The sequence below is a fragment of the Agrococcus sp. GCM10030265 genome (genome assembly GCF_042666675.1).
GTDB lineage: Bacteria > Actinomycetota > Actinomycetes > Actinomycetales > Microbacteriaceae > Agrococcus.
Window position 1 is genome coordinate 221651 of record NZ_JBHTCZ010000004.1, and the last position, 57671, is coordinate 279321.

Annotated in this window: 51 protein-coding genes and 1 tRNA gene (2 of these 52 running past the window's edge); 23 read left to right on the forward strand and 29 right to left on the reverse strand. The window is 74.4% G+C overall.

From position 1 onward, the window contains the following. The 5 genes from ACFQPP_RS12780 to ACFQPP_RS12800 all read left to right on the forward strand — a co-directional run. Nucleotides 1-723, forward strand: partial view of a hypothetical protein gene (locus ACFQPP_RS12780; protein ID WP_376917021.1) — the 3' portion only. The gene continues 234 nt to the left of window position 1, outside the view; the window shows 723 of its 957 coding nt (coding positions 235-957); the start codon falls outside the window, past its left edge; its stop codon occupies nt 721-723. Nucleotides 724-777: 54 nt separating this feature from the next. Then, a tRNA-Ala gene (locus ACFQPP_RS12785) sits at nt 778-853 on the forward strand. Nucleotides 854-947: 94 nt separating this feature from the next. Beyond that, nucleotides 948-1841 carry a UTP--glucose-1-phosphate uridylyltransferase GalU gene (gene galU / locus ACFQPP_RS12790; RefSeq protein ID WP_376917022.1) on the forward strand — a complete coding sequence of 298 codons (894 nt, stop codon included), beginning with the start codon at nt 948-950 and terminating at the stop codon, nt 1839-1841. 58 nt (nt 1842-1899) lie between these two features. After that, on the forward strand, nt 1900-2538 hold the full coding sequence (locus ACFQPP_RS12795) for a low molecular weight phosphatase family protein (RefSeq protein ID WP_376917023.1): 639 nt from the start codon (nt 1900-1902) through the stop codon (nt 2536-2538). A gap of 46 nt (nt 2539-2584) precedes the next feature. Continuing rightward, nucleotides 2585-4153, forward strand: coding sequence for a polysaccharide biosynthesis tyrosine autokinase (locus ACFQPP_RS12800; protein WP_376917024.1), 1569 nt, complete (start codon nt 2585-2587; stop codon nt 4151-4153). Between the two features lie 7 nt (nt 4154-4160). Here the strand turns inward: ACFQPP_RS12800 and ACFQPP_RS12805 are convergent, their stop codons facing one another. The 13 genes from ACFQPP_RS12805 to ACFQPP_RS12865 form a co-directional block, all read right to left on the reverse strand. Then, complete coding sequence (locus ACFQPP_RS12805; RefSeq protein WP_376917025.1) at nt 4161-5315, reverse strand: glycosyltransferase; 1155 nt, start codon at nt 5313-5315, stop codon at nt 4161-4163. Then, nucleotides 5312-6658 carry an O-antigen ligase family protein gene (locus ACFQPP_RS12810; RefSeq protein WP_376917026.1) on the reverse strand — a complete coding sequence of 449 codons (1347 nt, stop codon included), beginning with the start codon at nt 6656-6658 and terminating at the stop codon, nt 5312-5314. The genes ACFQPP_RS12805 and ACFQPP_RS12810 overlap by 4 nt, the downstream gene beginning before the upstream one ends. After that, complete coding sequence (locus ACFQPP_RS12815) at nt 6655-7920, reverse strand: hypothetical protein (protein WP_376917027.1); 1266 nt, start codon at nt 7918-7920, stop codon at nt 6655-6657. Before ACFQPP_RS12815 ends, ACFQPP_RS12810 begins: the two co-directional genes overlap by 4 nt. Nucleotides 7921-7922: 2 nt before the next feature. Continuing rightward, the gene (gene wecB / locus ACFQPP_RS12820; protein WP_376917028.1) at nt 7923-9053 is read right to left on the reverse strand and encodes a non-hydrolyzing UDP-N-acetylglucosamine 2-epimerase; all 1131 of its coding nucleotides are present in this window, start codon (nt 9051-9053) and stop codon (nt 7923-7925) included. Further along, a complete protein-coding gene (locus ACFQPP_RS12825; RefSeq protein ID WP_376917029.1) occupies nt 9050-10138 on the reverse strand; it encodes an NAD-dependent epimerase/dehydratase family protein in 1089 nt (362 codons plus the stop codon). Before ACFQPP_RS12825 ends, wecB begins: the two co-directional genes overlap by 4 nt. Then, nucleotides 10138-11181: a polysaccharide biosynthesis protein gene (locus ACFQPP_RS12830; RefSeq protein ID WP_376917030.1), complete on the reverse strand. Its 1044-nt coding sequence runs from the start codon at nt 11179-11181 to the stop codon at nt 10138-10140. Before ACFQPP_RS12830 ends, ACFQPP_RS12825 begins: the two co-directional genes overlap by 1 nt. Next, on the reverse strand, nt 11178-12539 hold the full coding sequence (locus ACFQPP_RS12835; protein ID WP_376917031.1) for a glycosyltransferase family 4 protein: 1362 nt from the start codon (nt 12537-12539) through the stop codon (nt 11178-11180). The genes ACFQPP_RS12830 and ACFQPP_RS12835 overlap by 4 nt, the downstream gene beginning before the upstream one ends. Before the next feature lie 4 nt (nt 12540-12543). Further along, complete coding sequence (locus ACFQPP_RS12840; protein WP_376917032.1) at nt 12544-13200, reverse strand: sugar transferase; 657 nt, start codon at nt 13198-13200, stop codon at nt 12544-12546. Next, nucleotides 13197-15383 (reverse strand): DegT/DnrJ/EryC1/StrS family aminotransferase, encoded by a 2187-nt coding sequence (locus tag ACFQPP_RS12845; RefSeq protein WP_376917033.1) that lies wholly within the window; start codon nt 15381-15383, stop codon nt 13197-13199. The genes ACFQPP_RS12840 and ACFQPP_RS12845 overlap by 4 nt, the downstream gene beginning before the upstream one ends. Continuing rightward, nucleotides 15380-17338: a polysaccharide biosynthesis protein gene (locus tag ACFQPP_RS12850; protein WP_376917034.1), complete on the reverse strand. Its 1959-nt coding sequence runs from the start codon at nt 17336-17338 to the stop codon at nt 15380-15382. The genes ACFQPP_RS12845 and ACFQPP_RS12850 overlap by 4 nt, the downstream gene beginning before the upstream one ends. Before the next feature lie 13 nt (nt 17339-17351). Next, the gene (locus ACFQPP_RS12855; RefSeq protein ID WP_376917035.1) at nt 17352-18344 is read right to left on the reverse strand and encodes an LCP family protein; all 993 of its coding nucleotides are present in this window, start codon (nt 18342-18344) and stop codon (nt 17352-17354) included. Continuing rightward, a complete protein-coding gene (locus tag ACFQPP_RS12860) occupies nt 18341-19474 on the reverse strand; it encodes a GNAT family N-acetyltransferase (RefSeq protein WP_376917036.1) in 1134 nt (377 codons plus the stop codon). The genes ACFQPP_RS12855 and ACFQPP_RS12860 overlap by 4 nt, the downstream gene beginning before the upstream one ends. Nucleotides 19475-19759: 285 nt before the next feature. Further along, nucleotides 19760-20800, reverse strand: a complete 1041-nt coding sequence (locus ACFQPP_RS12865) for an LCP family protein (RefSeq protein ID WP_376917037.1) — start codon at nt 20798-20800, stop codon at nt 19760-19762. Nucleotides 20801-20972: 172 nt separating this feature from the next. Here ACFQPP_RS12865 and ACFQPP_RS12870 point away from each other — a divergent pair, with 172 nt between their 5' ends. Further along, nucleotides 20973-21332, forward strand: a complete 360-nt coding sequence (locus ACFQPP_RS12870) for an Lsr2 family protein (protein ID WP_376917038.1) — start codon at nt 20973-20975, stop codon at nt 21330-21332. 22 nt (nt 21333-21354) lie between these two features. On the opposite strand, the gene ACFQPP_RS12875 is transcribed toward ACFQPP_RS12870, so the two are convergent. From ACFQPP_RS12875 to ACFQPP_RS12920, 10 genes are all read right to left on the reverse strand, one after another. After that, entirely contained in the window at nt 21355-22623 is a 1269-nt protein-coding gene (locus tag ACFQPP_RS12875) for an aminoglycoside phosphotransferase (RefSeq protein ID WP_376917039.1), read from the reverse strand. 53 nt (nt 22624-22676) lie between these two features. Further along, nucleotides 22677-23942 (reverse strand): trypsin-like serine protease, encoded by a 1266-nt coding sequence (locus ACFQPP_RS12880; protein ID WP_376917040.1) that lies wholly within the window; start codon nt 23940-23942, stop codon nt 22677-22679. A gap of 4 nt (nt 23943-23946) precedes the next feature. Continuing rightward, entirely contained in the window at nt 23947-24840 is an 894-nt protein-coding gene (locus ACFQPP_RS12885) for a DUF4349 domain-containing protein (RefSeq protein WP_376917041.1), read from the reverse strand. A gap of 169 nt (nt 24841-25009) precedes the next feature. After that, nucleotides 25010-25969: a TetR/AcrR family transcriptional regulator gene (locus ACFQPP_RS12890; protein WP_376917042.1), complete on the reverse strand. Its 960-nt coding sequence runs from the start codon at nt 25967-25969 to the stop codon at nt 25010-25012. Beyond that, nucleotides 25966-26781: an aldo/keto reductase gene (locus ACFQPP_RS12895; RefSeq protein ID WP_376917043.1), complete on the reverse strand. Its 816-nt coding sequence runs from the start codon at nt 26779-26781 to the stop codon at nt 25966-25968. The genes ACFQPP_RS12890 and ACFQPP_RS12895 overlap by 4 nt, the downstream gene beginning before the upstream one ends. Before the next feature lie 56 nt (nt 26782-26837). Beyond that, nucleotides 26838-28040, reverse strand: coding sequence for an MFS transporter (locus ACFQPP_RS12900; RefSeq protein ID WP_376917044.1), 1203 nt, complete (start codon nt 28038-28040; stop codon nt 26838-26840). 287 nt (nt 28041-28327) lie between these two features. Continuing rightward, a complete protein-coding gene (locus ACFQPP_RS12905) occupies nt 28328-29065 on the reverse strand; it encodes an SDR family NAD(P)-dependent oxidoreductase (protein ID WP_376917045.1) in 738 nt (245 codons plus the stop codon). Between the two features lie 58 nt (nt 29066-29123). Next, a complete protein-coding gene (locus ACFQPP_RS12910) occupies nt 29124-30284 on the reverse strand; it encodes a thiolase family protein (protein WP_376917046.1) in 1161 nt (386 codons plus the stop codon). A 124-nt stretch (nt 30285-30408) separates the two neighbouring features. Further along, nucleotides 30409-34152: an ATP-dependent RNA helicase HrpA gene (hrpA, locus tag ACFQPP_RS12915; RefSeq protein ID WP_376917047.1), complete on the reverse strand. Its 3744-nt coding sequence runs from the start codon at nt 34150-34152 to the stop codon at nt 30409-30411. Nucleotides 34153-34253: 101 nt separating this feature from the next. Further along, nucleotides 34254-34439, reverse strand: a complete 186-nt coding sequence (locus ACFQPP_RS12920; protein WP_376917048.1) for a hypothetical protein — start codon at nt 34437-34439, stop codon at nt 34254-34256. A 71-nt stretch (nt 34440-34510) separates the two neighbouring features. Between ACFQPP_RS12920 and ACFQPP_RS12925 the strand changes: the two genes are divergently transcribed. Further along, on the forward strand, nt 34511-34960 hold the full coding sequence (locus ACFQPP_RS12925) for a GNAT family N-acetyltransferase (protein ID WP_376917049.1): 450 nt from the start codon (nt 34511-34513) through the stop codon (nt 34958-34960). Nucleotides 34961-35281: 321 nt separating this feature from the next. Next, nucleotides 35282-36973: an ATP-binding cassette domain-containing protein gene (locus tag ACFQPP_RS12930; protein ID WP_376917050.1), complete on the forward strand. Its 1692-nt coding sequence runs from the start codon at nt 35282-35284 to the stop codon at nt 36971-36973. Between the two features lie 17 nt (nt 36974-36990). On the opposite strand, the gene ACFQPP_RS12935 is transcribed toward ACFQPP_RS12930, so the two are convergent. Then, nucleotides 36991-37338 carry a hypothetical protein gene (locus ACFQPP_RS12935; protein WP_376917051.1) on the reverse strand — a complete coding sequence of 116 codons (348 nt, stop codon included), beginning with the start codon at nt 37336-37338 and terminating at the stop codon, nt 36991-36993. A 91-nt stretch (nt 37339-37429) separates the two neighbouring features. Here ACFQPP_RS12935 and ACFQPP_RS12940 point away from each other — a divergent pair, with 91 nt between their 5' ends. Then, on the forward strand, nt 37430-39190 hold the full coding sequence (locus tag ACFQPP_RS12940; RefSeq protein WP_376917052.1) for a DEAD/DEAH box helicase: 1761 nt from the start codon (nt 37430-37432) through the stop codon (nt 39188-39190). A gap of 19 nt (nt 39191-39209) precedes the next feature. Here ACFQPP_RS12940 and ACFQPP_RS12945 read toward each other — a convergent pair whose 3' ends face one another. After that, on the reverse strand, nt 39210-40103 hold the full coding sequence (locus tag ACFQPP_RS12945) for a hypothetical protein (protein ID WP_376917053.1): 894 nt from the start codon (nt 40101-40103) through the stop codon (nt 39210-39212). Between ACFQPP_RS12945 and ACFQPP_RS12950 the strand changes: the two genes are divergently transcribed. The 4 genes from ACFQPP_RS12950 to ACFQPP_RS12965 all read left to right on the forward strand — a co-directional run bounded on the left by ACFQPP_RS12950 (nt 40102) and on the right by ACFQPP_RS12965 (nt 43005). Beyond that, nucleotides 40102-40389, forward strand: coding sequence for a DUF1540 domain-containing protein (locus ACFQPP_RS12950; RefSeq protein ID WP_376917054.1), 288 nt, complete (start codon nt 40102-40104; stop codon nt 40387-40389). The genes ACFQPP_RS12945 and ACFQPP_RS12950 overlap by 2 nt on opposite strands. 120 nt (nt 40390-40509) lie before the next feature. Then, complete coding sequence (locus ACFQPP_RS12955) at nt 40510-41196, forward strand: hypothetical protein (protein ID WP_376917055.1); 687 nt, start codon at nt 40510-40512, stop codon at nt 41194-41196. Between the two features lies 1 nt (nt 41197). Next, on the forward strand, nt 41198-42076 hold the full coding sequence (locus tag ACFQPP_RS12960) for an alpha/beta hydrolase family protein (RefSeq protein WP_376917056.1): 879 nt from the start codon (nt 41198-41200) through the stop codon (nt 42074-42076). A gap of 98 nt (nt 42077-42174) precedes the next feature. Continuing rightward, nucleotides 42175-43005, forward strand: a complete 831-nt coding sequence (locus tag ACFQPP_RS12965; protein ID WP_376917057.1) for an aldo/keto reductase — start codon at nt 42175-42177, stop codon at nt 43003-43005. Nucleotides 43006-43162: 157 nt separating this feature from the next. Here ACFQPP_RS12965 and ACFQPP_RS12970 read toward each other — a convergent pair whose 3' ends face one another. Next, nucleotides 43163-43828, reverse strand: a complete 666-nt coding sequence (locus ACFQPP_RS12970) for an alpha/beta family hydrolase (protein WP_376917058.1) — start codon at nt 43826-43828, stop codon at nt 43163-43165. A 91-nt stretch (nt 43829-43919) separates the two neighbouring features. Further along, nucleotides 43920-45473, reverse strand: coding sequence for a dolichyl-phosphate-mannose--protein mannosyltransferase (locus ACFQPP_RS12975; protein ID WP_376917059.1), 1554 nt, complete (start codon nt 45471-45473; stop codon nt 43920-43922). Nucleotides 45474-45535: 62 nt separating this feature from the next. On the opposite strand from ACFQPP_RS12975, the gene rsmI reads away from it, so the two are divergent. The 4 genes from rsmI (at nt 45536) to ACFQPP_RS12995 (ending at nt 48956) form a co-directional block, all read left to right on the forward strand. Further along, a complete protein-coding gene (rsmI, locus tag ACFQPP_RS12980; protein WP_376917060.1) occupies nt 45536-46360 on the forward strand; it encodes a 16S rRNA (cytidine(1402)-2'-O)-methyltransferase in 825 nt (274 codons plus the stop codon). A 74-nt stretch (nt 46361-46434) separates the two neighbouring features. Then, complete coding sequence (gene metG / locus ACFQPP_RS12985) at nt 46435-47973, forward strand: methionine--tRNA ligase (protein ID WP_376917061.1); 1539 nt, start codon at nt 46435-46437, stop codon at nt 47971-47973. Then, nucleotides 47970-48416, forward strand: coding sequence for a gamma-glutamylcyclotransferase family protein (locus ACFQPP_RS12990; protein ID WP_376917062.1), 447 nt, complete (start codon nt 47970-47972; stop codon nt 48414-48416). The genes metG and ACFQPP_RS12990 overlap by 4 nt, the downstream gene beginning before the upstream one ends. A 72-nt stretch (nt 48417-48488) precedes the next feature. After that, nucleotides 48489-48956 (forward strand): SRPBCC domain-containing protein, encoded by a 468-nt coding sequence (locus tag ACFQPP_RS12995; protein ID WP_376917063.1) that lies wholly within the window; start codon nt 48489-48491, stop codon nt 48954-48956. 19 nt (nt 48957-48975) lie between these two features. Here the strand turns inward: ACFQPP_RS12995 and ACFQPP_RS13000 are convergent, their stop codons facing one another. After that, nucleotides 48976-49356: a hypothetical protein gene (locus ACFQPP_RS13000; protein ID WP_376917064.1), complete on the reverse strand. Its 381-nt coding sequence runs from the start codon at nt 49354-49356 to the stop codon at nt 48976-48978. Next, complete coding sequence (locus ACFQPP_RS13005) at nt 49356-49883, reverse strand: hypothetical protein (protein WP_376917065.1); 528 nt, start codon at nt 49881-49883, stop codon at nt 49356-49358. The genes ACFQPP_RS13000 and ACFQPP_RS13005 overlap by 1 nt, the downstream gene beginning before the upstream one ends. Before the next feature lie 248 nt (nt 49884-50131). On the opposite strand from ACFQPP_RS13005, the gene ACFQPP_RS13010 reads away from it, so the two are divergent. The 6 genes from ACFQPP_RS13010 to ACFQPP_RS13035 all read left to right on the forward strand — a co-directional run. Continuing rightward, a complete protein-coding gene (locus ACFQPP_RS13010) occupies nt 50132-50956 on the forward strand; it encodes a TatD family hydrolase (protein ID WP_376917334.1) in 825 nt (274 codons plus the stop codon). Beyond that, nucleotides 50947-51786 (forward strand): 16S rRNA (adenine(1518)-N(6)/adenine(1519)-N(6))-dimethyltransferase RsmA, encoded by an 840-nt coding sequence (rsmA, locus tag ACFQPP_RS13015; protein WP_376917066.1) that lies wholly within the window; start codon nt 50947-50949, stop codon nt 51784-51786. Before ACFQPP_RS13010 ends, rsmA begins: the two co-directional genes overlap by 10 nt. Before the next feature lie 107 nt (nt 51787-51893). Then, nucleotides 51894-52814 (forward strand): 4-(cytidine 5'-diphospho)-2-C-methyl-D-erythritol kinase, encoded by a 921-nt coding sequence (locus ACFQPP_RS13020; protein ID WP_376917067.1) that lies wholly within the window; start codon nt 51894-51896, stop codon nt 52812-52814. A 27-nt stretch (nt 52815-52841) separates the two neighbouring features. Then, nucleotides 52842-53114, forward strand: a complete 273-nt coding sequence (locus ACFQPP_RS13025) for a DUF3467 domain-containing protein (RefSeq protein WP_376917068.1) — start codon at nt 52842-52844, stop codon at nt 53112-53114. Nucleotides 53115-53180: 66 nt separating this feature from the next. Continuing rightward, nucleotides 53181-54977 (forward strand): ABC-F family ATP-binding cassette domain-containing protein, encoded by a 1797-nt coding sequence (locus ACFQPP_RS13030; RefSeq protein WP_376917069.1) that lies wholly within the window; start codon nt 53181-53183, stop codon nt 54975-54977. A 112-nt stretch (nt 54978-55089) separates the two neighbouring features. Continuing rightward, nucleotides 55090-57671, forward strand: the 5' portion of a protein-coding gene (locus ACFQPP_RS13035) for an HtaA domain-containing protein (protein WP_376917070.1). It continues 58 nt past the right edge of the window; only the first 2582 of its 2640 coding nucleotides appear in the window; it begins with the start codon at nt 55090-55092; its stop codon lies off the right edge, out of view.

Here is a 57671-nt window from a genome sequence, read left to right on the forward strand (position 1 = left end):
GAGGCACGCTTGCAGCAGGCCATCGCACGAGCCGCAGCGGTCGCGAGGGCGCGCGAGCTCGACGAGCAGATCAAGCAGGTCGAGCGGCAGGTGCGCGTCGCCGTCGCGGGCAGCGTCTCCCGCAGGCAGCGGCTGCGCCGCACGCGCCTCGCATGCACGCTCATGCTGCTCGCATCCGTCGGCGTCGGCGTCGCCGGTGCGCTGCTGCCGCAGGCGACGCCGCTGCTCGTGCTGGCGGGCGTGGTGCTGACGCTGTCGGTCGTGGGGCTCGTCGCCGTCAACCGCACGAACGCCTCGATCCGCGACGTCGCGCAGACGATGGAGCACGAGCGGATCGAGGCCGCGCGTGTCGAGCACGCCTCGGCGGCGCTCGACGCCGAGCTCGCATCCCGCGCGTGGACGCCCGTGCCCGTGCCGTCGCAGCGCACGACCCGCGAGCCGATCGACGTGCTGCGCGACCACGCGCGGCGCATGGTCGCGACGGGGGAGGTCGTGGCCGAGGTCACGCCGCTCGCGCCGTCGTTCGAGCAGCTCGTCACCGGCGAGGTCGACACCGACGACGGCGTGCCCGCCGCGCGCGAGCGGGTGGCGCAGACGCCCGCGCACGTGCCCGTCGAGGTGCCGGTGCCCGCGCGGCCGTCGCGCTTCGCGATCATGGGGCACGTCGACCAGGAGGACGCATCCCTCGACGTCTCGGCGGCGTTCCGACGCCGCGTCGGCTGACCCCGCCGTCGATTTCGCACGCGGCTGCGAAGCGGCTATGCTGAACGTCGGTCCGGGCCCGTGGCGCAGTTGGTAGCGCGTCTCGTTCGCAATGAGAAGGTCGGGGGTTCGATTCCCCCCGGGTCCACCACCGGAAGGCCCCGCCAGCAGGCGGGGCCTTCGTCGTGTCCGGCGACCGCGGGCCGAGGCGGGCGCGCACGGGCGGGCCGTCCGCGCTCGATACGATGCGAGGCGTGAGCAGCGTGACCAAGGCCGTCGTCCCCGCCGCAGGCCTCGGCACCCGATTCCTGCCGGCGACGAAGGCGCTCCCGAAGGAGATGCTCCCCGTCGTCGACAGCCCCGCCATCCAGTACGTCGTCACCGAGGCCGTCGACGCGGGCCTGCACGACGTGCTCATGATCACGGGCCGCAACAAGAACGCGCTCGAGAACCACTTCGACCGTGCGACCGAGCTGGAGGCGACGCTCATCGCGAAGGGCGACGTCGAGCGCCTCGCGAAGGTGCGCCAGTCGACGGGCCTCGCGCAGATGCACTACGTGCGCCAGGGCGATCCGCTGGGGCTCGGCCATGCCGTGCTGCGCGCGCGCCCGCACGTCGGCGACCAGTCGTTCGCCGTGCTGCTCGGCGACGACATCATCGACGCGGCCACGCCGCTGCTGCAGCGCATGCTCGAGGTGCACGCCGCGACGGGCATGAGCGTCGTCGCCCTCATGGAGATCGACCCCGCCTTCGCGCACCGCTACGGCATCGCGACCGTCGAGACGACGCTCGAGGACGACGTGGTGCGCGTGCGCGACCTCGTCGAGAAGCCCGAGGCGGGCACGGCGCCGTCGAACCTCGCCGTCATCGGCCGCTACGTGCTGCGACCGGAGATCTTCGACATCCTCGAGGAGACGCAGCCGGGCGTCGGCGGCGAGATCCAGCTGACGGATGCGCTGCGCGTCGCCGCCGCCCACGACGCCCACGGCCTCGTCGGCGTCGTCTTCACGGGACGCCGCTTCGACACGGGCGACCGGCAGGGGCTGCTCGAGGCGACGGTGACGCTCGCGAGCGAGCGCGACGACCTCGGCCCCGACTTCCGCGCCTGGCTGAAGGCGTTCGTCGCGACGCTCGACTGAGCCGCGCTCACGCCCGCGGGGGACGCGTCGGCGAGCCTCGCGCGCCTAGCATCGGCGCATGCCGCTGCCGAGCAGCCAGGGCGAGCGCCGGCGTCCGTCCGGCCCCTTCCGCATGCTCGTCGTCTGCACGGGCAACGTCTGCAGGTCGCCGCTCGCGGCTGCGGCGCTGCGCCGCGGGCTCGCGACGGATGCCGTCGAGGTGGCGAGCGCGGGGCTCGGTGCGCAGGAGGGCGCTCCGGTCGACGCGGCCGTGCGGGCGGAGGCGCGCCGTCTCGGGCTCGACGTCGACGCGCACCGCGCGCACCTGCTGCGCGCGGAGGATGCGGCGGCGAGCGACCTCGTGATCGTGGCGACGCGGCGTCAGCGCTCGGTCGTGGTCGACCTCGTGCCCGCCGCCATCCAACGCACCTTCACGCTCCTCGAGCTCGATGCGGCGCTCGCGCGCGTCGACGCCGCGGAGCTGCCGGGGGATGGCGGGGCCGTCGCCCGCCTCGCCGCGACGGTGCGCGCGGCGGCGCGCGCCCGTGGGCCTGCGGTGCGCGGCGTCGACGTCGACGTGCCCGATCCGCACGGCGGCTCGGCGGCGCTGCACCGCGCCGTCGCCGACCTCGTCGAGGCGGCGGCGTCGCGCATCGCGGCGAGGGTGGGGACACTCGCGCGGATCCACCCGCCCGATGAAGGCGAGGATGTGTCATGATCAGCGCAGCGGACGCCGTCGCCCGCGACGGCCCACGGAGGTGCTCATGGAGCTCACCGACCTCGTCAGGATCCTTCGCCGACGCTGGCTGCCGATCGCCATCGCAGGCGTCGTCGGCATCGGCGCCGCGAGCGCGGTCTCCGCGCTGCAGACGCCGTCGTACGAGTCGTCGACGCAGGTCTTCGTCTCGACGCAGACCGGCGAGACGAGCGCCGAGCTCGCGCAGAGCAACGCGTACACGCTGTCTCGGGTGCTGACGTACGCCGAGCTCGCGAGCAGCGAGCGCGTGCTCGCCGCCGTCGTCGACGGCCTCGCGCTCGACGTCGACGCCCGCGACCTCGCGAGGCGCATCGCCGCCGCGCCCGTGCCCGACACCACGATCATCCAGATCACGGCGTCGAGCCGCGACCCGCAGGAGGCTGCCGAGATCGCGAACGCGACGGCGACGAGCCTCGCCGCCGTGGTCGACGAGATCGAGGGCACCCCGACGCAGGACAGCCCCGTACGCCTCACGACCGTCGAGGAGGCGCGACCCCCGGAGGCGGCGAGCAGCCCGCAGTGGCCGCTGAACCTCGCGCTCGGCGGGCTCGCGGCGCTCGCGATCGCCACGGCCGTCGTCGTGCTGCGCGACGTGCTCGACACCCGCATCCGCACGCCGCACGACATCGAGGTCGCGACCCGCCATCCCGTCATCGGCACGATCGCGCTCGACGAGCGCGCTGGCGAGCGTCCGCTCGTCGTGCACGAGGCCCCGCAGGACTTCCGCGCCGAGGCGTACCGCACGTTGCGCACGAACCTGCTCTTCGTCGAGGTCGAGGGCGGTCGCCGCACGTTCGTCGTCACCTCCTCCGTCGCCGCCGAGGGCAAGACGACGGCGACGGCGAACCTGGCGATCGCGCTCGCGCAGTCCGGGCAGACCGTGCTGCTCGTCGACGCCGACCTGCGCAAGCCGAAGGTCGCGGCGACGTTCGGCATCGAGGGGCAGGTGGGGCTCACGACGGTGCTCATCGGCGATGCGACCATCGAGGATGCCGTGCAGGACTGGGATGGCACGGGCCTCTTCGTGCTGCCGTCGGGACGCGTGCCCCCGAACCCCAGCGAGCTGCTGGGGTCGCGTGCCATGGAGGCGCTGCTGCGCGAGCTCGAGGCCGAGTTCGACTGGATCCTCGTCGACGCGCCGCCGCTGCTGCCCGTGACGGATGCGGCGGTGCTCGCGACGCGGACGGCGGGTGCGATCGTCGTCGCGGCGGCGGGGAGGACGACGCGCGGCCAGCTCGACGGCGCGCTCGCCCGGCTCGCGAGCGTCGACGTGCGGGTCGCGGGCGTCGTGCTGACGATGGTGCCCACCTCGGACGGCCACGCGTACCGGTACGGCTACGGCCACGGCTACGGGGAGCCCGCCCCGGCGGACGCCGCAGAGGCACCGGCCGCCCGCGACGCGGCGCCCGCGGCGCGCGCCGCCGCTCGGCCTGCGGGCGGTGCTCGGCCCGCGCGCGCCGCGCGGCCCGTCGCGCGCGAGCCCGACGGTGCCGCGTCGCAGGCGCAGGGTGCGCAGCCGCGACCCGAGGCCGCGGAGTCCGGCGCCCGCGCCGGCACGGCGCCGGACGCGGGCTGACGGCGGCTCAGCGGCTCGGCGCGCGCTGCGTGAGCGTGAGCGCGAGCGAGAGCACGTGCGGCGCCGCCTCGGCGCGCCAGCGATCGAAGGCGTCGGCGGCGCGCGTGCGCCGCAGGGTCCGCTCCCGCGGCCCCATCCGCGCCCACGCGCCGAGGCACCGCGCCCACGCGTCGACGTCGAGGGCGTCGACGACCTCGCCGGCGCCTGCGCGCAGCCGCGGCGTCCACGGCGTGGTGTCGGCGAGCAGCACGGGACAGCCGACCGACAGGGACTCGGCGACGACGTGGCCGAAGTTCTCGAACGCGGTCGGGAAGGCGAACAGGTCGTGGCCCGCGAACGCATCGCGCACCGCGTGCGGCTCGAGCGGGCCGTGCAGCGTCACGCGCCCGCGCATCCCCGGGCGTGCTGCCGCGGCCCGGCACCGACGCGCGTAGGCCGCGTCCTCCTCGATCCCATGGACGTCGAGCGTCCACGGCTCCTCGACCGACGCGAGGGCCTCGAGCAGCACGTGCAGGCCCTTGTTGGGCACGAGCCTGCTCACGAAGACGAGCCGCAGCGGACCGGATCCCGCCCGCGACCGCTGCGCCCGCGCGGGCAGCGCATGGTCGTCCTCCCGCACGACGATCGCCGCGTCGTCGCCCATCGCGCGGCGCACGTCGGCGGCCTCGCGCTCGGACGACGCGTGCCACAGCACGCCGCGGTCGAGACCCGAGGCGGCCGCGAGGCGCAGGAAGGCGCGCTTCCTGCCGGCGTGGATGACGAGGGCCCCCGGGCTCAGCTCGCCGCGCGGTGCGAGCAGCACCGGCAGCCCACGACGCCGCGCCCAGGCGCGAGCGAGGATCGAGAAGACGGGATCGAAGCAGCCGTTGACGTAGACGAGGTCGGGCGTCGGCGCGCTCGAGAGCGCGCGCAGCACGCGGTCCGGGCGCCGACGATCGACGTACCGCACGCGCGCTCGCCCCTCCGGCAGCCATGACTCGCCGGGCACCGGCAGCCGCTCGGACGCGCCGAGGTCGCGATCCGCGCAGACGACCGCGACCTCCACGTCGTCGGGCGCCGAGGCGACGAGGGATGCGAGGGTGCGGATCGGTCCGCCGCCGCGGAACGCGGGCGGGTACAGCGGCGCGACCACGAGCACCCCGCGCATCGGCGCGCCGCTCATCGAGCCACCAGCCGTCGCGCGTCGGGCACGGTCGCCCCTCGGCGGGCGGCGTCGTCGAGGCCGAGCAGCGCGGCGACGCCGAACCAGAACAGGTAGGGGAAGGGCTGCCCCGTGCCGAAGACCCCGGACTCCGACACCTGCGCGACGATGCCGGCGGCCACGAGCCCCGAGAGGGCGGCGGGCACCGCATGGGCACGCAGGCGGAGCATGGGCGCGACGGTCGCGGCGTAGGCGACGACGAGCAGCGCAGCGGCCAGCAGCCCGCCCTCGACGGCGACCTGCAGCACGCTGCCGTGGAACGATTGCGCCAGCTCGCGCGTCGCGCCCGCGCGGTGCGCGCCCGCGAGCACCGCCTCGGTCGTGCCCCATCCCCATCCGTGCGGCCGTGCCGCGATCGCGTCGACGGCCGCAGCCCAGATGCTGCTGCGTCCCGAGAGCCCGTCGCGGTCGGCCGCGTCGCCGAACCGATCGAGCGCGAGCCGCAGCGGGCTCGGGCCGAGCATCGTCGCCGCGCAGCCGGTCGCCACGACGAGGCCCACGACCGCGACGACGCCGCGCGCGCCCGCGAGCACCGCCATCCATGCGACGCCGACCGCGACGGCGAGCAGGGCCGTGCGCGACTCCGACAGGACGATGGTCGCGACCGAGGCCGCGAGGCACGCGACCGCCATCCAGGATCGCCGCCGCCGCAGCACGACGAGCGAGAGGAAGATCGCGAGCGTGGACACCTGCGCCGCCATGTTCGGGTTGGCGAGCAGCCCCTGGAAGCGCCCGCCGTACGGCAGTGGCACGAGGCCGAGCGCGTGCCCCGCGAGGCCCGCGGCGAGCACGGCTGCGACGACGGCGACGACGACGCGGACGTCGCCGACGACGACGTCGGCGTCGCGCCACCGGCGCCGCGACGCGAGCGCGACGACGGCGACGAGGATCCACAGCAGCAGCGCCTGCTCGAGCGTCGCGGCGACGTCGATCGACCACAGCGCCGTCGCGGTCGCGACGCCGGCGATCGCGAGCAGCGCGCCGAGCAGCCACCGCTGCGACCGCGACGGCTCGCCGGCCGGTGCCGGCTCGCGCAGCACGGCGACGACGAGCAGCGCGAGCGCCGCGAGCCGCCCGTACGTCGACGCGGCGGCCCACGCCTCCACCGTCGACGCCGCCCCGAGGGTCGTGAGCAGCACGAGCCCGAGCGCGAGCCGCAGGACGCCCTGCCGCGCGAGCCACAGGGCGCCACCCAGCGCCGCGACGGCGGCCACGGCGATCGGCCCGAGCCCCGCAGCGACGAGCGCCGCGCCACCCGCGCCCGCGACGACGACGACGAGCGTGCCGCGGGCGTCGCCCCTCACGGTCCGCTCCCGACGCCCACGCCCGCAGGCGCTCGACGCGAGGCCGCGGCGACGCCCACGAGCACGACCGCGAGGCCGACGACGCTGCCGGCCAGCATGACGACCGGCACGAGCGCGAACGACGCCGCGGCCGCCGCGAGGCCCGCCGTGCCGCCGAGCACCACGACGCATGCCGCGAGCCGCGCCGCGACCATCGCCACGCCGACGTCGCGCACCTTCAGCTCGAGCGAGACGACCGCGATCGCAGCGGCCACGGCGTACTCGGCGCTCACGATCGGGAGGATGGCGCGTGCGCCCGACCACGTCGAGCCGAGCACGGCCTCCCCGATGGAGGAGGGGATGCCGAGGAGCAGCACCGTCCACGCGAGCTGCGCGATCCAGACGGCGCCCAGCACGACGCCGAGGATCCTGCGGCGCCGATCCTCGGGCACCCCGACGAGACGGCCGAGCACGGCGAGGTCGAGCAGGGCGAGCAGCAGGTTGACCGGTCCGAGCAGCGTGCCCGCGCCGAGGAGGCTGCCGCTCGCCGCCGCCGAGAACCCCGCCGCGACGAGCGTCGACAGGGCGAGCGCCGTGCCGCTCGCCAGCAGCGCGACCACCGTGGCACCGCTGCGGGCTCGACCGCCGGTCGCCACAAGGCGCCGAGCGTGCCGGAGCGAGAGCGACGGAGGCACGAGGCACAGCCCGACCGCAGCGCTCGCCGCGACGATGGCGAGCCACGCGAGCAGCACGCCGCCCGGTGGGAGGGACGCGGGTGCGACGAGCAGGAGGCCGACGCCGATGAGGCGCGCGGCATCCGACGCGAGGGCGCGCACCGGTCGGCCGCTCGCGACCGCCGCGTAGCGCGTGAGGTCGTGCAGGCACGCCAGCACCGCGGCGACCGCGACGACGAGGAACGTGCCGCCGTCGGCTGGGGTGCCGAGCAGCGAGAGCGCGGCCGGCAGCGCGACGCCCACCCCCGCGACGACCACGGGCGCCGCCGCCACGACGAGCAGGCATGCGCCGCCCAGCAGGCGCCGGCGCTCGTCGGCGGCGAGCGGCGTCGACAGCGCCACCGGCATGCCGAGCCACGCACGGCAGCACGCGAGCGCCACGACGAGCGCGGCGTACGCGATCGCGAAGCCGCCGAACGCCTCCGGCGTCAGCCGCTGCGCGACGGCCACGACCATGAGCAGGCTCGCTGCGCTCGCGACGGCCTGGTCGGCGAGCGTCGCGCCGGCGGCACCCGCCGCGGCGCGCCACGAGCTCGACGAGGGCCGCACGGTCAGCGCCGCAGGCCGGCGCGCGCGCGATGCGTGCGCGCGCTCGAGAGGATGAACGACGCGACGCGCCTCGACACGTCGGTCGCGGCGTAGTCGGCGGGAGGCGCAGCCGCGCCCAGCCGCGCGTGCATCGCGAGGGTGGCCCGCACCGCATCGAGCACGGCATCCGGCTCGACGCCGCAGCATACGATCCCGCCGACGTCGAGCGCCTCCGGCCGCTCGATCGCGTCGCGGAGGGTGACGGCCGGGAAGCCGAGGATGCTCGACTCCTCGGCGATCGTGCCGCTGTCGGAGAGCACGATGCGCGCCGAGCGCTGCAGCCGCACGTAGTCGTGGAAGCCGAACGGCGGATGCAGGGTGAGGCGGCGTTGCAGCTCGGGCTCCTGCTCGGCGAGCCGCGCCCGCGTGCGCGGATGCGTCGACACGAGCACGGGCGCGTCGAGCTCGTCGGCGACGGCGTCGAGCGCGAGGAGGGCCCGGCGCAGGCGTGCGGGATCGTCGACCGTCTCCTCGCGGTGCATGCTCACGAGCACGTAGCCGCCCTCGGCGACGCCCTGTCGCTCGAGCACGTCGCTCGCGTCGACGCGCGAGCGGCTCGCCGCCAGCACCTCGCGCATGGGCGAGCCGGTGACGAGGATGCGCGACGGATGCAGGCCTTCCGCGAGCAGGTTGCGGCGCGCGTGCTCGGTGTAGGCCAGGTTGTAGTCGGCCACGTGGTCGACGAGCCTGCGGTTCGTCTCCTCCGGCACGTTCTCGTCGAACGCGCGGTTGCCCGCCTCCATGTGGAAGACGGGCACGCGCATGCGCCTGCCCATGACGGCGGCGATGCAGCTGTTCGTGTCGCCGAGCACGAGCAGCGCGTCGGGCCGCTCCTCGTCGAGCACGACCTCGATGCCCGCGAGGATCGTGCCGAGCGCCGAGCCGAGCGTCGACGTGTCGGCGTGCAGGAAGCGGTCGGGCGGGCGCAGCGCGAGGTCCTCGAAGAGCAGCTCGTTCAGCTCGTAGTCGTAGTTCTGGCCGGTGTGCACGACGACGTGGTCGACGAGGTCGTCGAGCAGCCGCATCGTCGGTGCGAGGCGGATGATCTCGGGGCGCGTGCCCACGACGGTGACGACCTTGAGGCGCGCGGTCACGGCAGCACCCGCTCCGGGATGGTGTCGGGCCGCTCGGGATCGAAGGGGTCGTCGGTCCAGAAGGTGGCGACGAGAGGTCCGTCGCCGGTGTTCTCGATGCTGTGGCTCCACAGCGTCGGCATGTCGACGGCGACCGGGTCGTCGCCGTCGACGGGGATCGCGACGACGTCGGCCGAGAGGATGCGGCGCAGGCGGATGGTCGCGCGGCCCGACACGACGACGAAGCGCTCGAACTTGCGGCGGTGGAAGTGGTCGCCGCGGGTCACGCCGGGCGCCGTCGTCGAGGCCGACGACTGCCCCGTGCCGCCACGCGCCCGCACGAGCTCGACGAAGGAGCCGCGCGCATCGGCGCGACGGCGCAGCGCGATCGCGGGCCTGCGCGCGACGACGTGCGAGCGGTAGGCGTTGAAGAGGTCGCGGTCGAGGCGCTCGGCGATGTCGGGCACGTCGCCCGCGTCGTAGGCGTCGGCGATCCGCTCGAGCCGGGCGAGGACGCCGGAGACGACCTCGCGATGCAGGCGCAGCGATGCGCGCTCGTCGCCGAGGAGGAGGTCGGCGGCGTCCTGCGCGTGCAGCAGGTCGAGCGCGCGATCCTCGTGGACCTCCGGCCGCCCGCCCGTGGCGAGCAGGTGGCAGAAGGTCGCGACGACCGAGTTCGTGAACGGGCGGCCGTGCTCGCCGAACAGGTTCGGCAGCCGATGCTCGACGAGGCGTGCGCCGACCGCGTCGGCGGCCTCGCGCAGCACGTCGCCCGCCCGCTCCTTCGCGACGCCGTACGCGGAGCCGTTGCCGACCTGCGTCGTGCTCGCGTAGGTCACGCTCCGCGGCGGCTGCGTCGTGCGGCGCAGCGCCGTGGCGAGCCGCTCGGCGAGCATGCGGTTGCCCTCGCGCACCGCGTCGTCGGATGCGCGGTGCACGCCTGCGAGATGCAGCACGGCGTCGGCACCGTCGAGCGCCGCAGCGACGCCCCGCTCGTCGACGTCGTCGCCGAGGGGCACGGGCGTCGCCTCGACGCCCGCCTCGAGCAGCGCGGCGCGCACGTGCAGCCCGAGGAATCCGCCGGCGCCCGTGATCGCGACCCGCATCAGGCCACGCTCCGCAGGACGCCGGCCGTCGCGAGCTCGGCACGGATCTCGGGGAGCGTCAGCAGCAGCGCTTCGACCTCCTCGACGCTCATGCGCGGCACCGTGTGGGAGTCGTAGTCGAGGAACTCCGCCTGCCGCGCGTCGCCCTCGTGCACGTAGAGGCTGTAGTTGAGGTCGCGCGCATCGGCGGGGATGCGGAAGTAGTCGCCCATGTCGACGGCCTTCGACAGCTCCTCCCTGCTCGCGAGGGCCTCCGACACCTTCTCGGCGTGCCGCGTGCCGATGATGTCGATCCTCGAGTCGGAGCGGAAGAGGTGCAGCATCGCCGTCGCGAGGTCGGCGATGGTGCACGCACGCGCCTTGCGGATGAAGAGGTCGCCCTGCAGCGCATGGTGGAAGGCGAACTCGACGAGGTCGACCGAGTCGGCGAGCGACATCATGAAGCGGGTCATGTGCGGGTTCGTGATGGTGAGGGGCCGCCCCTCGCGCATCTGCGCGAGGAAGAGCGGGATGACCGATCCGCGCGAGCACATGACGTTGCCGTAGCGCACGCACGCCATCGTCGTCGCCGTCGTCGGGTTGTTGAGGCCGTGCGAGCGGGCGACCTTCTCCATGAGCGCCTTGCTCATGCCCATGGCGTTCACCGGGTAGACGGCCTTGTCGGTGCTGAGGAACACCGCCGAGCGCACCCCGGCGCGATCGGCCGCGCGCACGACGTTCTCGCTGCCCTGCACGTTCGTGCGCACGGCCTCCATGGGGAAGAACTCGCACGAGGGCACCTGCTTGAGGGCGGCGGCGTGGAAGACGTGCTGCACGCCCCGCATCGCCTTCGCGACGCTGCTCGCGTCGCGCACGTCGCCGATGTAGAACCGCAGCCGCCCGTCGCCCATCGTGCGGCGCATGTCGTCCTGCTTCGCCTCGTCGCGGCTGAGGATGCGCACCTCGCCGACGCCGTCGCGCAGCAGTCGTGCGGCGACGGTGCGGCCGAACGAGCCGGTGCCGCCCGTGATGAGGACCGTGGCGTCCTCGAAGCCCGTCGTCATCGTCGGCCCGCCGTCTGCCGCGTGCGCGACGGCACGCGGAGGCGTCCGCCGACGACGGCCGGTCGCGCAGCGAGGACGGTGGGCAGCGGGGCGGTCGCCGCCCGCTCCCGCACGGCGGAGCGCAGGATGGCCTCGATGGCGTCGACGCCGGAGGCGAGGCACATCGACCGCTCGTAGGCGTCGCGAGCCCGATGCGACATCGCGCGTCGGTCGGCGTCCTCGAGGTCCATGGCCTCGCGGAACGCCGCCGCGATGCCCTCGGCGTCGGCGGTCGGGGCGACGACGCCTGCGCCGAGCTCACCGATGAGGTCGGATGCGGCGCCGGGCGCCGCCGCCACGACCGGCAGGCCGTGCATGAGGCTCGTCGGCAGCTTCGACGGCACCGTGGTGCGCAGCGCGGGCGACTCGGCGAGCGAGACGACCTGGAAGTCGTGGTCGCGGTAGACCTCGGCCATCCGCTCGCTCGAGACGCGGCCGCGGAAGCGCACCGAGCGGAGTCCGAGCAGCGTCGCGAGCGCGCGCAGCCGATGCTCGGCGGTGCCGGCGCCGTACACGTCGAGCGAGAAGCGCGGGTCGGCGTCGACGAGCGCCGCGGCGCGCAGCACCTCGTCGAGCCGCTGCGCGTCGCCGAGGTTGCCCGCGTACAGGAAGGTCGTCGTGCGGCGGCCGCGGCGCGGCCGTCGCGGCAGCGCGGGCGTCTCGCGCTCCCACGCCCAGTTCGACACGGCGTGCACGCGCGAGCGGGGCGCGCCGCGGTCGACGAGCGTCGCCGCCATCTCGGCCGAGATGCCGATCGTCGCCGCCGCCTCGCGGTAGGCGAGGCGCAGCAGCGGCTCGAGCGTGCGAGCGATGGCGGTGCCGGTGCCGGAGCCCACGAACGAGGCGCCGAGGATCGCGTCCGGCCACAGGTCCTGCACGTGCAGCACGAAGGGCGGGCCACCCCGGCGGCGCCACAGCACCGGGCCGAGCGCCGGCGTCATCTGGGTCGCGTACACGTAGACGACGTCGGCCGACATGCCCAGGCGGGCCTGCACGGCGCTCGAGACCGCGAAGCTCGCGTAGCTCGCGGCGCGGGCGAGCGTGCGCTCCGAGCGGTCGACGAGCATCGGCACGCGGTGCACGGTGACGCCGCGCACCTCCTCGACGACGTGCGGGCGCTGCCTGTGCCCGTCGGCGAGCGTGCCGCTCGGGTAGCTGGGGAAGGTCGTGAGCACCCGCACGCGGTGCCCGCGGCGCTGCAGCTCCTCGGCGAGCAGCGTGGGGATCGACGCGTGCTCGGGCCAGTAGTACTGGCTCACGATGAGCACGCGGAGGCGTCGACCGGTCGGTGCGTCGACGAGCTCGGTGGTGGCATCCATCTGTTCATCCCCTCGGTGGTGGTGCGGGAGCGTCGCTGCTGCGGCGATCGCCCAGGTCGTCGATGTCGGCGGGCGTCTGGTGCTGCACGATGCCGTCGCGTCGCACGACGGCTCGGACGGTGGCGAGCAGGAGTCGGGCGTCGACGAGCGGCGAGACGGTCGCGACGTACTCGAGGTCGGCCTCGATGCGCGTCGACCAGGGCGCCGCGTCGCGATGCCGCACCTGCGCGAGCCCCGTGATGCCCTGCGGCACGGCCACGCGGCCGCGCTGCCTCGCGGTGTACCGCTCGTACTGGTCGGGCAGCGCGGGCCGCGGACCGACGAAGGCCATGTCGCCCACGAGCACGTTCCACAGCTGTGGCAGCTCGTCGAGGCTCGTCGAGCGCAGCACGCGCCCGAGCGGCGGCACGAGGTCCATGCCCGGCAGCACGTAGCCGCCGCCGAGCCGCTCGGCGTCGCGCACCATCGTGCGGAGCTTCACGATCGAGAAGGGCCGGCCACCCTGCCCGATGCGCTGCTGACGGAACAGCACGGGCCTGCCCATCGTGACGACGATGGCTGCGGAGGCGACGAGCAGCACGGGCGCGGCGACGACGAGGGCGCAGGCGGCGACGACGCGGTCGGCGACCGATCGCGCGGCGAGGTACCGTGCGGCGCTCATCGGGTCACCGCCTCGAGCTGCATGGCGATGCGCTGCATGTCGCGATCGTCGTAGCGGTGGTCGACCGGCAGCGAGAGCAGGTCGTCGGGCCAGGGCTCGCGGGCCGCGAACCCCGTGGGCCTCGGCCAGTGGATGGGGCAGTAGACGGCCGCGGCCGCCATCGCGGCCTGCGTCGCCGAGGGATCGGCGACGCGCACGGGCAGGTGCGAGGGCACCGAGAGGGCGTCCGGGTCGACGGCCGGTGCGATCCCGGCGCTCACGAGGGCGTCGGCGAGGACGCGGGCGTTGCGCACGCGTCGTCGCGCGAGCGCGTCGAGGTCGAGGGCGTCGAGCAGGCCGCGGCCGCGTCTGCTCGCGCGTCGCGGCAGGCGGTCGCGCTCGAGCAGCGCCATGGATGCGTCGAGCAGCATCCGCGAGTGGGGCGAGATGTCGTGCTCGGCGTCGAACGTCGTCATGGCGGCGTACCTGCCCGTCTCGCGGGATCGGCGCAGCGCGGGCGGGTCGGCGTCGGCGGGCAGGTGCACGTACGCCCCGTCGCTCGTCGGCAGCACCTTGCGCAGGCTCGCGTACGCGTAGTCGGCGCCCCACTGGTTCAGCGAGAAGGGCAGGTGCGTCTCGTCGGCGACGACCGGCACGCCGAGCGTGCGGATGGCGGCGACGTCGGCGATGTCGGCGTAGGTCGGCGCCGAGCCGAAGTAGCGCATGACGAGCACGGCATCCACCGCCCCGGCCTCCGCGAGCCTGCGGGCGTGACCGAGGTCGGGGGAGAGGTCGTCGAGCACCGGGTAGCGGTGCAGCGTCCAGCCGAGGGCGCGGTAGGGAGCGATCATGCTGTCGCAGAGGAAGCCGGGCAGGGCGATGCGACGCACCCCCGAGCGCTCGAGCAGCGACGCGATGAGCGCGATCGCCTGCCTGCCCGTCTCGACGAGCGCCGTCGCCTCTTTCCAGGGGCGCGCCACCGCGGCGCTCGCCACCGGGGAGGCCGCCGCCGTGCCGGGAGACGCCGCGCCGACGAGCACGGGGAAGTCCGAGCCGATCGGCTTCCGCAGCGACCGCGGCGCGAGGGCGGCGGTGAGCCCGTCGAGCACGCGCTCGACGCTCGCCTCGTCGAGCGACGATCCGCTCGGCAGCACGACGCCCGTGCGGAAGAGCCGCTCGCCGACGCCCGTCACGAAGGCACGGGCGTCGGCGAACGCCGGCTGCAGGTGCATGGGCTTCCACAGCGGACGCGTCTCGATGCCGCGCTCGTCGAGCGCCGCCCGCACCGCTGCGGCGTCGACGTGCGCGTGCCGCGGGTCGACGACGATGGCCGTGAGCCAGGCGTTGTCGCCGTCGTCGTGCTCGGCGCCGAGCAGCTCGACGCCGTCGATGCCCTGCACGAGCTGCCGGTAGCGGTCACGGATGGCGCGCCGTCTCGCGATCATCTCGTCGAGCCTGCGCAGCTGCGCGCGACCGAGCGCAGCGAGCAGGTTCGACAGGCGGTAGTTGAAGCCGACCTCGTCGTGCTCGTAGTGCTCGAGCGGCAGCCTCGCCTGCGTGGAGAGGTGGCGCACGCGGTCGGCGATGCCGTCGTCGCTCGTCAGCAGCATCCCACCGCCCGACGTCGTCATGACCTTGTTGCCGTTGAACGACACGATCGACGCGTCGCCGAACGAGCCCGCGGGTCGACCGCCGCGCGTCGAGCCGAGCGACTCGGCGGCATCCGAGAGCACGCGCATGCCGTGCCGCGCCGCGATGCGCGCGATGGCGTCGACGTCGGCGACGCGCCCGAGCAGGTCGACGGGCACGACGGCGCGCGCGGGCGTGCCCTCCCGCTCGAGGGCGCCCGCCGCCTCGGCGAGCAGCCGCACGTCGACGTTGCCCGTCGCGGGCTCGGCGTCGACGAGCACGGGATGCGCGCCGACGTAGGCGATCGCGTTGATCGTCGCTGCGAAGGTCATGGACGACGCGAGCACGCGGTCGCCCGGCCGCACGCCGAGCGCGAGCAGGCCGAGGTGCAGCGCGGCCGTGCCGGAGGAGAGGGCGACGCCGCGGCGCACGCCGACGCGTGCAGCGAGCTCTCGCTCGAACGCGTCGACGTCAGGGCCGAGCGGAGCGACCCATCCCGACCGCATCGCGGCGACGACGGCGCGCTCCTCGGCGCGCCCGACGTCGGGGGCCGAGAGCAGGATGCGCGTGCTCATCGCAGGGGCTCCGTCCGGTCGAGGTCGCGTCGGCGCAGCGCGGCGCCGACGAGGTCGGGGCGCGGTGCGAGGGGCGCAGGCGCGGGCTCACGCGCGGGCTCGCGGGCGGGCTCCGGCGCTGCGTGCCAGCGCGCATCCCAGACCGCCTTGTCGAGCAGCGACGCGTCGAGCGGGGGCACGGGGGCCTGCGTGATGAGCGGATGCCCGAGGCGCTCCCCGTGCTCGTCGGGCCCGACGAGCTCCTCGTGCAGCTTCTCGTGCGGCCGCAGGCCCGTGAAGACGATGTCGACGGGCTTGCCCGACATCGCGATCATGCGCTGCGCCACGTCGAGGATGCGCACGGGCTCGCCCATGTCGAGGATGAGCACCTCGCCCGGACGTCCGATCGCGGCCGCCTGCGCGACGAGCTCGCACGCCTCGGGGATGGACATGAAGTAGCGGGTGACGTCGGGGTGCGTGACGGTGACGGGTCCGCCCGCCTCGATGAGCGCCGCGAACACCGGCAGCATCGAGCCGCGGCTGCCGAGCACGTTGCCGAAGCGCACCGAGAGGAACCGGCCGCGCGCGCGGGTCGCGCTCGACGCGGTCAGCCGCTCGGCGAGGCGCTTGGAGTGGCCGAGGACGCTCGTCGGGTTCGCCGCCTTGTCGGTCGAGATGTTGACGAACGTCTCGACGCCCACGGACTCCGCGGCCGCGAGCACGGCCTGCGTGCCGAGCACGTTCGTCTTCCATGCCTCGTCCGGGTACTGCTCGAGCATCGGCAGGTGCTTGAGCGCCGCCGCATGGAACACGACCTCGGGCCTGCGGTCGGCGAAGATCTCGGCGATCGCCTCCGCGTCGCGCACGTCGGCCAGCACGACGTCGCGGCTCGCGAGGAGCCCGTTGCCATGCACGTCGAGCTGCACGGCCTGCAGCGCCGTCTCGTCGCGGTCGAGCATGATGAGCTCGGCGGGCGACCATCTGGCGAGCTGCCTGCACAGCTCGGCGCCGATCGATCCGCCGGCGCCCGTCACGAGCACCCGCCTGCCCGCGACGCAGCCGGCGACCCGCTCGACGTCCGTCTCGATGGGATGCCTCCCCACGACGTCCTCGATGCGCAGCCTGCGCAGGTCGGTGACGCCGGCCGCGCCCCGGACCATCTCGGCGAACGGAGGCATGACGAGCACGTCGAGGCCGAGCGCACGCGCCTGGGACTCGATGGCGCGGAGGAGCTCGGCGTCGGCGCGCGCGATCGCGACGACGAGGCGCGTCGCACCCGTGGCTCGCACCGTGTCGGCGAGGTCGGCGCGCGAGCCGAGCACCCGGACCCCGCACCGGATGGCACCGCGGAGCCGGGGGTCGTCGTCGACGAGCCCGACGGCCCGCAGCGGCGAGTGCTCGTCGGTGCGCATCCTGCGCACGAGGTGCGTGCCGGCGTAGCCGGCGCCGAGCACGAGCGCGGGCTCGGCCTCATGCGCCGGGCGGTGGCCGCTCTCGAGCAGCACCCGCAGGGTGTAGCGGGCGCTGCCCATGAGCAGCAGCGCGATGGGGCCGGCGATCGCGAGGGTGCTGCGAGGCAGGTCGATGGCGGGCGCGAGCGCGAGCACGGGCGCGCCGACGACGCAGGTCGCGACGATCGTGACGGCGACGAGTCGCGTGATCTCGTCGGCGCTGCCGTAGCCCTGCCTGCCGCGGTAGAGGCCGCCGACGACGCCGACGGCCAGCTGCGCGGCCACGACGGCGGCGAGCACGACGAGGATGCCGACCGGTCGCACGAGGCCGAGCGCGAGGTCGTCGCGCAGCCAGACGGCCAGCGGCACGGCGATCGTCCATGCGAGCGCGTCGCCCGTCATGGCGGGGGCGGGCCGCGCGACGCCGTCGCGCATGACGAGGCGCTCGGCGAGCGACCGTAGGCGCGTCGCGGGATGCGGGGCGCTCGCTCGACGCGGCGCCGGGATCGCGTCCGTCCACCGCATGGCACCCATGGCGCTACCGCTCCGCCGGCGGGACGAAGCCCGTCATCGACGGCTGCTGCAGCGCGTCGCGCACCACCGCGATGCCCTCGCCGTCGGGCAGCACGACCGACTGCCCGGCGATCGTCGCGGTGCCGGCCGTCGGCAGCGTGAACGACGCGACGTCGGAGGTGCCCGCGGCGGCGAGCTGGGCGGCGAGCGTCACGGCGGCCCGGGTCGTGAGCCCGTCGGTGGCGGCGACGTGGGGTGCGACCGCCTCGACGACGCCTGCGACGACCCACGGGGCCAGGGCGACGCGCGGCTGCAGCATCGCCTCGAGCAGCCCTCGCAGGTAGGCCTGCTGGTTGCGCACCCGCTGGTAGTCGCCGTCCGGGAAGGCGTACCGCTCGCGGACGTAGGGGAGGGCGTCGGCCCCCGTGAGGGTGATGGGCCCCCGCTCGTAGCGGACGCCGGCCGCGGTGAACGCGACCTCGTTCTGCACCGTCACGCCACCGACCGCGTCGGTGAGGTCGGCGAACCCGGCGAAGTCGACGATCACGACGTCGTCGATGCGCTGGCCGAGCAGCGACTCGACGACCTGCACGAGCAGCGGCACCCCGCCGTACGCGAGGGCGGCGTTCACCCTGCCCTCGCCGTGCCCGGCGATCGGCACCCACAGGTCGCGCATGATCGAGATGACCTGCACGCTCGCCCGGTCGGCGGGCACGTGCACGAGCAGCAGCGCGTCGGCGCGGTCGCCGAGGCTCGTGAGCAGCGACGCACCCTCGTCGCGGGTGTCGCTGCCGACGAGCAGGTAGGTGCGCGGCGCGGGCTCCTCCGGCGGATGCGGCGCCGGTCGCGTCGACTCGCTGGGGAACGCGTCGGGCACGCGCTCGATGCCGTCGACCGCCGTGTCGACCCGCGTCACGAGCGTGCCGACGACGGCGACGAGCGCCGTGGCCGCGAGTATCAGGAGGGCGGCGGCGATGCGGCGGGGCGAGCGCAGCGGGCGCGGGCGGGCGGGCGTCACGCGCGCACCTCCTCGGCGGTCGCGCCTGCACCCGTGGTGCCGCGGTAGGCGGGGAACGACGACGACGCGAGGCCTGCGCTCAGCCTCGCCTCCTCGGCGGGGTCGAGCACGAGCCGCAGCGTGCGGAACGCGCGGACGGCCGTGGGGGCGAAGGCGCGCTTGTAGCGCTCGATGCCGTCGCCCGGCGAGGCGCCGCCCCCGAGCACGAGGTCACGCAGGCCCCGCTCTCGGCACCAGCGCACGATGGCGAGCTTCAGCAGCTCGTTCGGTCGGCTCGCGAACGCCCGCTCGTCGGTGCCGCCGAGGAACGAGTAGGCGTGCACGTCGGAGTGCAGCACGAGCTCGCTCGACACGACGACGCCGTCGAGCGTCGCGTGGGCGTAGGCGAAGCCTCCGGCGAGCTCGCGATGGATGCGCTCGAAGAAGGCGTCGTCGAAGCGGTACGAGGCGCTCGCCTGCCGCCGATCCATGGTGCGGGCGTAGATGCGCGCGAACTCGTCGTGGGCGTCGGCGCCGTCCGTCACGTGGACGCGGACGCCGGCGGCGATGGCGCGCCGCACGTTCTTGCGCACCTTCCTGTCCGCGTCGGCGAGCACGGCGGCGTCGTCGGCGAGCACCGATCGCACGACGGTGACGCCGTGCGCGACCGTCGCCGCCTCGGGCGGTGCGACGACCTCGTCGTCGAACGGATGCACGCGGCCGAACGCCGTCACCACGCGGTGCCGCAACCCCCACGCCGTGAACGATCCCCAGAAGGCGGGCTGCCGACCCGGGGAGGTCGGCGTGCGGTATGGGCCGCCGTAGCCGTACGGTCCCGTCGCGTCGAGCAGGCCGTCGGTGCCGGGGATGCGCCGCAGCCGCAGCGGCAGCAGCACCCCCGTGTCGGAGACGAGGGCGCAGACGCGGTCGCCGGGCTCGGCGAGCAGCTCGCCGAAGCCGGGGTGCGCGAACGGCTCGCGGCCGAGCGCCCGCCACCGCCGCAGCCAGACGGCGCGATCGAGGGGAGCCGCGGCGTCGAGCGCGCGGATGCCGGCGCTCGTCGCGATCGGCTCGCGCCACGGCCACATCGGCGTCGTCCGCGGCGCGACCGTCGTCGTCGCGGCGGGGGAGTCCATTGGATCGAGCACCACGATGTCCCCTTCGTGATCGTCCCGACCGTCGATCCCTCAGGTCTCTGAGTGATGCTCAGGTCGAGTGCGAGTGGGGTCACGATGGCACTCGTAGGGCGCTACGTCAGCAGCAGGGTACAAAGCGGGGCATCTGCCCCGTCGAGGGCCCCCGAAAGCATGCGATGGAAAGGGGACGCCGTCCCCCGGGTCGTGCACGTCGGGCGTCCAGCGCCCTCGCCGACGCCGTCGAGCGGCAGCGCATCCTCATCGACGGTGCGGATGGGCGCCGGGCGCGCCGGGGTGTCGCTACGGCGCGGTGGTGACGGGTGCCGGGGGCGTGAAGTCGGTCATCGAGGCCTCGTCGAAGGCGTCGCGCACGAGCTGCAGCGCCGCGTCGTCGACGAGCACGACCGACTCGGTGCCCATGGTGCCCACGCCCGTCGTGGGCATCGTGAAGGTGCGCACGTCCGGGATGCCGGCGCCGACGAACCCCGTCGCGATGCCGAGCACGCCCGTCGTCGACAGCCCATCCGTCGTCGCCATGTACGGCGCCATCACCTCGACGAGGTCGGCGACGGCGAGCGGGTTGGCGACGACCGACGGCTCGAGCAGCGCGGCCAGCAGCCCGCGCATGTAGGCCTGCTGGTTGCGCACGCGCTGATAGTCGCCGTCGGTGAACGCATGGCGCTCGCGCACGAAGTCGAGCGCCTCGGCGCCCGTGAGCGTGATCTCGCCGGCCTCGAACGAATGCACGGGGCCCGAGTGCCCGGCCGAGAATGCGATCTCGTTCTGCACGGTCACGCCGCCGAGCGCATCCGTGAGGCCCTCGAATCCCGCGAAGTCGATGATGGCGACGTCGTCGATGCGCTGGTCGATGAGCTGCTCGATCGTGGCGACCATGAGCGGCACGCCGCCGTACGAGAGCGCCGCGTTGACCTTCGACATGCCGTAGCCGGGGATGTCGACCCACGAGTCGCGCATGATCGACATGACCTGCACGGTCTCGCGGTCGCTCGGCACGTGCACGAGCAGGATGGTGTCGGCGCGATCGCCGATGGCGTCGAGCAGCGAGTCGGTCGAGCCGCGGGCGTCGCTGCCGAGCAGCAGGTAGTTGAGCGGCGCCGCCTCCTCGCCGTCGTGCGCCTCCGGGCGCAGCGAGTCGTCGGGGAACGCATCCTCGACGACCTCGACGTCGGACGACGACGACTGCAGGCGCAGCGCGAGCACGCCGGCGGCGGCGACGAGCGCGAGGACGAGCGTCGCGGCGATGCCGACGACGACCTTGCGCCGTCGCGACCACGGCCTCCGCGCTCGTCTGCCGGTGGTCCGCTCGTCGCTCGATGCCATCCCGCGAGCCTAGGTGGGCATCCTGTGCCCGAGCCCGCCTGCGCATGGGAGGCCCATTCCGCGGGCTGGGATGCGGAATGCCGAGATCGGTGCGAATCGGAAATGCGCAGGCATTTCGACGACATGCCAATTCCGTGCGCATTTCCACCCGCATGGGGAATAGCATTCGACCATGGCTAGGAAGACCATCGTCGAGATCGTCGACGACATCAGCGGAGAGCCGCTCGCAGACGGCGCCGGACGCACCGTCTCGTTCTCGTTCGACGGCGCGCAGTACGAGATCGACCTCACCCACGGGCACGCGGAGGAGCTGCGCGACGCCCTCGAGCCGTGGATCGCGGCGGCGCGCCGCGTGAGCGGCACGACACGCGCGAGCTCGGGCTCGGGCGCCTCCCGATCGGGTCGCTCGGGATCGTCGCGCGCCTCGAAGGACGTGCAGGCCATCCGCGAGTGGGCGGCCGAGCACGGCTTCCAGGTCGCGACGCGCGGCCGCATCCCCGCGAACGTCGTCGAGGCGTACGAGGCGCGCTGAGCCGCGACCGGCTGCGGGCGCCTCAGCCCAGCAGTCGCTCGAGGGCGCCGCGCGGGATCGGCAGCCACTCGGGGCGGCTGCGCACCTCGTAGACCACCTCGTAGAGCGCCTTGTCGACGAGCAGCGCACGGATGAGCGCCGCATCGCCCTCGCCGCGCACCGTGCGGTAGCCGGCGAGGAACGCGTCCTCGGTCTCGCCCGCCCACGCCGCGGCGCGGGCGACGTCGACGCCCGTCTCGATGGCGGCCGAGCCCGCTGCGTAGTCGAACGACCGCAGCATGCCGGCGACGTCGCGCTCGGTCGGCTCCGGCAGCAGCCGCTCGGCGAGCGGCCGCAGCGGCTCGCCCTCGAAGTCGAGCAGCAGGTACCCGCGCCCCGGCTGCCGCAGCATCTGGCCGAGGTGCAGGTCGCCGTGGATGCGCTGCACGAGCCCCACCCGCACGTCGTCGAGCGTCGCGACGTGCGCGTCGATCGCGGCGTCGAGGTGCGCGAGCGCGCCACGCGACTCGCGGCGCGCCCATGCGACGCGCTCGCGCAGCGTCGCGACGAACGCATCCGACGTCGCCCGGTCGGCGCCGCGGGCGCCCAGGGTCTCGGCGAGCGCGACGTGCACCTCGGCGACGGCGCGACCGAGGTCGGCGACGTCGAGGTCGTCGCGCGCCTCGCCCCGCAGGGCGCGCACGGCGTCGTCGCGCACGAGCGTCCACGCGTCGTCGGCACCCGCGACGAACTCCGACACCGCCGCGAGGCCGCCGGAGCGCGCGACGCCGTCGTGCGTCCACGTCGCATGCGTCGCGGCCACGAGCGCCGGGACGCGCGTGCTGCGCGCTCGCGTCAACGCACCCGTCACCGCGACGTCGGGATGCTCGCCGTCGTCGACGACGCGGAAGACCTTCGCGATCCACGCGGGCTCCGCGTCGCCGATCACGGACGTGTTCGACTGCTCGCCCGTGATGACGCGGACGCCGGATGCGTGCGGCACGACGCCCTCGACCTCCACGCCGGGCGACGGGCGCAGCAGCGCCTGCAGCGCCTCCGCGTCGTGCGTCGCATCCACGAGCCATCGCTCGCCGACGCGCCCGATCGGCGCGTCGCCGGGCTCGTCGCGCACGGCGACGGGCACCTGCAGCGTCGCGTCGCCCGCGCGCACGAGCGCGATGGCGACGTCCTCGCCGACGGGGAGCAGCGCCTCCATCGTCATCGTGACGTCGGCACCCTTCAGCGGGTACCAGCGCCGCTCGGGCGCCCAGGCGGCGATGGCGGCGAGCGTCGTCTCGGGGTCGATCGGCATGCATCCACCCTTGCGAGCCGCGGGCGCCTCGGCAAGGGGGCGACGCGGGCGCGTCAGAGCGTGACGGCGCGCAGCTGCACGCCGGGCAGGACGCGCATGAGGTCGGCGATCGGCGCGACGTAGCCGAGCGGCGAGCATCGCGCACCCGCCGTCTGCAGGCGCACGCCGCTGACGACGCCCGCGGCCTGCACGGTGCCCGACGAGCCCCAGGCGTAGACGGGGCCGCCCGAGTCGCCGAGGCAGAAGGCGTCGCCCGACGTCGCCGAGACGCGCACGATGTCGACGCACTGCGCGCCACCCGTCGCGAGCGAGTAGCACGCGACGCCCGGGCCCGTCACCTGCAGGTTGCACGCGTTGCCCGACGTCGTGCCCGACCGGCACAGGCCCATGCCCGTCGGCAGCGTGCGCAGCCAGCCGCTCACCGTGAGCGCCGAGCTGTCGCTCGTGTAGATGTCGGCACGGTTGCGCACGTCGAGGTCGAGCCGCGCGAGCTGCAGGTCGTACGACTGGGCGCCGCGCACGAGGATGTCGGCGCCCGTCGTGATGCCGAGGCGCGTGCCCCCGGAGGAGAGCACCTGCAGGCCGTCCTGCCAGTTGCTGCAGTGCGCGGCGGTCACGAAGTGCTGCAGGTGGCCGGAGACGGCCTGGAACCCGCTCGTGCACCACTGGTTGGCGCCGGAGGGGAGGCGCGTCGCGTACGTGGAGCCGCCCAGCAGATCCTGCACGTCGCCGCGGCGCGCCGTGGTGTCCGGCACCTCGTCGACGGGCTCGACGGCGACGTCGATCGCGTCGCCCGTCGCATCCGCCACGGCCTGCTCGATCGCCGCGACGCCCGCCGCGTCGAGCGGCAGCGCCTCGACGCCCGCTGCGGCTGCGGCCTCGGGCGTCGGCACGGCGACGGTGACCGACTCGCCGTCGACCTCGAACGTCACGGGTGCCTCGGCCGGCAGCGACGCCGCGGCGTCGAGCAGCCCGGCCGTGATCGCCTCCGCGCTCTGCTGCTGCGCCACCACGTCGACCGCGATGCCCTCGCCCGCGTCGCTCACGAGGGCGTCGACCTCGGCGGGCACGTCGCCGACCCAGCCGATGGTCACGGCACCCGTCGCCGGGTCGATCGCCGTCGAGCCCAGTCGGGACTCGGGCTGCAGCGCATCCCAGCGCGCGACCTCGTCGAGCAGCGCGAGCTGCTGCAGCTGCGTCGCCTGGGGATCCTGCATCGGAAGCGGCGTCGTCGGCGTCGCGGCTGCCGCGACGGGCGCCACGAGGGGCGCGACGAGCACGACGGCAGCCAGGGCCACCCACTGGGATCCACGTCTCACGCGGTCATGCTAGATGCGACGCGCCATCCCCCGCGGGAGGCGCGCTGGGGGACGCGGCGCGGCGGCGCGCCCGACGCGCCACGAGCACGATCGCGGCGACGAGGAGCGCGACCACCGCGAGCCACGGGATGGCGGCGCCGACGCCGACGAGCAGCGCGGCGCCGGCGGCGGCGAGCGACGACCACCCGGCCAGCAGCCCGTCGACGAAGGTCGCGGGCGGCGCGGGCTCGACGGCGTCGGATGCGATGGCGACCGTGATGGTCGACAGGGCCACCTGGCCCGCGAGCGCGGCCTGCTGCGCGAGCAGCGACTCGAGCTCGCTCGTGCGTGCCGTGAGCTGCGCCTCGATCTCGAGCAGCGTGCCCGTGTCGGCTGCCGTCGACAGCAGCGTCGTGAGGCGCTCGACCGATGCGCGCGTCGACGCGACGCGCACGTCGAGGTCGCGCACCTGCTGCGAGACGTCGACGCTCGACACGTCGACGTCGCGGACGTCGCCGAGGTCGCGCAGATCGTCGAGCAGCGCCTCGACGGCGTCGGCGGGCACGCGCAGCGCGAGCTCGGCGCGCTCGGGCACGTCGCCCGCTCCCGCCGACTCCGTGCGCGACGACACCTCGCCGCCCGCGTCGGTCGCGAGCGCGGCGGCGGCGTCGGCGGCCTCCACGGGCGCGTCGGCGACGAGCGACACCCGGCCGGTGACGACGACCGCCTGGTCGACCGCGTCCGCTGCGGGCTGCCCCGCGACCTCGAGGCCGTCGGAGGCCTGCACGTCGGGGGCTGCGCCCTGCGCGGGCACGGGCTGGGGAGCGGACTCGGCGCCGGCGAGCCCGACGGTCGTCGGCGCGCAGCCGGCGAGCAGCAGGGTCGCGGCGATCGCGGCGACGGGGACGATGGTGCGCATGCTCGCACGGTAGGCCGCGGCGTGCGCGCGGCGCAGCCCAACCGCGTCGACCACTCGCACGTCCACGCCGGACTCGCGCCGGCCGCGTCGCACCGTCGCGCGCCCGCGAGGCCCTCGTGCGCGCCGGTCGGCCGCAGCGAGCGCGGGCTCCCGCGCCCGTCGGCCACGCTCAGGCGCGCTTGCGCGCCTTCGCCTCGGCCTTCTCCTGCGCCCTCGCCTCGCGCTCGCGTGCCCGCTCCTCGGCGGCCGCCTCGCGCTCGATCGCCCGCTCGGCGACCTTCTGCGCCTCGCGCCGCGCCTCCGCGAGCCGCGCCTCCGCCTCGCGGACGGCCTTCATCGCATCCTTGACCTTCCGGTCGCGCACGACGGCTGGCGGGATGCGGTCGATGGCCGCGTCGTCGCGCCCGCCGCTCTCGAGCCACGCCTGCACGCCGTCGAGCAGTCGGTTGAGGCCGAAGAAGAAGGCCCGATCCCTGCCTGTGAGCGGCTCGTCGAAGATGCCGGCGTGCACCGCGTCCGCGAGGTTCGGGAAGCGGTCGGTCGTGACGAGCTCGCGCAGCGCCGCGCGCACGTCGGCGTCGACCTCGGTCTCGTGCCCCGCCTCGCCGAACAGGCCGATGTAGCCCATGAGCAGCAGCGCGATCGACACCTTCGCGTCGTCGGGCAGGCGCAGGTCGCTCATCGCGCCGACCGCGCCGTCCAGGATCGCGAGGCGGTTGGGCGTCGTCGGCGTCGCCGACGGCGGCATGCTCGACAGCCACGGATGCGCCTGGTAGCCGGCGCGCACGTACGTCGCCCACGTGCGCACGCGCGTGCGCCAGTCGCCGTCGGAGGGCGGCGTCTGGATCTCGGAGGCCGCGTCGACCATGAGCAGCAGCAGGTCGTCCTTGCCGGTGACGTAGCGGTAGAGCGACATGGGGGTGAAGCCGAGGGCCGTCGCGACACGGCCCATGCTCACGGCATCGAGGCCGTCGGCGTCGGCGATGACGATCGCGGCGTCGACGATGCGCTCCGTCGACAGCTCGCGCTTGGGCCCGCGCTGCGGCAGCTCGGCGACGCCCCACGCGATCGCGACGGCGTGGGGGAGCAGCGGCGCGCCCGCCACGGGCGTCGTCGCCGGCTGGCTCACGGTCGATCCTCGGGTGCCGTGCCCGTGCGCACGCCCGACTCCAGCGCGGCGATGCGCGCCATGGCGTCGTCGGACAGCGGCGCGATCTCGACGAGGTTCTCGGCGAGACGGCGCGCGTGCGTCGACTTCGGCACCGCGGCGCCGCCGAGCTGCAGATGCCACCGCAGCACGACCTGCGCGGGCGTCGCATCCACCTCGTCGGCGATCGCGACGAGCGTCGGCTCGTCGAGCAGGCGGCCGCGGCCGAGCGGGCTCCACGCCTGCGTGACGATGCCGTGCCGCGCGTGGAAGGCGCGCAGCGCGTGCTGCGGCAGCCACGGATGCGACTCGACCTGGTTGACGACCGGCCATTCGCCCGTCTCGTCGAACAGCCGCTGCAGCTCGGCCTCGCCGAAGCTCGCCACCGCGATCCAGCGCACGCGGCCCTCGTCGCGCAGCGTCTGGAACGCGCGCCACGTCTCGACGTAGGTGCCGCGCGGGGCGCGCGGCCAGTGCATCATGTAGCCGTCGACGACGTCGAGCCCGATGCGCTCCTCGCTCGCGGCGAAGTCGGCGAGCGCCGCATCGTACGACTGCTCGGGATCGCCCCAGAACTTCGTGACCACCTGCACGGCGTCGCGCATGCCGTGCTCGCGCACCGCGGCGCCCATCTCGGCCTCGTTGCCGTACATGGCGGCGCCGTCGACGAGCCGGTATCCGGCGCCCAGGCCGTCGGCGACGACGCGGCCGGTCTCGGCGGGCGGCACCTTGTAGAGACCCAGCCCGATCGCGGGGATGCTCGAGCCGTCGAGCAGGGGCAGCTGGGCGACCATGCACCCCATCCTGGCAGCGATGCCCTCCACGGCGGCTGCGCCGTGGCCGCCGGGGGTCAGCGGGGCAGCTCGACCGGTGCGGTCTCGGGCGGCTCGCCGATGCCCTCCGAGAGATCCGGCTGCCGGTGGCGCAGCACCCACGCGACGAGCGCGGCGGCCGACGCGAGCACGAACGCCACGGCGAAGCCGCCGAGCGGCCCCTGCCAGTCGATGAGGATGCCGGCGGCCGCCGAGCCGACGGCCGCGCCGATCAGCTGGCCGGAGCCGATCCATCCGTACGCCTCGGGGGTGTCCGAGAAGCGCACCGTCGCCGCGACGATCGACGACATGGCGGACAGCGCCGGCGCGATGCCGATGCCCGCGACGAAGAACATGAGCGCGAGCCACCAGAAGTCGAGCATGACGCACGCGAGGCCGAAGCCCGCGGCGCACACCGCGATGCGGATCGCGAGCGAGCGGCGGCGGATGGTGACGCCGCCGAGCGCGAGGCCGCCGACGAGCGAGCCGAACGCGTTGGCCGCGATGACGAGCCCCGCCTCGAAGCCGTCGTGCCCGAAGACCGACACGACCGCGGCCTCCGACGCCGCGAAGCCGCCGATGAGCAGCATGCCCGTGACGACCACGAGCACGACGGGCACCTTGCGCAGCACGCCGCCGATGCGCCGCGCCGACGGCGGGATGCGCATGCGCCCCACCTCGGGGGAGGCGACGAACCACAGCCCTCCGAGCAGCTGCACGCCCGCCGCCACGACGAGGCCCTCCACCGTGCCGACCTGCGTCGACACGAACGTGATCGCGACGGGGCCGACGACCCAGATGATCTCCTGCAGCGTCGCGTCGAGGCTGAACAGGCGCGACAGCATGCGCTGCGTCACCATCGTCGGGTAGAGCGTGCGCACCGCGGGCGTGATGGGCGGCATCGCGAGCCCGGCGAGGGCGCCGACGGCCGTCATGGCGGCGAGCGACAGCGGCACGAGCGCGATGACGAGCACGCTCGACGCGGCGACGGCGAGGGTGAGCAGCAGCACGGGGCGCGTGCCCCAGCGCCCCATCCACCGCGTCGTGAGCGGGCCTGCGACGCCCTGGCCGATCGAGAGCGCTGCGAGCACGAGGCCGGCGGCTGCGTACGAGTCGAACGTGCGCTCGACGTGCAGCAGCAGCCCGAGCGAGTACATGCCCTGCGGGAAGCGGGCGACGAGCTGCGCCGCCATGATGCGTGCGACGCCGGGTGTCGTCAGTACCTCCCCGTACGCACGCATGTCGAGAGCCTACTCGTCTCCTGTCCGCCTCCTGTGCGCCGGCTCCGCCCCGCTGGCGCCGCCCCGCCCGCGCGCTCCACCCCGCGCCGCCCCGCCCGCGCCGCCCGTGCCGCCTACCCCACCCCATGCCTCGACTGGTCGCTCGTTGGGGGTGACTGGTCGCTCGTGGGGGGTGACTGGTCGCTCGTGGGGGGTGACTGGTCGCTCGTGGGGGGTGACTGGTCGCTCGTGGGGCCGACGAGCGACCGGTCGCCCCCGACGAGCGACCAGTCGATGACCCGTGCGGGTCAGCGCGGCGCCATGCGGATCGCCCCGTCGAGGCGGATCGTCTCGCCGTTGAGCATCGGATTCTCGACGACGTGCCGCACGAGCGCCGCGTACTCGGCGGGGTCGCCGAGGCGCGACGGATGCGGGATCTGCTCGGCGAGCGACGCCTGCGCCGCCTCGGGCAGCCCGGACATCATGGGGGTCGCGAAGATGCCCGGCGCGATCGTCATCACACGGATGCGGCTGCGTGCGAGCTCGCGCGCGAGCGGCAGCGTCATGGCCGCGACGCCGCCCTTCGACGCCGAGTAGGCCGCCTGCCCGACCTGGCCGTCGAACGCCGCCACCGACGCCGTGTGCACGAGCACGCCGCGCTCCTCGCCCACGGGCTCGGTCTCCTGCATGCGCGCCGCCGCGAGCCGGGCGACGTTGAACGTGCCGACGAGGTTCACGGCGATGACGCGAGAGAAGCGCTCGAGCGGCAACGGCCCATCCTTGCCCACGGTGCGCTCGGCGGTCGCGACGCCCGCGCACTGCACGACGATGCGCAGCGGCGCAGCGTCGCTCGCCGCATCCACCGCCCGCTGCACCTGGTCGCCGTCCGTCACGTCGGTCTCGACGTAGCGGACGCCCTCGTCGTCGCCCGCGCGCATGTCGGCGACGACGACGTGGGCGCCCGCATCCCGCAGCAAGCGCGCCGTGGCGGCGCCGAGTCCGCTCGCGCCGCCCGTGACGAGCGCGCTGGTGCCTGCGATGTCCATGGATCCTCCTCGTGGGTGGGTGGGTCGATCGACGCGGCGCCGGTGGGCGGCGAGCCGGTCAGAGCCGTTCGACGAGGGTCGCGTTGGCCATGCCGCCGCCCTCGCACATCGTCTGCAGGCCCAGGCGCGAGCCCGAGCGCTCGAGGCCGTGCACGAGCGTCGCCATGATGCGCGTGCCGCTCGACCCGAGCGCATGGCCCAGCGCGATCGCGCCGCCGCGGGCGTTGAGGCGATCGCCGTCGCCGCCGATCGCGGCGAGCCATGCGAGCGGGATGGAGGCGAAGGCCTCGTTGACCTCGACGAGGTCGACGTCCTCGATGCGCAGGCGGGCACGGGCGAGGATGCGCTCGGTGGCGGGGATGACGCCCGAGAGCATCTCGACGGGGTCGGAGCCGACGACGACGGAGTCGACGATGCGCACGCGCGGCGCGAGGCCGTGGCGTGCCGCGAACGCCTCGCTCGTCACGAGCACGGCGGAGGCGCCGTCGGTGAGCGGCGACGCGTTGCCCGCCGTCACCGACCACGCGAGGCCCGGGTGCCGGGCGGCGAGCGCGTCGGAGCGGAACGCGGGCTGCAGGCCGGCGAGGCCCTCGATGCTCGTCGCGGGGCGGATCGTCTCGTCGATCGCATGCTCGCCCGCGATGCCGGCGACGGGCAGGATCTCGTCGCCCCAGTCGATCGCGGCGGCTCGGGCGTGGCTGCGGGCGGCGTACTCGTCCTGCGCGTCGCGTCCGATGCGGTATCGCGCGGCGACCAGCTCGGCGGCGACACCCTGATGCGTGAGGCCGGGGAGGCGGGCGTGCACCTGCGCGGGGATCGGGTCGGCTCCGGCGGCCGCGGAGCCGATGGGATGGGTCGACATGAGCTCGACGCCGCACGCGACGACGCACTCGGCGAGCCCGGACGCGATGGCAGCGTGGGCGAAGTGGATGGCCTGCTGGCTCGAGCCGCACTGCCGGTCGATCGTCGTGCCCGGCACCGTGACGGGGAGGCCTGCGGCGAGCGCTGCCGAGCGTGCGACGTTCTGGCTCTGCCTGCCGACCTGGGTGACGCATCCCGCGTACACGTCGTCGACGAGCACCGGGTCGATGCCGGCGCGGGCGACGAGCTCGGCGATGACCGTGCCGAGGAGGGCTGCGGGATGCCACGCGGACAGCGCACCGCCGGGCTTGCCCCGGCCCGATGCGGTGCGCAGGACGTCGACGATGACGGCGCTCACGCATCCAACCTATCCGCGTCAGCCCCGCCGCCCACGCCTCTGCCCTCCGAGTTCCTCGGAGGCTCTCGGCCGCTTGCGAGGTCGAAGGCGGCCGAAGACCACTCGAGGATCCAGCGGAGGCGCGTCAGGGCTGCGCGAGCGCCCTGCGGATGCGCTGCACCGAGATGGGGCCGCGGGCACCGAGCGTCTGCGCGAAGAGGCTGACGCGCAGCTCCTCGACCATCCACCTCGCCTCCACGAGCCGCTGGGGCGCCGAGGAGGGGAGGGGGATGCTGCCGCCTGCGGCCCGCAGGGCGTCGATCGCCTGCTGCACCTCGGCCATCCACTGCACGTCGCGATGCGCCGTCTCGGGCAGCCGCCGCACCCGGTGCTCGACGGCCTTCACGTGCACGGGCAGCCGTGCGAGGCGCGTCGCGCCCGTCGCCACGACGAAGCCGTCGTGCACGAGCCCGTCGAGCGTCGCGCGCGCGTCGGCGAGCTGCGCCATGTACGCGAGCGACGACACGTCGCGGATCGCGGCATCCGCTGCGCGCGCGGCCGTCAGCACGGCGGCGACGCGCGCCGTGACGTCGAACATGCGCTCGACGAGCCCGAGCGACACGGCCGTGCGGATGCGCGCGAAGTCCTGCGCCGAGCGCACGGGGCCGCCGAGCGCGAGCTCCTCGTCGACGATGGCGAGCAGCACGTCGTCGAAGAGCCGCGCCGTCGACGGGTAGGGGGATGCGCCGAGCGCGAGCCGCTCGGCGTTCGACAGGTTCGCCTGCACGTACGACTGCGGCGACTGCACGGCGTCGGCGAGCATGCGGCGCGTGGCGGCATGCTCGGCGGCGTCGCGCTCGGCCTCGGTCGAGAAGAGCGCGACGTCGACGCGGCCCCCCTTCGCGAGCCGATGCCCCGGGTAGGCGCGCACGGTGCCCTGCCCCTGGCGCACGTCGACGTGGCGGGGCACGTCGCCGACGAATCCGTCGACGCCCGTGCGCTCGATGTCGTGCGACACGGCCGCGGCGACCTCGACGGTCGCTCGCTGCGCGAGCCGCGCCTGCAGCGCCGCCAGGTCGCGGCCCGCCCCGAGCACCGTGCCCTTCGCGCCCTCGACGACGAATCGCGGCAGCAGGTGCCCGGGCACGCGCGCCCAGTCGACGTCCGACGCATCCGCGGGCGTGTGCGCCACCGATCGGATGCGGTCGGCGAGCACCTGGGCGATCGACGCATCCGTCGGCTCGGCGGGCAGGTCGGCGAGCATCGTGCGCGCCCAGTCGCCCGCCGGGACGACGTGGCGGCGCACGTGCTTCGGCAGCGCCTTGATCATCGCGGTGAGCAGCTCCTCGCGCATGCCGGGCACGAGCCAGTCGAAGCCGGCCGGGGTGAGGCGCGGCAGCAGCGCGATGGGCACGTGCACCGTGAGGCCGTCGTCGTCCGCACCGGGCTCGAAGCGGTACGACAGGCGCAGCGTCTGATCGCCCTGCCGCCAGGTCGTGGGGTACTCGTCCTCGGCCGGGCCGTCCTCGCGCCCGAGGAGGTCGTCGCGCGTGAACGTCAGCAGGTCGGGCGTCGCGGTGCGCGCATCGCGCCACCACCGCTGGAAGGCGCGCGCGTCGGTGACGTGCATGGGGATGCGGGCGTCGTAGAGCTCGACGATGCGCTCGTCGTCGAGCAGCAGGTCGCGGCGGCGCTGCCGCTCCTCGAGCCGCTCGATCTCGGCGATGAGGGCGCGGTTGGCGTCGAGGAACCGCTCGCGCACCTGCCACTCGCCGGCGACGAGGCCGTGGCGGATGAGGAGGTCGCGCGCGAGCACGGGGTCGACGCGTGCGAGCTGGATGCGCCGCTGCGGCACGATCGGCACGCCGTAGAGCGTGACGCGCTCGGTCGCGATCGCCGAGCCGCCACGCTTCGACCAGCGCGGCTCGAACCACTGCCGCTTCACGAGGTCGCCGGCGAGCGGCTCGGCCCACGCGGGGTCGATGCCCGCGACGACGCGCGCGAAGAGCCGCGACGTCTCGACGAGCTCGGCCGCCATGACCGCCTGCGGCTGCTTCTTCGACAGCGTCGAGGAGGGGTGCACGTGGAAGCGGGTGCCGCGCCCGCCGACGAAGTCGCGTCGCTCGGCGTCGCGCACGCCGATCTGGCTGAGGAGGCCTGCGAGGAGCGCCTTGTGGATCTCGGTCGCGCTCGTCGAGAACGGCTCGGCGCTCGTCTCGTGATCGCGACCGCCCCGCGCGGGCTGCGCATCCCTCGGCAGCGAGCGCTCGAGCTGCCGCACGACGTCCTGCCATTCGCGCACGCGGAGGAAGTTGAGGTGCTCGTCGCGGCACATGCGCCGGAACTGGTTGCCCGAGCGCTGCCGCTGCTGCTCGCGCAGGTAGCGCCACAGGTTCAGCAACGACACGAAGTCGCTCGTCGGGTCGGCGAAGCGCGCGTGCAGCTGGTCGGCGCGCGCACGATGCTCGAGCGGTCGCTCGCGCGGATCCTGGATCGACAGCGCCGCGACGATGGGGATGACGGCGTCGGCGACGCCCGCATCCACCCCCGCGAGCACCATGCGCGCGAACCGCGGATCGACGGGGAGGCGCGAGATGCCGCGACCGATGCGGGTGACGGCGCCCGAGCGCTCGATGGCCTGCAGCTCGCGCAGCAGGTCGGTGCCGTCGGCGATCGCGCGCCGCTCGGGCGGCTGCAGGAACGGGAAGTCCTCGAGCGGGCCGAGCCCGAGCGTCGCGGCCTGCAGGATGACGGAGGCGAGGTTCGTGCGCAGGATCTCGGGATCGGTGAACGCGGGCCGCCTCGCGAGGTCGTCCTCGGCGTAGAGGCGGATGGCGATGCCGGGCGCGACGCGGCCCGCGCGACCGGAGCGCTGGTTCGCCGACGCCTGGCTGATGGCCTCGATCGGGAGGCGCTGCACCTTCGCCCGCGTGGAGTAGCGCGAGATGCGGGCCGTGCCGGTGTCGACGACGTTGCGGATGCCCGGCACCGTGAGGCTCGTCTCGGCGACGTTCGTCGCGAGCACGACGCGCCGCCGCACGCCCGCGGGGCGCCGCTCGAACACGCGATGCTGCTCGGCGGCCGAGAGCCGCCCGTAGAGCGGCAGGATCTCGACGCCGGCGCCGAGCCTGCCGGCGAGGGCGTCCTGCGCATCCCGGATCTCGGCCTCGCCCGAGAGGAACACGAGCACGTCGCCCTCGTCGTCGCGCCAGATCTCCTGGATCGCGTCGTGGATGCCGTCGATCGGGTCGACGTCGTCGTGCGCGTCGTCGTCGTCGCCGTCGTCTGCCATCGCCTCGCGCGTGAGCGGCCGGTAGCGCACGTCGACGCCGTACGTGCGGCCCGAGACCTCGATGATCGGCGCGCCGCCGAAGTGCCGCGAGAACGACTCCGGGTCGATCGTCGCGCTCGTGATGACGACGCGCAGGTCGGGCCTGCGGGGGAGGAGGCGCTGCAGGTAGCCGATGAGGAAGTCGATCGTGAGCGAGCGCTCGTGCGCCTCGTCGATGATGATCGTGTCGTACTGGCGCAGGTCGGGGTCGCGGTGGATGCGGTTCAGCAGCACGCCGTCGGTCATGACGGCGACCTTCGTGGCCGAGCTGACCTTGTCGGTGAAGCGCACCTGGTAGCCGACCTCGGCGCCGAGCTCGACCTGCAGCTCGTCGGCGACGCGCTCGGCGATCGTGCGCGCGGCGATGCGGCGCGGCTGCGTGTGGGCGATGGCGGCGCGGCCGAGGTCGAGGCAGATCTTCGGCAGCTGGGTCGACTTGCCGGAGCCCGTCTCGCCCGCGACGATGACGACCTGGTGCGCCGCGATGGCGGCCGCGATCTCGTCGCGGCGCGCGGAGACCGGCAGCTCGGCCGGGTAGGCGATGTGCATCCCCACCATCCTCTCGCGTCGCGCGCGCGGTGCGTGCGCGCGTTCGCCGAGGACGTGGTCCGCGAGGGGCCGGCGTGCGGCTCGGCGCCGGCACGCGCGACGGGCGTGCGCTACTCGGGCAGCTCGCCCGGCTCGAGGCGCTGCTGCCTGCGCCACATGTCGCCGTAGCCGAGGCGGTCCATGTAGCGCTCGACGAGCTCCTCCTCGTCGAGCTGGCCCTTCGTGTACGCGTCGAGGTCGGCCTGGAACGCCGGCGTCACCGGTGGCATCTCGGCGGGGATCTCGGGGTCGGACATCGTGCCACCTTCCGTCGCGTGGATGCTAGCGAAGCCGCCCGCCCGCAGCCTGTGGATGACAGCATCGGGGCATGCCCGTGACGATCAGGCCCCTCCGCACCGACGACCGCGAGCAGTGGGCGACGCTGTTCCGCGCGTACCGCGACTTCTACCGGCTCGAGCCCGACGAGGCGGTGGTCGAGCGCGTGTGGTCGTGGCTGACGGATGCGGACCACGAGGTGCGCGGTCTCGTCGCCGATGCCGACGGCGAGCTCGTCGGCATCGCGCACCACCGACGCTTCGCGCGGCCCTCGACCGGCACCGTCGGCGTCTGGCTCGACGACCTGTACGCGGCTGAGTCGGCGCGCGGCACGGGCGTCGGTCGCGCGCTCGTCGCCCATCTCGGCGGCATCGCGGCCCTCGAGGGCGCATCCGTCGTGCGCTGGATCACCGCCGACGACAACGCGACGGCGCAGCGCCTCTACGACCGCGTCGCCACCCGCACGCGCTGGGTGACGTACGACGCGACGCCCGGGGCGTAGCCCCCTCCGGCGCCCTTCGGCGCCCGAGCCCTCGGCGGCGGTGCTCCGTCGTGCAGGCGATCCCTCGGCGGCGGGTGTGCGTCTCGCAGGCGATCCCGGCATGGAGTGGCATGTTCCCTCGGCTGCCGGAATCGCCGGCGAGACGCAGACGCGAACGAGGACGCCGACGCCCCGCGAACGCGCACCCAGGAGCAGATGCGCCGGCGCGGGGGCGCCCGAGCGGCACGCCCACGATGCGCGCAGCACGCATGCCCTAGCCTGGTCGGCTGCCCACCGCGGGTGGCCGGGCCCCGCCCGCCGCACGGACCGCAGGACGCAACCATGGGCTTCATCGACGTCGGCGGCGTCTCGTACGCGCTGCCGGATGGCCGACCGCTGCTGACGGACGTCGGCTTCCGCGTGCCAGAGGGCCGCACGACCGCGCTCGTCGGCGCCAACGGCGCCGGCAAGTCGACGCTGCTGCGCATCGTGCGCGGCGCGCTGCGACCGCACGAGGGCAGCGTGCAGGTGCAGGGCGGCCTCGGCGTCATGGACCAGACCATCGGCGTCGCCGATCGCGCCGACGCGACGGTCGAGGACCTCCTGGTCGCGGTCGCGCCCGAGCGCATCCGGCTCGCGGCGCTCGCGCTGCAGGCGGCGGAGGCGGCGATGCTCGAGCGCGACGACACGAGCACGCAGCTCGCGTACGCCGCGGCGATCGCCGACTACGCGGAGGCCGGCGGCTACGAGCACGAGGTCGTGTGGGACCGCTGCACCATGGCCGCCCTCGGCCTGCCGTTCGAGCGAGCGCGATGGCGCGCGCTCGCGACCTGCTCGGGTGGCGAGCAGAAGCGGCTCGCGCTCGAGGCGCTGCTGCGCGGGCCCGAGGAGGTGCTGCTGCTCGACGAGCCCGACAACGCGCTCGACGTGCCCGGCAAGCGCTGGCTCGAGGAGCGGCTGCGCGAGACGTCGAAGACCGTGCTGCTCGTGTCGCACGATCGGCAGCTGCTCGCGAACGCCGCCGATCGCGTCGTCACGCTCGAGGCGAGCCCCGCGGGCTCGTCGGCGTGGGTGCACGGCGGCGGGTTCGCGACCTATCAGGAGGCGCGCGAGGCGCGCTTCGCCCGTCTCGACGAGCTGCGCAGGCGCTGGGACGAGCAGCACCAGCAGCTCCGCACGCTCGTGCACACCCTGCGCGTGCAGGCGACGATGAGCGACGTCATGGCGGCCCGCTACAAGGCTGCGCAGACGCGGCTCGCGCGCTTCGAGTCGGCGGGGCCGCCCGAGGCGAGGCCGCCTGCCCAGGATCTCGCGATGCGGCTGCGCGGCGCACGCACCGGCAAGCGCGCCGTCGTCTGCACGGGGCTCGAGCTCACGGGGCTCATGCGCCCCTTCGACCTCGAGGTGTGGTTCGGCGACCGCGTGGCCGTGCTCGGTGCGAACGGCTCGGGCAAGAGCCACTTCCTGCGCCTGCTCGCGCACGGCGGCAGCGATCCGGATGCGACGCTCGGCCACGTCACGAGCGTGGGCGCGACGATCGGGCGCGTCGAGCACGAGGGCCGAGCGGTGCTCGGCGCGCGCGTCGTGCCCGGATGGTTCGCGCAGAGCCATGCCGCCGCGGGGCTCGAGGGGCGCACGCTGCTCGACATCCTGCATCGCGGCGACGACGAGCGGCAGGGGATGCCTCGCGAGCCCGCGAGCGCCGCGCTCGACCGCTACGGGCTCGCCCATGCATCCGAGCGTCGCTACGAGCAGCTGTCCGGCGGGCAGCGCGCACGGTTCCGCATCCTGCTGCTCGAGCTCGCGGGCGTCACGCTCCTGCTGCTCGACGAGCCGACCGACAACCTCGACCTCGTCTCGGCGGAGGCGCTCGAGGAGGCGCTCGGACGCTTCGAGGGCACGGTGCTCGCCGTCACGCACGACCGCTGGTTCGCGCGCACCTTCGACCGCTTCCTCGTGTTCCAGGCCGATGGCGAGGTCGTGGAGGCGGATGCCCCCGTGTGGGACGAGGGCCGGGTGGCGCGGACGCGCTGAGGCGCCGCGCGAGCGCGCTACGGCAGGTGCGGCGACGGCGCCGGATCGTCGCGGTCGTCCGTGTCGCCGTCGAGGGGGTTGTCGCCGATGAGGGGCGGCGCCTCCTCGCCGTTCGGGCCGCGGCGCTCGAGCACGAAGACCGCCGCGAGCATGACGGTGAGGCACAGCCCGAGGTAGACCCAACCGATCGTCGCTGCGACGATGCCGCCGAGCGTCACCGTCACGCCGACGATCGACAGCACGCTCCACACGAGCCCGATCGCGACGAGGGCGCCGACCGCCCACATCCACCAGCGCGGACGCGTGCGCCACGCGGCGATCGAGATGGCCACGGCGATGGCGAGCAGTCCGATGGGGAAGTGCATGCTGCGGATGCTACGCCGCGACCGTGCGCGGCGGCTGACCGTGGGTGCGCGCTTCGTGTCGCGTCGGCGGTCAGGGCTACCGTTGGTGCTCATGTCCAGCGAGCCCCAGCACTACGGTTCCTGGGCCGCAGACCACCTCAGCCCCGCGTATCCCGAGCGTGCGGCCTGGGGCACGACGCAGACGCTGCGGGCCTGGCAGCAGGAGGCGCTCGAGCGCTACTTCGAGAGGGAGCCGCGCGACTTCCTCGCGGCGGCGACGCCCGGCGCAGGCAAGACGACGTTCGCGCTGCGCCTCGCCTCCGAGCTGCTGCGACGAGGCGCCGTGCGTCGCGTCACGGTGGTCGCGCCCACCGAGCACCTGAAGACGCAGTGGGCCGATGCGGCGGCGCGCGCGGGCATCCGCCTCGACCCCGGCTTCCGCAATGCGCACGGCGAGGCCGCGCGGCACTACCACGGCGTCGCCGTCACCTATGCGCAGGTCGCCGCGCGGCCGGCGCTGCACGAGCGCATGACGCGCTCGGCCGACTCGCTCGTCATCCTCGACGAGGTGCACCACGCGGGCGACGCGCTCTCGTGGGGCGACGCGGTGCGCGAGGCGTTCGCGCCGGCGACGCGGCGCCTGTCGCTCACGGGCACCCCGTTCCGCAGCGACGACGCACCCATCCCGTTCGTCGAGTACGCGCCCGCCGAGGACGGCGTGCGCTACTCGGCCACCGACTACGACTACGGCTACGCCCGCGCGCTCGCCGACCACGTCGTGCGCCCCGTGCTGTTCATGGCGTACGCGGGCACGATGGAGTGGCGCACGTCGATGGGCGACGAGATGCGCGCGACGCTCGGCCACGAGGACGCGAAGGACATCACGTCGGCCGCGTGGCGCACGGCGCTCGACCCCGGCGGCACGTGGATCCAGCAGGTGCTGCAGAGCGCGGATGCCCGGCTCAGCCAGGTGCGCGAGCAGGTGCCCGACGCCGGCGGGCTCGTCATCGCGACCGATCAGGCGCAGGCGCGCCAGTACGCCGCGATCCTCGAGGGCATCTGCCGCGAGCACGTCACCGTGGTGCTCAGCGACGACGCGGGCGCGAGCGCGCGCATCGAGGAGTTCTCAGCCTCCGAGTCGCGCTGGATGGTCGCGGTGCGCATGGTCTCCGAGGGCGTCGACGTGCCGCGCCTGTCGGTGGGCGTCTACGCCACGTCGTCGGCGACACCCCTGTTCTTCGCGCAGGCGATCGGTCGCTTCGTGCGATCGCGGCGCCGCGGCGAGACCGCGACCGTGTTCCTGCCGTCGGTGCCCGTGCTGCTGCAGCTCGCGGCCGAGCTCGAGCGGCAGCGCGACCACGCGCTCGGCAAGCCCACCGACGACGACGAGCTGCTCGACGACGCCCTCATGGAGGCGGCGGCGAAGCCCGACAAGGAGGAGCGCGAGGAGTCGCCGTTCACGTGGCAGCCGCTGTCGTCGGCCGCGACGTTCGACAAGGTGCTCTTCGGCGACCAGGAGTTCGGGCAGCTCGTCGAGCCCGGCACCGACGAGGAGCACGACTTCATCGGCATCCCCGGCATCCTCGAGCCCGAGGAGGTGTCCGAGATGCTGCAGCGCCGCCAGCGCAGGCAGGCGTCGCGCATCGCCGAGAAGCCCGTGCAGCCGCAGCCCGACGCGCTCTTCCGGTCGCTGCGCGAGGATCGTCAGCTGCTCAACGCGCTCGTGTCGATCGTGGCGAAGAAGCGCGGGCAGACGCACGGCATGGTGCACGCAGAGGCGCGGCGCGTGTGCGGCGGGCCCGAGGTGGCGAAGGCGTCGATGCAGCAGCTGCGCGACCGCATCCACTACCTCCGCCGCGCGATCGACGCCTGACGCGGGGTGCGCGGTTCCGCTAGCCCTGCGGGATCGTGAAGTCGTAGAAGACGACGACGCGGTCGTCGATCGCCACGTCGACCCCGAGCAGCGTGGACTGTGCCAAGGCCTCGGCCTCGTCCCACCCGAGGTACGACGCCGGCATCCAGACGATCTTCCTCGTGGTCGTGCCGTCCGCGGCGGCCGGAGCGACGTGCTCCGGGTAGTCGCCGCCGCCGTCCGCGGCGTAACCGTTGGCCGCGGCCCAGGCTGCGAGCGACTCGTCGGTCGCGGCGCCACCCCCCACGAACGCGATCGACACGTCGAGGATGCGCGGTGTGCCATCCGGGTTCGGCGGTCCGTCAACCAGCGTGGTCGTCGTCACGGTGCAGAAGGTGTCGAGCCCGTCGAGCGCATCGGCGGCGAGGAACGCAGGGCGCGGCATGAGCGCGGCGAGCACCTCCGCGTCTGTGCCGGACATCCCATGGGCGCCGCCCCGGCTCGACTCGACGACGTAGGCGTCTCCGCATTGCGGTGGCTCGGCAACCGGCTCCGCGAACGGCGTCGGTATCGGGGTCGGGGTCGGGGTCGGTGTCGGTGTCGCAGAGGACGTCGGCGCCACCGACGGGGTCGGCGAGGTCACCGCCGACGGCGATGGCGACGCGCCCTGTTCGACGGCGCAGCCGGCGAGCACGACCGCCAGGGCGATGGGGGCGGCGAGTATTCGACGACGCATGGCGGCTCCGTGGTGTCGCGGGCTGTGAAGCCCAGCGTGACCCACCCCGCTGCACGGCGCCTGCACGTCCGCCGCGCGATCGACGCCTGACGCGGGGTGCGCGCGCCGGAGGAAGCGCCGGTCAGGGCAGCCTGTCCTTGCTGGACAGGCGTCGGCGACAGGAGCATCCTCGACGCACGAGCCGAGGAGGATCGCCATGACCATCGAGCAGCTCCCCACCGTGACGTCGTGCACCGCGACGACGTGCGGCTACAACCACGACGGGTGCCATGCGCCCGCGATCACCGTCGACGGCGCCGGCGCCGACTGCGCGACGTTCCTGCCGCTCGGCATCGACGGCGGGCTGCCGAAGGTGATCAGCCACGTCGGCGCATGCCAGCGCCTCGACTGCGTGCACAACCAGTCGGCGCTGTGCCTCGCCGGCGAGGTGCGCATCGCGGGCGGGCAGGGCACCGCGCACTGCGAGACGTACGAGGCGGCCTGATCGCCCCGACCCTGCGGTCGCGCGCGGTCGACGCTCCGCCCGCTCCCGCGCGGTCGACGCCCCGCCCGCTCCCGGGCGAGGCGTCAGCGCGCACCCAGCGCCCGGTGCTTCGCTGAGCGCATGACCCTGCCCCCTCCGCACGGCGCGCCCCTCGCGCCGCCCATGCCGCACGGCGCGCCCTTCGCGCCGCCCACGCCGCACGGCGTGCCGGTGCCCGCGCATCCTGGCGCCCCGCTCGAGCCGCTGCGCGCCGGTCGCCTGCTCGATCGCCGTCACTGGCTGCTCGCGGGCCTCCTCGGCATCACGGGCGGTGCGATCGTGCTGCAGCAGTCGCAGGGCGCGCTCGTCACGCTGCTGCTGCGTCCGGAGGCGTACGGCTGGGATGTGCTGTCGCACCAGCTCGGCATCGTCGTCTTCGGGCTCGCCGCGACGGCGGCGGCGTACCTGCTCGCGCCCGGCGGCATCGTCGGGCGCCTGCTCGGCGTCGTCGTCCTCGTGGTGCTCGTCGCCGCCGGGTTCGTCCTGCAGCAGGCGGTCCTCTCGGGCGCGGGGCTGCCGATGTGGACTCGCTGGGTCGTCTCGGGCTCGTCGCTCGTGCTGCTCGGCGGCGTCGCCGGATGGATCCTCGCCTCCGGCGCGCGATGGTGGGCGTGGGCCGCGGTGCTGCTCGTGCCCGTCCTCGCGGTGGTGCCGACGGCGGGCGCCCGGGCGGGCATCCCGAGCGGCACCGTGAGCTGGCTCATGTCGGGCGCTGCACTGCTCGTCGCGCTGCTCACGCTCGCGCTGACCGTGCCGCGCAGGCGCTGACGTGCTCACGCGACGCGCCCTGCTCGCAGGGCTCGGCGCCGGGGGCGTGCTCGCGCTCGCGGCCTGCGCCGAGGATCCCATCGAGGAGCTCGTCGACGAGGATGGTGGGGTGACCACGACGACGCACGCATACGGCGACGACCCCGCGCAGGTCTGCGACCTCATCCTCCCCTCCGGCACGGCCCGCGCGACGGTGATCCTCGTGCACGGCGGCTACTGGCAGGCCGGCTACGACCGGTCGCTCGAGGCTGCGATCGCCGCCGACCTCGTGGCCGACGGCTACGCGGTGTGGAACGTCGACTACCGCGGCGTCGGCGCAGGCGGCGGTCGCCCCGCGACGTTCGACGACGTCGCGGCTGCGGTCGACCTGCTCGCGACCGTCGGTGCGGATGCGGGCCTCGACGTGTGGCGGGTGGCGATCGTCGGGCACTCGGCGGGCGGCCACCTGGCGCTGTGGGCCGCAGGCAGGCCCACGCTGCCCGAGGGCGTGCCCGGCGCGCGCCCCGTGCTCGTGCCCGTCGCGGCGGCGAGCCAGGCGGGCGTCAACGATCTCGTCACGGCGCAGGAGCAGTCGCTCGGCGGCGGCGCCGTCGCGTCGCTGCTCGAGATCGACCCCGACGCGGCGGTGCCCGCCGACGTCGCGGCGATCGCCTCGCCGGCGCAGATGGTGCCGCTCGGCGTGCCGCAGCTGGTGGTCACGGGCGATCAGGACGTCACGGTGCCTCCGTCGCAGAGCGAGTCCTACGCCGCGACCGCGATCGCCGCGGGCGACGACGTGCGCCTCGAGGTCGTCGAGGGGGAGGAGCACTTCGCGCACCTCGATCCCGGCAGCGCCTCGTGGGCCGTCGTCAAGGCCTGGGTCGAGGAGGTCGTCGGCTGACGACACGTCAGTAGGCTCGTCGACGTCGAGCGCGTCACGCCATCGGCCCGCGGCGACCCTGCGCGGCCCGCGACGCTCGCAGACGAGAAGGAGCATGCATGACGTCCATCCCCACGGTCCAGCTCAACGACGGCACGAGCATCCCGCAGCTCGGGTTCGGCGTGTTCAAGGTGAACCCCGCCGAGACGGAGCGCATCGTCACCGACGCGCTCGAGGCCGGCTACCGCCACATCGACACCGCCGCCGTGTACGGCAACGAGGAGGGCGTCGGTCGCGCGATCGCCGCATCCGGCATCGCCCGCGACGAGCTGTACGTCACGACGAAGTGCTGGAACGACGACCAGGGCCGCACGGCGTCGCGCGATGCGATGGCCACGAGCCTCGAGAGGCTCGGGCTCGAGCGCGTCGACCTGTACCTCGTGCACTGGCCCTGCCCTGAGAAGGGTCTGTGGCAGGAGACCTGGACGACGTTCCAGGAGCTGCAGTCCGAGGGCCTCACGACGTCGATCGGCGTGTCGAACTTCGACCACCGCTACCTGCCGCAGCTGCTCGCCGAGGGCGGTGCGAAGCCCGTCGTCGACCAGATCGAGCTGCACCCGCAGTTCCAGCAGCGCGAGACCGCCGCGATCGCCGCCGAGCACGACATCCTGCTCGAGGCGTGGGGCCCGCTCGGCCAGGGCAAGGTCGACTACGAGTCGCAGGTCGCATCGATCGCCGAGGCGCACGAGAAGTCGTGGGCGCAGGTGCTGCTGCGCTGGCACCTGCAGCACGGCCACATCGTCTTCCCGAAGTCGAACCGCGCCGCGCGCATGCGCGAGAACGCCGAGGTCTTCGACTTCGAGCTCGACGCCGACCAGATGGCGGCGATCGACGCGCTCGACCAGGGCGTCGCGGGTCGCGTCTCGGCCGACCCCGCCGAGGTGAACTGACCGCACGCTGCCTCGAGGGCCCCGGCGCTTCGGCGTCGGGGCCCTCGTGCGTGCACGGGATGAGCGTGGGCGGCACGCCGAGGGTGCATTCCACCCGGCGGCCCGCCCACGCTCATCTCGTGCGCGGCGGGTGGATGCAGCGACCTGGTGCTGCGCGTCAGCCGAGGGTCGCGCGCAGCCAGACCACGATCCGGGGCGCGAGCTCGGCCGCGATGACCTCGGGTGCGCGCTTGCGGCCCTTGACCTCGAACGAGTGCCCGCCGCCCTCGACGGCGTCGATCGTCGTCGACGGGCCGATGCGCGCGACGACGCCCTCGAGCAGGTCGCCGGACGAGAAGGGGTCGTTCGTGCCCTGCACGATGCGGTGCGGCGTCGTCATGCCGTACAGGTGCTCGTCGCGGAGGCGCTCGGGCTTGCCGGGCGCGTGCAGCGGGTAGCCGAGCGAGACGAGCGCGTCGGCGGGCAGGCCCTCGGCGACGGCCATCGTCGCCATGCGGCCGCCGAACGACTTGCCCGCCGCGACGAACGGCACCTGGCCGAGCGCACGGGCGGCGCCCGCCACCGAGCGCCACGCGGCGATCGCGGCAGGCGCACGGTCGGGGAAGCGCCTGCCGGCGGTCACGTACGGGAAGTCGAAGCGCACGACGCGCAGGCCCTGCCCGGCGAGCGCGTGCGCCATCCCTTCCATGAACGCGTGCCGCATGCCGGCACCCGCGCCGTGCGCGAGCGCCACGGTCGCCCAGGCGTCGCCGTCCGGCTCCGACACGATGGCGTCGATGGGCTCGGCGTCGGCATGCGGGATGGCGAGGGGCGCGTCGGTCACGGCACCATCATGCCCGCGGGCGCGGATCTCGCGGTCTCCCGCTCGACGACCGGCCCCGGCGGGCTCGGTGCCGAGCCAGCAGCACCCCGCGTCAGCGCCAGCCGGGCAGCCAGTACCGCAGGCGCAGCGCATCCTCCGGCATCCACACGCCGTACCAGAGCGGCGCGAAGAACACGGCGCCCGCGACGGCGAGCACGACGAGCGCGGCGACGAGGATGCGACCGACGCGGGCCGTCGCGGGTCGCACGCGCCCGTGCACGAGCCGCCACAGCAGGTACGCGAGGCCGACGACGAGGAACGGCTCGAACACGATCGTGTAGAAGGCGAAGATCGTGCGGTCGGGGAAGGCGAGCCACGGCACGTAGCCGGCGGCGACGGCGACGACGAGGAAGGCCGCCGCCCGGTCGAGCCGCGCCCCGATGCGGTAGAGCAGCACGAGCAGGCCCGCGACGGCCGGGAACCAGACGAACGGGTTCGCCAACGCCGTAATGAACGTCATCATGTCGCCGTCGAGGTGCAGCAGGAAGGCGGTGGGGCGCAGCATCGGCAGCCACTGCCACGCGGGGCTCTCGAACGGGTGGTCGTTCGTGAGGCCGACGTGGAACGTCCACATCTGCTCGTGGTAGTGCCACAGGCTCTGCAGCCGATCCGGCACCCAGGCGAGCGCGCCCGTCAGCAGCTCGTCGGGGTGCTCCTCGGCCCAGTCGGACGAGTAGCCGCCGCCGTACCATCCGGTCCACGACGCCAGGTAGACGGCGATGGCGGGCAGCATGAGCAGCACGAGGCTCGTCGGCGCCTGCGTCACGAGCGTGCCGACGTGCCAGCCCCGCACGCCCGCGCGGCGTCGGTCGAGCGCGTCGAGCGCCACCGACCACAGGCCGAAGGCCGCCACGAAGTACAGCCCGGACCACTTCACGGCGCACGCGGCGCCGAGCGCGACGCCGGCTGCGACGATCCATGGTCGCGCCCACAGCGCGGGGCCGAGCCAGGAGCCCGGATGCGCGTGCCGCCATCGTGCGATGCGCGCCGCGGCGCCGAGCCGGTCGAGCAGCAGGGCGCCCGCGCCTGCGAGCACGAGGAGCGCGAGCGTCTGGTCGAGCAGCACCGTGCGGCTCATCACGATCGCCTGCCCGTCGACGGCGAGCAGCAGGCCGGCGAGCGCGCCCCACGTCCACGAGCGGGTGAGCCCGCGCGCGACGAGCAGCGTGAGCGCGACGACGAGGATGCCGACGACCGCGGCGGGCCACCGCCAGGCGACGGGATCCTCGATGCCGCCGAGGCCCATGCCGATGCCGAGGATCCACTTGCCGAGCGGCGGGTGCACGACGAACGACGCCGTCGACTCGAGGGTCGACGAGCCGGCGACGAACGCGGCGTTCGCGTCCTCCGGCCAGCGGCCCTCGTACCCGAGCTGCCACAGCGAGTAGGCGTCCTTCACGTAGTACGTCTCGTCGAAGACGAGCTCGTGCGGTTCGCCGAGGTTCGTCAGCCGCAGCACGGCGGCGAGCGCGACGACGCCGATGGGCGAGGCGAGGTCGATGACGCGGCGCGCGGTCGGCGTCTGCAGCGGTGCGAGCATGCTGCGTCGCGGCGCGGGCTGCGAGGGTGTCGACGGATGCTCGGGGGCGGCATCCGTCGGCGTCACCCGGCGATCCTCCCACGGGCGCCCTCCGTGCGTGCGCACGCGCGTGCGCTTGGATGGACGACATGCTCCTCGTCGCCGCCACGCCCATCGGCAACCTCGGCGACGCGACGACGCGGCTGCGCGAGGCGCTCGCCTCCGCTCCCGTCATCGCGGCGGAGGACACCCGCTCGGCGCAGCGGCTGCTCGCGGCGCTCGACGTGCGGCGCGACGAGCGCCCGAGGCTCGTCGCCGTGCACGAGCACACCGAGGATGCGCTTGCGCCCGAGCTCGCCGAGCAGGCGCGCGACGTCGACGTGCTGCTGCTCACCGACGCGGGGATGCCGACGGTGAGCGACCCCGGCTACCGGCTCGTGCAGGCCGCCATCGCAGCCGGCGTGCCCGTGACGGTGCTGCCCGGCCCCTCCGCCGTGCTCACGGCCCTCGCGCTCTCCGGCCTGCCGACCGACCGGTTCGCGTTCGACGGGTTCCTGCCGCGCAAGCAGGGCGAGCGTCGCGCAGCCCTGCGGGGCCTCGCCGACGAGCGCCGCACCGTCGTGCTCTTCGAGTCGCCCCACCGCATCGCCGACGCGCTCGCCGACGTCGCCCACGTGCTGGGCGACCGGCCCGTCGCCGTCGCGCGCGAGCTCACGAAGCGCTTCGAGGAGGTGCGCCGCGGCACGGCTGCCGAGCTCGAGCCGTGGGCGCGCGAGGGCGTGAAGGGCGAGATCGTGCTCGTCATCGGCGGTGCGCAGCCGGCGCCCGCATCCCTCGAGGACGCGGTCGCCGACGTGCTCGCACGCGTCGCAGCCGGCGAGCGTCTCAAGGAGGCCGCGGGCGCGGTCGCCGAGCGCACGGGTCGAGGCCGCAGCGAGCTGTACGACGCAGCGCTCGCCGTCCGCCGCGGCTGACGACCGCGGCCCGGCGCCGCCCACCGCCTGCGACGCGGCGTCACGCGCCTCGCATCCTTCGTAGGATGGAGGGCATGCCTGAGCGGTTCACGGTCACGACGCCGATCTACTACGTCAACGACGTGCCGCACATCGGCCACGCCTACAACGAGGTCGCCACCGACGTGCTCGCACGCTGGCACCGGATGCGGGGCGACGACACCTTCATGCTCACGGGCACCGACGAGCACGGCCAGAAGATCATGCGCACGGCGATCGCGCACGACACGACGCCGCAGGAGTGGACGGATCGGCTCGTCGAGTCGGCGTGGAAGCCGCAGCTCGAGCTGCTCGACATCGCGAACGACGACTTCATCCGCACGACGGAGGAGCGTCACGCGCGCGGCGTGCGGATCTTCCTGCAGCGCCTCTACGACGCGGGCTGGATCTACCACGGCGAGTTCGAGGCCGAGTACTGCGTCGGCTGCGAGGAGTACAAGACCGCGAACGACCTCGTGCCGGGCACGGGCGAGTACGAGGGTCAGCTCGTCTGCGCCATCCACTCGCGTCCCGTCGAGACGGTGCGCGAGGCGAACTACTTCTTCAAGCTCTCCGAGTTCCAGCAGCCGCTGCTCGACCTCTACGCCGACCGCCCCGACTACGTGCAGCCCGAGCACGTGCGCAACGAGGTGCGCTCGTTCGTGGCGCAGGGGCTCACCGACCTGTCGATCAGCCGGTCGACCTTCGACTGGGGCATCGAGATCCCGTGGGACGACACGCACGTCGTGTACGTCTGGTTCGAGGCGCTGCTCAACTACGTCACCGCCATCGGCTACGGCGTCGACGAGGAGCAGTTCGCGCGCCGCTGGCCCGCGACGCACATCGTCGGCAAGGACATCGCACGCTTCCACGCGGTCATCTGGCCCGCGATGCAGATGGCTGCGGGCATCCCCGTCTCTGACCACGTCTTCGGGCACGGCTGGCTGCTCGTCGGCGGCGAGAAGATGTCGAAGTCGAAGGCGACGGGCATCGAGCCGAGGCAGATCACCGACGTGTTCGGCGTCGACGCCTTCCGCTACTACTTCATGCGCGCCATCGCGTTCGGCTCGGACGGGTCGTTCTCGTGGGAGGACCTCGACGCGCGGTACCACGCGGAGCTCGCGAACGGCCTCGGCAACCTCGCCAGCCGCACGATCGCGATGGTGCAGAGGTACCGCGACGGCGTCGTGCCCGACGTCGCACCCGTGCCGGAGGTCGCCGAGCTGCTCGAGGCGTCGGTGGCGCGTGCGGACGCCGCCATCGACCGGTTCCAGATCCACGAGGCCATCGACCAGGCGATGCGCATCGTCGACCGCCTCAACGGCTTCGTCACCGAGCAGGCACCGTGGGTGCTCGCGAAGGACGATGCGCAGCAGGAGCGGCTCGATGCGGTGCTCGCGACGCTCGTGCAGGGCATCGGCACCGCCGCGATCCTGCTGGCGCCCGTCATGACGCGCGCGACGCAGCAGCTGTGGGCCGCGGTCGGCGGCGAGGGCGCCGTGCTCGAGCAGGACATCCGCTCGGCGCATGCGTGGCGCGGCACGGGCCGCGTCGACACGATCCCGCCCCTGTTCCCGCGGATCGAGGCGCAGTGAGCTCGGTCGACGGCTTCGACCGCGGCGTGCCGGGCGCCGACGGGCCGCTGCTCGACGACCCGTCGATCGCCGACGCGCCGCGTCCGACGCCCGCGTCGCACGCCGTGTTCTCGTTCGGCACCCTGCGGCAGGCCTCGGTGCAGCAGGCGCTCTACGGCGGCACGGTGCCGACGGTGCCCGACTCGCTCGTCGGCTGGCGCCTCACGACCGTGCGCATCACCGATCCGGCAGTCATCGCGGCGTCGGGCAGCGACGAGCACCCGGGCATCGAGCGCTCCGGCGACCTCGCCGACCGCGTCGACGGCGGCGTGCTCACCCTCGACGACGCCGGCCTCGCCGCCACGGACCGCTACGAGTCGGTCGGCTACGAGCGCACGACGGTCGCGCTCGCGTCCGGCCGCGAGGCGTGGATCTACGTGCCGCGCGTCGCCGCCGCCGACTGACCCTCGCGCGCGTCGGGGGAGCGGGCTAGCGTCGACGGGCGACGGCATCCGCCGCACGACCGAGGAGGCACCATGGCGACGACGACCCACGAGCGCGTCGGCGAGCAGAGCATCGTGCATCGCCGCACGTTCCGCGCGACCGTCGAGCAGCTGCAACGCGTGCACACGACCGCCGACCTCCTCGTGCGGTGGATGGGTCCGCGCGGCTCTCGCGTGCGCCTCGACCGCTTCGACGCCGTCACGGGCGGGGCCTTCGACTACACGGTCGAGGTGGGCGAGGGGCGCTACCGCTTCTGGGGGTCGTACCACGAGGTGCTGCCGACGCGGATCACGCACACCTGGCAGTTCGAGGGCGAGCACGGCCTGACGCTCGAGGTGCTCGAGCTCGTCGAGGTCGCACCCGGCCTCGTCGACCTCGTCGTCACGTCGACGTACGGCTCGAAGGCGGCGTGCGACCGCATGGTGGAGTCGGGGCTCGACGAGTCCGGCATGGACTCCGACTTCGAGCGCATCGACGAGCTGCTGGCGCAGCTGGCCTGAGCGAGCGGCGCCGCACGCCTCATCCCGCTGGCTGCGCCACGACCTCCACGTCGTCGCCGAGCCCGCGGATGCGCACGGCGAGCGCCGCTGCGGCATCCACCGGCTCGGGCAGCCGCAGCACGCAGTGCCATGGCACGTCGTCGCCGCGGGCGCCCTTCGCGATCGTCGGCTGCAGCACCGCATCCACGCCCTCGCCGTCGCGCCGGCGGCGTGCGGCGATGGCGACGGGTGGCGCATCGGAGGGCGCGAGCACGGCGACGACGAGCCGGTCGGCGCCCATGCGGCGCGCGACCGGCCCGGCGGCGAGGTCGTGCAGCGCGACGTCGTCCGGCAGGCCGCGCCGCGCGCCGCGCTCGAGCCGGACGCCCTCGACGATGCGCGGCTGACGCTCGTCGACCACTACGGCGCGAGCGGCACGACGGTCGGCTCGGCGCCCTCCTGCAGGCCGGCGACCGTCACCTCGATGGTCTGCGTCGCGTCGACCTCGCCGGAGAGCGGGAACTCCCAGCCGTAGACGCGGAAGTCGGCGGTGCACATGACCTCGCCCAGCGGCGGGGCGAACTCGACGTCGATCGCCGTCTCGCTCTCGACCGTCGCCCCGATCGGTGCCGCGACGCACGCCGAGGAGCCCGAGCCGCCGACCATGACGGTGAGGACCGTGCCCTCCTCCGCCCACTCGACGATCGGGAACGTCTGCGACCCTATGGCGTCGGACAGGCGCGGGTCGTCGTCGGGGATGGGCGTCGGGTCGCCGGCGGCGGGCGGGGCAGAGTCGATCGGGCTCGGGCTCGCAGACGTCGTGGGCTCGTCGCTCGGCTCGCCGGATGCACCGGGGCTCGTGGTCGTCGAGCATGCGGCGGTGCACGCGAGCGCGGTCGCCGCGAGCAGGGCGAGCGCCGTGCGGGTGGTGCGCGTGATGGTGGTCATGTCGGCCTCCTTCGACTGGTTCGAGCATGGCGCAGCGCCGTCGCCGACACCACACAACCGAGCGGGCGAGTCGTTCGTCGCGCCGTCGGCGCGCGGCACCGCCCCGGGTGCGGCGGGCGCGGCATCCGCGCGAGCGGACGGCCCGGCGCGCCTAGGCTTGACGGGTGACGCTGCCCGAAGAGCCCGGACCCCACTCGCTGCCAGGCGGCGAGTACGTGCGCGAGCGAGCCGCGAGCCCCGGCCGCGACATGACGCGCCCGCCCGAGCCGGCACCGCTCGCCGTGCCCGTCTACGACAACCACACGCACCTCGAGATCAAGGACGGCGAGGCCTTCGGACATCGCGAGGCACTCGATGCCGCCGAGCGCGCCGGCGTCGCCGGCGTCATCCAGGTCGGTGGCGACGTGCCGTCGTCGGAGTGGTCGGCAGCGCTCGCCGCCGCCGACCCGCGCGTGCTCGCGGCCGTCGCGCTGCATCCCAACGAGGCGCCCGGCTACGCCGACGCCGGCACGCTGCTCGAGGCGCTCGCGCGCATCGACGAGCTCGCGGCCGAGCCGCGCGTGCGCGCCGTCGGCGAGACGGGGCTCGACTTCTTCCGCACCGGCGAGGAGGGCAGGCGCGCGCAGCACGAGTCGTTCGAGGCGCACATCGACATCGCGAAGCGCCACGGCATCGCGCTGCAGATCCACGATCGCGACGCGCACGACGCCGTCGTCGAGACGCTGCTGCGCGTCGGCGCCCCCGAGCGCACGGTCTTCCACTGCTTCTCGGGCGACGAGGATCTCGCGCGCATCGCCAACGAGCACGGCTGGTACATGTCGTTCGCGGGCACCGTGACGTTCGGCAACGCGAGGAACCTGCACCGCGCCGTCACGGTCGCCGATCCCGAGCTGCTGCTCGTCGAGACCGACGCGCCCTTCCTCACGCCCGCGCCGCACCGCGGACGGCCGAACAGCCCGTACCTCGTCCCCGTCACGGTGCGCGCGATGGCCGAGCGTCGCGGCGTCGACGCCGACGCGCTCGCGGCGCAGCTCACCGAGAACACCCATCGCGCGTACGGGACGTGGGCATGAGCCTGCTGGGCGCCACCGAGATCCGCCGCCTCGCGGCCGAGCTCGACCTCACCCCCACGAAGCGCTGGGGGCAGAACTTCGTGCACGACGCCAACACGGTGCGCCGCATCGTGCGCACCGCCGACGTCGAGGGCCGCTCGGTGCTCGAGGTGGGGCCGGGGCTCGGCTCGCTGACGCTCGGGCTCACCGAGGTCGGCTGCGCCGTGACGGCCGTCGAGATCGACCCGCGCCTCGCGGCACGGCTGCCCCGTACGCTCGTCGAGCAGCAGCCGGGCGCATCGCTCACGGTGGTGCAGCAGGATGCGCTGCTCGTGACGGCGGCCGACGTCGCGGTGGCGCCCGAGGCGGTCGTCGCGAACCTGCCGTACAACGTGTCGGTGCCCGTGCTCATCCACCTGCTCGAGACGTTCGACTCGATCGACCGGATCCTCGTGATGGTGCAGGCGGAGGTGGGGCATCGGCTCGCCGCGCCTCCCGGGTCGAAGACGTACGGCGTGCCGAGCGCGAAGGTCGCGTGGTGGGGGTCGTGGGCGCTCGAGGCCGAGGTGTCGCGCCAGGTGTTCTGGCCGGTGCCGAACGTCGACAGCGTGCTCGTGGGCTTCCGTCGCGGCGAGACGCCGGGCGACGACGTGCTGCGCCGCGCGACGTTCCGCGTGATCGACGCGGCGTTCGGGCAGCGGCGCAAGATGCTGCGGCAGGCGCTCTCGAGCGTGTTCGGGTCGTCGGCCGCGGCATCGAGCGCGCTCGAGTCGATCGGCATCGATCCGACCCTGCGCGGCGAGCAGCTCGACCTCGCCGCGTTCACGCGCGCGGGGGCGCTGCTCGTCTGACGCCTTCCGGCCGTCGGCCGCGACGCGTCGCTCGCGGCGGGGCCCGGGCGGCGCGAGCCTGGGGATGCGTGCAGGCTGCGTGCGCGCGGCGCGGATAGGGTCGGATCGTGGAGTCGAGCGTCGTCAGAGCGAAGGCGCCCGGGAAGATCAACGTCTACCTCGGCGTCGGGTCGCTGCAGGACGACGGCTACCACGAGATCGCCACGGCCTACCACGCGGTGAGCCTCCTCGAGTTCGTCGAGGCCCGCGAGGCCGACGACTTCTCCGTCGCCTTCACGGGGCCGATCGACGCATCCGGGCTCTCCACGGGTGCCGACAACCTCGCGGTGCGCGCCGCGATGCTGCTCGCGCGCCACGCGAAGGTCTCGTCGGGCGTCGCCCTCACGATCGAGAAGCACGTGCCCATCGCCGGCGGCATGGGCGGCGGGTCGGCGGATGCGGCGGCGACGCTCGTCGCGTGCGCCGAGCTGTGGGGGCTGCGCGTCGGTCGCGACGAGCTGCACCGGCTCGCCGCGCGCCTCGGCGCCGACGTGCCGTTCGCGCTGCAGGGCGGCACGGCCGTGGGCACGGGTCGCGGCGACGAGCTGAGCCCCGCGCTCGCGCAGGGGCAGCTGCACTGGGTGCTCGCGTTCTCGGGCGAGGGCCTCGCGACGCCGGAGGTGTACGCCGAGCTCGACGCCCATCGGCTGCGCCACAAGGCCGACATCATGCCCGCCGTGCACCGGCCCGAGGTCGACGCGCGCGTGCTGCAGGCGCTGCGGCTCGGCGACGCGCACATGCTCGCCGAGGTGCTCTCGAACGACCTGCAGCCGGCGGCGCTGCACCTCGTCCCGCGGCTCGCGGGCACCCTCGAGCTCGGCGAGCGCAGCGGCGCCCTCGCCGGCATCGTCTCGGGCTCGGGGCCCACGTGCGCGTTCCTGTGCGCCGACCTCGACTCGGCGCTCGAGGTGCAGGTCGCGCTGTCGGCGGCGCGCATCCCGTCGGTCAAGGTCACGGGTCCCGTCTCGGGTGCGCGACTCATCGACTGACGGCGGCACCTGCGGGATGCTGTCGGCATGACGGATCAGCCCGCGATCAGGTTGCACGTGCCCGAGTCGGCGGCGGGCGGCGTGCTCGCCGACTTCGTCGCCGTCGGCCAGAACGGCACGTACTTCACCCTCGACTTCGCCGCGATCACCGCGCGGCGACCGGATGGCATCGACGCGCAGGTGGTGAGCCGCGTGAAGGTGCTGCCCGACCAGGTGTTCCAGCTCATGCGCGCGCTCAACGAGCAGCTCGCGCACCACGAGGAGGCGACGGGCACGGCGGCGGGGGAGCAGCCGGGCTGACGCGGGCGCCGCTGCGCGGGGAGGCCGCGCCCGGCAGCCGCCGCCAGCCGCCTACCCTGGAGTGACATGGCACATCTCCTCGGCGCCGAGCGCATCCGGCTCGCGCATCCCAACCGCATCGTCTTCGACTCCGTCTCGCTCGGTCTCGACGACGGCGACCGCATCGGCGTCGTCGGCCGCAACGGCGACGGCAAGTCCACCCTGCTGCGCCTGCTCGCAGGCACGCTGACGCCCGACGACGGGCGGGTGACGCATCGCGGCGGCCTGCGCGTCGGCATGCTCGACCAGCGCGACGTGCTCGACCATGAGGGCACGGTGGGCGCGACGATCGTCGGCGACCGCGAGGAGCACGAGTGGGCGGGCGACGCCCGCATCCGCGAGATCGTCGCGGGCCTCGCGGGCGACGTGCCGTGGGATGCGACGATCGGGTCGCTCTCGGGCGGTCAGCGCCGCCGCGTGGCGCTCGCGCGCCTGCTCGCGGGCGACTGGGACGTGCTGCTGCTCGACGAGCCCACGAACCACCTCGACGTGCAGGGCATCGCCTGGCTCGCCGACCACCTCGTGCGCAGGCTCGGCTCGGGCCGCGGCGCGCTCGCGGTGGTGACGCACGATCGCTGGTTCCTGGATGCGGTGTGCACCGACACGTGGGAGGTGCACGACGGCATCGTCGAGCCCTTCGAGGGCGGCTACGCCGCGTACGTGCTGCAGCGCGTCGAGCGCGACCGCATCTCGCGCGTCACCGAGGTGAAGCGGCAGAGCCTCATGCGCAAGGAGCTCGCGTGGCTGCGGCGCGGCGCTCCCGCGCGCACCGCGAAGCCGAAGTTCCGCATCGACGCGGCGACGCAGCTCATCGAGGACGTCCCCGAGCCCCGCGATCGCATCGCGCTCGCGCAGCTCGCCGTGACGCGGCTCGGCAAGGACGTCGTCGACCTGCGCGACGTCTCGGTGTCGTTCGGCGATCGCGAGGTGCTCGACGACGTCACGTGGCTCATCGCCCCCGGGGAGCGCACGGGCATCCTCGGCCGCAACGGCGCGGGCAAGTCGACGCTGCTGCAGCTGATCGCGGGCACGCTGCAGCCGACGAGCGGGCGCGTGAAGCGCGGCGTGACGGTGAAGGTCGCGCAGCTGAGCCAGGAGCTCGCCGAGCTGCGCGACGTCGAGCACGAGCCCGTGCGCACCGTCGTCGGCCGCCTGCGCACGTCGTACGGCTCGGGCGGCGAGGAGATGACGCCCGGGCAGCTGCTCGAGCGGCTCGGATTCCAGTCCGACGAGCTCTCGACGCCCATCCGCGACCTCTCGGGCGGGCAGCGACGACGGCTGCAGCTGCTGCTCATCATCCTCGACGAGCCCAACGTGCTCATCCTCGACGAGCCGACGAACGACCTCGACACCGACATGCTCGCCGCGCTCGAGGATCTGCTCGACTCGTGGGCGGGCTGCCTCATCGTCGTGAGCCACGACCGGTACCTCATCGAGCGCGTCACCGACCAGCAGCGCGCGGTCGTCGACGGCGGGCTGCGGCATCTGCCGGGCGGCGTCGACGAGTACCTGCGCATCGAGGCGGAGGCGGCGGCGCAGCGGGGGCGCACGGCCTCGCCGATGGATGCGCAGCGCGCGCAGCCCGCGACGGAGCGGCTCTCGGGCGCGGAGCGCAGGCAGCTCGAGCTCGAGGTGCGCAGCCTCGAGCGCCGGGTGCAGAAGGCGACGGAGCAGCGGGAGGCGCTGCTCGCCGACTTCGCCGTCGTCGACCAGGGCGACTACGACCGGCTGCTGGCGATGCAGCGCGAGCTCGCGGAGGTCGACGAGCGGCTCGCAGCGCTCGAGGAGTCGTGGCTCGAGGCGGCCGATCGCCTGGAGGGCTGACCCCCAGAGCCTGGGGGACTGGCGCTGCGTACGCATCGAGGTTAGGTTAGGCTTACCTAAGGTCGCGAGGATTCCTCGCGACGCCCTTCCCTCACCTCTACGGAGATCTCGCATGCCCTCAGCCATGCCCGTGCGCCGCCGTGCGCTCGCGACGATCCTCTCGGCGCTGCTCGTCGCAGCGGGCGCCGTCGGCGTCGTCGCAGCCCCGCCCGCGAGCGCAGCCGCCCAGGACATCATCGGCGCGACCCTCGACTGGGGCGTCAAGGCGTCGTTCCGGTCGTACGTCGCGAGCCCGGTCGCGAGCGGCTCGACGACCGTCGACGGCGGCGTCGTCGCCGGCGCGAACGGCCTCACGTGGTCGTCCGGCACGGGCACGGCCGACGCCGCGACCGCGACGGGCGCCGTGAGCATGCCGGGCAGCGTGCGCTTCCAAGGCCACGGCGGCCAGCTCGACCTCACGCTGTCGGATGCGCGCGTCGAGCTCGTCTCGGGCAGCGAGGGCTATCTCGTCTTCGACGTCGCCTCGCGGGGCCTGCAGTCGGGCGCCGTCGAGCAGCACCCCGACTCGCGCTTCGCGCGCATCGACCTGTCGACGCTCTCGGCCGGCGCCGACGCGATCGCGATCGCGAACGCCCCGGCGACGCTCACCGAGGCCGGCGCCGCCGCCTTCGCGGGCTTCTACGCCGCGGGCACCGCGCTCGACCCCGTCTCGTTCACGCTGCCGCTCGCCGCGATCGAGGAGCCCGTCGAGCCGACGGATCCGCCCGTCGAGCCGACGGACCCGCCGGTCGGGCCGACGGATCCGCCCACGGCCCCCGAGGCGCCAGCCGCCCCCGTCGTCACCGATCCGACCCACACCGTCGCCACGGCGACGTTCGACTGGACCTTCCACGCCGGGTGGCTGCGGTACCAGTCGGGCATGCGCGCCATCTCGGTGAGCGAGGGCGTCGTCTTCGGTGGCCCGACCGCGGGCCTCTCGTACGCGGACGGCGCAGGCGCGGTCGACGCCGACGCGCAGCGGGCCGTCGTCGCCTTCCCCGGGCAGGTCGACTTCGACGTGCCCGCCCACGGCATCGACATCGAGCTCGCGAATGCGCGCATCGAGCTCGTCTCGGCAACCGAGGGCTTCGTCGTGCTCGACGCGACGACCGCCGACGGCGCGTTCCCGAACGTCCGCTTCGCGACGATCGACCTGTCGGGTGCCGAGCTGGGTGACGACGCGATCACCGTGACGGGCGCGGCGACGGCGCTCACGGCGGAGGGTCGCGCGGCGTTCCAGTCCGCGTACCCTGCGGGCACCTCGTTCGGCACCGCGTCGTTCACCCTGCCGCTCGCCGTCGTCGAGCAGCCGATGGAGCCCGTCGACCCGACCGACCCGACGACGCCGACCGACCCGACGACCCCGACCGACCCCGGCACGCAGCCGTCGCAGCCCGGCCTCGGCATCTCGGGCGCCACGCTGCAGTGGGGCGTCAAGCAGTCCTTCCGCTCGTACGTCCTGAGCCCCACCGCACGCGGCGCGATCGAGCCGACGGGCGGCGTGACGATGGATGCGTCGGGCTTCTCGTGGGTCGACGGCATGGGCGTCGCGGACGCGGCGACCGGCACCGCGACCGTGGCCTACCCGGGCCAGATCCGCTTCACGGGTCACGGCGGCGTGCTCGACCTCACGATGGCGGACGTGCGCCTGCGCATCGACTCGGCGACGCAGGCGACGATCGTCGCCTCGACCGTCGCGCGCGACATGGCGTCGGGCGACTACGCGACGCAGACGGGCATCGACCTCGCGACCGTCGCGATTGCGACCCCCGTCGACGCTGCGGCCGCCGACGTCGCCGAGGGCACGCTCACGATCGCGAACGCGCCCGCGGTGCTCACCGAGGTCGGCGCGGCCGCCTTCGGCGGCTTCTACGCACCCGGCGCCGAGCTCGACCCGGTGTCGGCGACCCTGCCGATCTCCGCCGTCGCGCAGCCGCAGCAGCCGGGCACGCCCCAGCAGCCGCAGCAGCCGACCCCCATCCAGCCGCCGATCGTCGCCCCGACGGCCCCGGTGCAGCAGCCGCAGCCGACGGCGGCAGCGGGCGGCGTGCAGGAGCAGTGCTCCGCGACGGCCGTGTCCGGCGCGACCATGACGTGGGGCGTGCGCTCGTCGTTCCGCTCGTACATCTCGGGCGGCATCGCGAACGGCGGCTGGCAGCTCGGCGGCGGCGTGACCGACGTCGACGGCGGCTGGCAGTGGTCGGGCGGCTCGGGTGCCATCCAGCTCGACGACCGCACGGGCCTCGTGTCGCTGCCGGGCAGCATCCACTTCACCGGCCACTCGGGCGCGCTCGACCTCACGCTGAGCGACGTGCGCATCCGCATGACGGGTGCCACGACGGGCACGCTCGTCGTCGACGTCGCATCGAAGGGCCTCGACGACGGCGAGCTGCGCACGCACGCCGACGTCGCGTTCGCGACCCTGTCGTTCGCATCCGAGGTCTCCGGCGGCGCGCTGCGCGTGCAGGGCGCATCGGCGGCGCTCACGGCCGCGGGCGCCGAGGGCTTCGCGGGCTTCTACGCCGCGGGCGAGGCGCTCGACGCCGTGTCGTTCGTCCTGCCCCTCGGCGGCGACGTCGAGTGCTCCGCCGCGACCGGCACGTTGCCGCGGACGGGCGCCGAGGGCGCCGACGTGCTGCTGCCCACGGCGCTGCT

Coding starts and splice junctions, on each gene's coding strand:
- galU (WP_376917022.1), top strand. CDS start 948: ATGCGAGGCGTGAGCAGCGTGACCAAGGCCGTCGTCCCCGCCGCAGGC.
- ACFQPP_RS12795 (WP_376917023.1), top strand. CDS start 1,900: ATGCCGCTGCCGAGCAGCCAGGGCGAGCGCCGGCGTCCGTCCGGCCCC.
- ACFQPP_RS12800 (WP_376917024.1), top strand. CDS start 2,585: ATGGAGCTCACCGACCTCGTCAGGATCCTTCGCCGACGCTGGCTGCCG.
- ACFQPP_RS12805 (WP_376917025.1), bottom strand. CDS start 5,315: ATGAGCGGCGCGCCGATGCGCGGGGTGCTCGTGGTCGCGCCGCTGTAC.
- ACFQPP_RS12825 (WP_376917029.1), bottom strand. CDS start 10,138: ATGCGGGTCGCGATCACGGGCGCCGGCGGATTCCTCGGGCTGCACGTG.
- ACFQPP_RS12830 (WP_376917030.1), bottom strand. CDS start 11,181: ATGACGACGGGCTTCGAGGACGCCACGGTCCTCATCACGGGCGGCACC.
- ACFQPP_RS12835 (WP_376917031.1), bottom strand. CDS start 12,539: ATGGATGCCACCACCGAGCTCGTCGACGCACCGACCGGTCGACGCCTC.
- ACFQPP_RS12840 (WP_376917032.1), bottom strand. CDS start 13,200: ATGAGCGCCGCACGGTACCTCGCCGCGCGATCGGTCGCCGACCGCGTC.
- ACFQPP_RS12845 (WP_376917033.1), bottom strand. CDS start 15,383: ATGAGCACGCGCATCCTGCTCTCGGCCCCCGACGTCGGGCGCGCCGAG.
- ACFQPP_RS12850 (WP_376917034.1), bottom strand. CDS start 17,338: ATGCGGTGGACGGACGCGATCCCGGCGCCGCGTCGAGCGAGCGCCCCG.
- ACFQPP_RS12865 (WP_376917037.1), bottom strand. CDS start 20,800: ATGGCATCGAGCGACGAGCGGACCACCGGCAGACGAGCGCGGAGGCCG.
- ACFQPP_RS12870 (WP_376917038.1), top strand. CDS start 20,973: ATGGCTAGGAAGACCATCGTCGAGATCGTCGACGACATCAGCGGAGAG.
- ACFQPP_RS12875 (WP_376917039.1), bottom strand. CDS start 22,623: ATGCCGATCGACCCCGAGACGACGCTCGCCGCCATCGCCGCCTGGGCG.
- ACFQPP_RS12885 (WP_376917041.1), bottom strand. CDS start 24,840: ATGCGCACCATCGTCCCCGTCGCCGCGATCGCCGCGACCCTGCTGCTC.
- ACFQPP_RS12895 (WP_376917043.1), bottom strand. CDS start 26,781: ATGGTCGCCCAGCTGCCCCTGCTCGACGGCTCGAGCATCCCCGCGATC.
- ACFQPP_RS12900 (WP_376917044.1), bottom strand. CDS start 28,040: ATGCGTGCGTACGGGGAGGTACTGACGACACCCGGCGTCGCACGCATC.
- ACFQPP_RS12905 (WP_376917045.1), bottom strand. CDS start 29,065: ATGGACATCGCAGGCACCAGCGCGCTCGTCACGGGCGGCGCGAGCGGA.
- hrpA (WP_376917047.1), bottom strand. CDS start 34,152: ATGGTGGGGATGCACATCGCCTACCCGGCCGAGCTGCCGGTCTCCGCG.
- ACFQPP_RS12920 (WP_376917048.1), bottom strand. CDS start 34,439: ATGTCCGACCCCGAGATCCCCGCCGAGATGCCACCGGTGACGCCGGCG.
- ACFQPP_RS12925 (WP_376917049.1), top strand. CDS start 34,511: ATGCCCGTGACGATCAGGCCCCTCCGCACCGACGACCGCGAGCAGTGG.
- ACFQPP_RS12930 (WP_376917050.1), top strand. CDS start 35,282: ATGGGCTTCATCGACGTCGGCGGCGTCTCGTACGCGCTGCCGGATGGC.
- ACFQPP_RS12935 (WP_376917051.1), bottom strand. CDS start 37,338: ATGCACTTCCCCATCGGACTGCTCGCCATCGCCGTGGCCATCTCGATC.
- ACFQPP_RS12940 (WP_376917052.1), top strand. CDS start 37,430: ATGTCCAGCGAGCCCCAGCACTACGGTTCCTGGGCCGCAGACCACCTC.
- ACFQPP_RS12950 (WP_376917054.1), top strand. CDS start 40,102: ATGACCATCGAGCAGCTCCCCACCGTGACGTCGTGCACCGCGACGACG.
- ACFQPP_RS12945 (WP_376917053.1), bottom strand. CDS start 40,103: ATGGCGATCCTCCTCGGCTCGTGCGTCGAGGATGCTCCTGTCGCCGAC.
- ACFQPP_RS12955 (WP_376917055.1), top strand. CDS start 40,510: ATGACCCTGCCCCCTCCGCACGGCGCGCCCCTCGCGCCGCCCATGCCG.
- ACFQPP_RS12965 (WP_376917057.1), top strand. CDS start 42,175: ATGACGTCCATCCCCACGGTCCAGCTCAACGACGGCACGAGCATCCCG.
- rsmI (WP_376917060.1), top strand. CDS start 45,536: ATGCTCCTCGTCGCCGCCACGCCCATCGGCAACCTCGGCGACGCGACG.
- metG (WP_376917061.1), top strand. CDS start 46,435: ATGCCTGAGCGGTTCACGGTCACGACGCCGATCTACTACGTCAACGAC.
- ACFQPP_RS12995 (WP_376917063.1), top strand. CDS start 48,489: ATGGCGACGACGACCCACGAGCGCGTCGGCGAGCAGAGCATCGTGCAT.
- ACFQPP_RS13005 (WP_376917065.1), bottom strand. CDS start 49,883: ATGACCACCATCACGCGCACCACCCGCACGGCGCTCGCCCTGCTCGCG.
- ACFQPP_RS13010 (WP_376917334.1), top strand. CDS start 50,132: ATGACGCGCCCGCCCGAGCCGGCACCGCTCGCCGTGCCCGTCTACGAC.
- ACFQPP_RS13025 (WP_376917068.1), top strand. CDS start 52,842: ATGACGGATCAGCCCGCGATCAGGTTGCACGTGCCCGAGTCGGCGGCG.
- ACFQPP_RS13030 (WP_376917069.1), top strand. CDS start 53,181: ATGGCACATCTCCTCGGCGCCGAGCGCATCCGGCTCGCGCATCCCAAC.